General features: G+C 72.1%; 54 protein-coding genes and 5 pseudogenes (1 of these 59 cut by a window edge). 22 read left to right on the top strand and 37 right to left on the bottom strand.

The window, feature by feature from the left end; genetic code table 11:
* Positions 1-102 precede the first annotated feature (102 nt).
* The 4 genes from ACZ619_RS09540 (at position 103) to ACZ619_RS09525 (ending at position 5494) form a co-directional block, all read left to right on the top strand.
* Positions 103-1458 carry an aminotransferase class III-fold pyridoxal phosphate-dependent enzyme gene (locus ACZ619_RS09540; RefSeq protein WP_469596289.1) on the top strand — a complete coding sequence of 452 codons (1356 nt, stop codon included), beginning with the start codon at positions 103-105 and terminating at the stop codon, positions 1456-1458.
* Between the two features lie 173 nt (positions 1459-1631).
* Entirely contained in the window at positions 1632-2330 is a 699-nt protein-coding gene (locus ACZ619_RS09535; protein ID WP_469596287.1) for a GntR family transcriptional regulator, read from the top strand.
* A complete protein-coding gene (locus ACZ619_RS09530; protein ID WP_469596284.1) occupies positions 2327-4765 on the top strand; it encodes a dolichyl-phosphate beta-glucosyltransferase in 2439 nt (812 codons plus the stop codon). Before ACZ619_RS09535 ends, ACZ619_RS09530 begins: the two co-directional genes overlap by 4 nt.
* 78 nt (positions 4766-4843) lie before the next feature.
* Positions 4844-5494: a hypothetical protein gene (locus ACZ619_RS09525; RefSeq protein ID WP_469596281.1), complete on the top strand. Its 651-nt coding sequence runs from the start codon at positions 4844-4846 to the stop codon at positions 5492-5494.
* Between the two features lie 42 nt (positions 5495-5536).
* Here ACZ619_RS09525 and ACZ619_RS09520 read toward each other — a convergent pair whose 3' ends face one another.
* The 4 genes from ACZ619_RS09520 to ACZ619_RS09505 form a co-directional block, all read right to left on the bottom strand.
* On the bottom strand, positions 5537-5998 hold the full coding sequence (locus ACZ619_RS09520) for a PIN domain-containing protein (RefSeq protein ID WP_469596278.1): 462 nt from the start codon (positions 5996-5998) through the stop codon (positions 5537-5539).
* Positions 5995-6261 (bottom strand): cupin domain-containing protein, encoded by a 267-nt coding sequence (locus ACZ619_RS09515; RefSeq protein WP_469596275.1) that lies wholly within the window; start codon positions 6259-6261, stop codon positions 5995-5997. The genes ACZ619_RS09520 and ACZ619_RS09515 overlap by 4 nt, the downstream gene beginning before the upstream one ends.
* 75 nt (positions 6262-6336) lie before the next feature.
* Positions 6337-6684, bottom strand: coding sequence for a hypothetical protein (locus ACZ619_RS09510; RefSeq protein ID WP_469596272.1), 348 nt, complete (start codon positions 6682-6684; stop codon positions 6337-6339).
* A gap of 139 nt (positions 6685-6823) precedes the next feature.
* Positions 6824-7231, bottom strand: a complete 408-nt coding sequence (locus ACZ619_RS09505) for a hypothetical protein (protein ID WP_469596270.1) — start codon at positions 7229-7231, stop codon at positions 6824-6826.
* Here ACZ619_RS09505 and ACZ619_RS09500 point away from each other — a divergent pair.
* Both ACZ619_RS09500 and ACZ619_RS09495 read left to right on the top strand, forming a co-directional pair.
* A complete protein-coding gene (locus ACZ619_RS09500; protein ID WP_469596267.1) occupies positions 7230-7577 on the top strand; it encodes a Scr1 family TA system antitoxin-like transcriptional regulator in 348 nt (115 codons plus the stop codon). The genes ACZ619_RS09505 and ACZ619_RS09500 overlap by 2 nt on opposite strands.
* A pseudogene (locus tag ACZ619_RS09495) lies at positions 7574-7817 on the top strand (DUF397 domain-containing protein). The gene ACZ619_RS09500 and the pseudogene ACZ619_RS09495 overlap by 4 nt, the downstream one beginning before the upstream one ends.
* Here the strand turns inward: ACZ619_RS09495 and ACZ619_RS09490 are convergent.
* Positions 7814-8128 (bottom strand): hypothetical protein, encoded by a 315-nt coding sequence (locus tag ACZ619_RS09490; protein WP_469596264.1) that lies wholly within the window; start codon positions 8126-8128, stop codon positions 7814-7816. The pseudogene ACZ619_RS09495 and the gene ACZ619_RS09490 sit on opposite strands and share 4 nt — an antisense overlap.
* Positions 8129-8287: 159 nt before the next feature.
* On the opposite strand from ACZ619_RS09490, the gene ACZ619_RS09485 reads away from it, so the two are divergent.
* Complete coding sequence (locus ACZ619_RS09485; RefSeq protein ID WP_469596261.1) at positions 8288-8599, top strand: SCO4225 family membrane protein; 312 nt, start codon at positions 8288-8290, stop codon at positions 8597-8599.
* Here the strand turns inward: ACZ619_RS09485 and ACZ619_RS09480 are convergent.
* The 5 genes from ACZ619_RS09480 to ACZ619_RS09460 form a co-directional block, all read right to left on the bottom strand.
* Complete coding sequence (locus tag ACZ619_RS09480) at positions 8553-9914, bottom strand: HupE/UreJ family protein (protein ID WP_469596259.1); 1362 nt, start codon at positions 9912-9914, stop codon at positions 8553-8555. The genes ACZ619_RS09485 and ACZ619_RS09480 overlap by 47 nt on opposite strands.
* Positions 9911-11182 (bottom strand): DUF3500 domain-containing protein, encoded by a 1272-nt coding sequence (locus ACZ619_RS09475; RefSeq protein WP_469596256.1) that lies wholly within the window; start codon positions 11180-11182, stop codon positions 9911-9913. Before ACZ619_RS09475 ends, ACZ619_RS09480 begins: the two co-directional genes overlap by 4 nt.
* 249 nt (positions 11183-11431) lie before the next feature.
* Complete coding sequence (locus ACZ619_RS09470) at positions 11432-13234, bottom strand: bifunctional metallophosphatase/5'-nucleotidase (RefSeq protein ID WP_469596254.1); 1803 nt, start codon at positions 13232-13234, stop codon at positions 11432-11434.
* 156 nt (positions 13235-13390) lie between these two features.
* On the bottom strand, positions 13391-15379 hold the full coding sequence (locus tag ACZ619_RS09465; RefSeq protein ID WP_469596252.1) for a methyltransferase domain-containing protein: 1989 nt from the start codon (positions 15377-15379) through the stop codon (positions 13391-13393).
* Between the two features lie 122 nt (positions 15380-15501).
* Positions 15502-16785: an adenylosuccinate synthase gene (locus ACZ619_RS09460; RefSeq protein ID WP_469596250.1), complete on the bottom strand. Its 1284-nt coding sequence runs from the start codon at positions 16783-16785 to the stop codon at positions 15502-15504.
* A 197-nt stretch (positions 16786-16982) separates the two neighbouring features.
* On the opposite strand from ACZ619_RS09460, the gene ACZ619_RS09455 reads away from it, so the two are divergent.
* Positions 16983-17819 carry a diacylglycerol kinase family protein gene (locus tag ACZ619_RS09455; RefSeq protein ID WP_469596248.1) on the top strand — a complete coding sequence of 279 codons (837 nt, stop codon included), beginning with the start codon at positions 16983-16985 and terminating at the stop codon, positions 17817-17819.
* A 51-nt stretch (positions 17820-17870) separates the two neighbouring features.
* Here the strand turns inward: ACZ619_RS09455 and eutC are convergent, their stop codons facing one another.
* Both eutC and ACZ619_RS09445 read right to left on the bottom strand, forming a co-directional pair.
* Positions 17871-18629 (bottom strand): ethanolamine ammonia-lyase subunit EutC, encoded by a 759-nt coding sequence (eutC, locus tag ACZ619_RS09450; protein ID WP_469596245.1) that lies wholly within the window; start codon positions 18627-18629, stop codon positions 17871-17873.
* Complete coding sequence (locus ACZ619_RS09445) at positions 18626-20017, bottom strand: ethanolamine ammonia-lyase subunit EutB (protein ID WP_469596243.1); 1392 nt, start codon at positions 20015-20017, stop codon at positions 18626-18628. Before ACZ619_RS09445 ends, eutC begins: the two co-directional genes overlap by 4 nt.
* 149 nt (positions 20018-20166) lie before the next feature.
* Between ACZ619_RS09445 and ACZ619_RS09440 the strand changes: the two are divergent.
* From ACZ619_RS09440 to ACZ619_RS09430, 3 genes and pseudogenes are all read left to right on the top strand, one after another.
* A pseudogene (locus ACZ619_RS09440) lies at positions 20167-20596 on the top strand (amino acid permease); the annotation flags it as partial.
* A gap of 133 nt (positions 20597-20729) precedes the next feature.
* Complete coding sequence (locus ACZ619_RS09435; protein WP_469596240.1) at positions 20730-21785, top strand: DUF6801 domain-containing protein; 1056 nt, start codon at positions 20730-20732, stop codon at positions 21783-21785.
* Positions 21778-23811 carry an NACHT domain-containing protein gene (locus ACZ619_RS09430; RefSeq protein WP_469596238.1) on the top strand — a complete coding sequence of 678 codons (2034 nt, stop codon included), beginning with the start codon at positions 21778-21780 and terminating at the stop codon, positions 23809-23811. Before ACZ619_RS09435 ends, ACZ619_RS09430 begins: the two co-directional genes overlap by 8 nt.
* Before the next feature lie 71 nt (positions 23812-23882).
* Here ACZ619_RS09430 and ACZ619_RS09425 read toward each other — a convergent pair whose 3' ends face one another.
* The gene (locus tag ACZ619_RS09425; RefSeq protein ID WP_469596235.1) at positions 23883-24377 is read right to left on the bottom strand and encodes a GbsR/MarR family transcriptional regulator; all 495 of its coding nucleotides are present in this window, start codon (positions 24375-24377) and stop codon (positions 23883-23885) included.
* 83 nt (positions 24378-24460) lie between these two features.
* Between ACZ619_RS09425 and ACZ619_RS09420 the strand changes: the two genes are divergently transcribed.
* Positions 24461-25366 carry an ABC transporter ATP-binding protein gene (locus ACZ619_RS09420; RefSeq protein WP_469596232.1) on the top strand — a complete coding sequence of 302 codons (906 nt, stop codon included), beginning with the start codon at positions 24461-24463 and terminating at the stop codon, positions 25364-25366.
* The gene (locus ACZ619_RS09415; RefSeq protein ID WP_469596229.1) at positions 25363-26946 is read left to right on the top strand and encodes an ABC transporter permease; all 1584 of its coding nucleotides are present in this window, start codon (positions 25363-25365) and stop codon (positions 26944-26946) included. The genes ACZ619_RS09420 and ACZ619_RS09415 overlap by 4 nt, the downstream gene beginning before the upstream one ends.
* 48 nt (positions 26947-26994) lie before the next feature.
* On the opposite strand, the gene ACZ619_RS09410 is transcribed toward ACZ619_RS09415, so the two are convergent.
* On the bottom strand, positions 26995-28197 hold the full coding sequence (locus ACZ619_RS09410) for a cytochrome P450 (protein WP_469596226.1): 1203 nt from the start codon (positions 28195-28197) through the stop codon (positions 26995-26997).
* 144 nt (positions 28198-28341) lie between these two features.
* Between ACZ619_RS09410 and ACZ619_RS09405 the strand changes: the two genes are divergently transcribed.
* A complete protein-coding gene (locus ACZ619_RS09405) occupies positions 28342-29082 on the top strand; it encodes a GntR family transcriptional regulator (protein WP_469596224.1) in 741 nt (246 codons plus the stop codon).
* Positions 29083-29146: 64 nt separating this feature from the next.
* Positions 29147-29470: pseudogene (locus tag ACZ619_RS09400) on the top strand (MFS transporter); the annotation flags it as partial.
* Positions 29471-29539: 69 nt separating this feature from the next.
* Here ACZ619_RS09400 and ACZ619_RS09395 read toward each other — a convergent pair.
* On the bottom strand, positions 29540-29722 hold the full coding sequence (locus ACZ619_RS09395; protein WP_469596221.1) for a DUF397 domain-containing protein: 183 nt from the start codon (positions 29720-29722) through the stop codon (positions 29540-29542).
* The gene (locus tag ACZ619_RS09390; RefSeq protein WP_469596219.1) at positions 29722-30573 is read right to left on the bottom strand and encodes a helix-turn-helix domain-containing protein; all 852 of its coding nucleotides are present in this window, start codon (positions 30571-30573) and stop codon (positions 29722-29724) included. The genes ACZ619_RS09395 and ACZ619_RS09390 overlap by 1 nt, the downstream gene beginning before the upstream one ends.
* Before the next feature lie 221 nt (positions 30574-30794).
* Between ACZ619_RS09390 and ACZ619_RS09385 the strand changes: the two genes are divergently transcribed.
* The 3 genes from ACZ619_RS09385 to ACZ619_RS09375 all read left to right on the top strand — a co-directional run bounded on the left by ACZ619_RS09385 (position 30795) and on the right by ACZ619_RS09375 (position 32060).
* Positions 30795-31208, top strand: coding sequence for an ATP-binding protein (locus ACZ619_RS09385; RefSeq protein WP_469596218.1), 414 nt, complete (start codon positions 30795-30797; stop codon positions 31206-31208).
* A gap of 61 nt (positions 31209-31269) precedes the next feature.
* Positions 31270-31533, top strand: a complete 264-nt coding sequence (locus ACZ619_RS09380) for a hypothetical protein (protein WP_469596216.1) — start codon at positions 31270-31272, stop codon at positions 31531-31533.
* A 53-nt stretch (positions 31534-31586) separates the two neighbouring features.
* Positions 31587-32060 (top strand): NUDIX hydrolase, encoded by a 474-nt coding sequence (locus tag ACZ619_RS09375; RefSeq protein WP_469596214.1) that lies wholly within the window; start codon positions 31587-31589, stop codon positions 32058-32060.
* Between the two features lie 13 nt (positions 32061-32073).
* Here the strand turns inward: ACZ619_RS09375 and ACZ619_RS09370 are convergent, their stop codons facing one another.
* From ACZ619_RS09370 to ACZ619_RS09295, 16 genes and pseudogenes are all read right to left on the bottom strand, one after another.
* Complete coding sequence (locus tag ACZ619_RS09370; RefSeq protein ID WP_469596212.1) at positions 32074-32868, bottom strand: MHYT domain-containing protein; 795 nt, start codon at positions 32866-32868, stop codon at positions 32074-32076.
* 251 nt (positions 32869-33119) lie between these two features.
* Positions 33120-33785, bottom strand: coding sequence for a response regulator transcription factor (locus ACZ619_RS09365; protein ID WP_469596210.1), 666 nt, complete (start codon positions 33783-33785; stop codon positions 33120-33122).
* Positions 33782-35119, bottom strand: coding sequence for a sensor histidine kinase (locus ACZ619_RS09360; protein ID WP_469596761.1), 1338 nt, complete (start codon positions 35117-35119; stop codon positions 33782-33784). The genes ACZ619_RS09365 and ACZ619_RS09360 overlap by 4 nt, the downstream gene beginning before the upstream one ends.
* Before the next feature lie 153 nt (positions 35120-35272).
* A pseudogene (locus tag ACZ619_RS09355) lies at positions 35273-35434 on the bottom strand (response regulator transcription factor); the annotation flags it as partial.
* A 12-nt stretch (positions 35435-35446) separates the two neighbouring features.
* Positions 35447-36322: an alpha/beta hydrolase gene (locus tag ACZ619_RS09350; protein WP_469596759.1), complete on the bottom strand. Its 876-nt coding sequence runs from the start codon at positions 36320-36322 to the stop codon at positions 35447-35449.
* 176 nt (positions 36323-36498) lie between these two features.
* Positions 36499-37806 carry a kynureninase gene (gene kynU, locus ACZ619_RS09345; protein WP_469596209.1) on the bottom strand — a complete coding sequence of 436 codons (1308 nt, stop codon included), beginning with the start codon at positions 37804-37806 and terminating at the stop codon, positions 36499-36501.
* Positions 37799-38644, bottom strand: a complete 846-nt coding sequence (locus tag ACZ619_RS09340; RefSeq protein ID WP_469596206.1) for a tryptophan 2,3-dioxygenase family protein — start codon at positions 38642-38644, stop codon at positions 37799-37801. Before ACZ619_RS09340 ends, kynU begins: the two co-directional genes overlap by 8 nt.
* A gap of 150 nt (positions 38645-38794) precedes the next feature.
* On the bottom strand, positions 38795-39208 hold the full coding sequence (locus ACZ619_RS09335) for a DUF3151 domain-containing protein (RefSeq protein ID WP_469596204.1): 414 nt from the start codon (positions 39206-39208) through the stop codon (positions 38795-38797).
* Positions 39209-39276: 68 nt separating this feature from the next.
* On the bottom strand, positions 39277-40761 hold the full coding sequence (locus ACZ619_RS09330) for an MFS transporter (RefSeq protein WP_469596201.1): 1485 nt from the start codon (positions 40759-40761) through the stop codon (positions 39277-39279).
* A 63-nt stretch (positions 40762-40824) separates the two neighbouring features.
* On the bottom strand, positions 40825-41847 hold the full coding sequence (gene fbaA / locus ACZ619_RS09325; RefSeq protein WP_469596199.1) for a class II fructose-bisphosphate aldolase: 1023 nt from the start codon (positions 41845-41847) through the stop codon (positions 40825-40827).
* 160 nt (positions 41848-42007) lie between these two features.
* On the bottom strand, positions 42008-42556 hold the full coding sequence (pyrE, locus tag ACZ619_RS09320; RefSeq protein ID WP_469596197.1) for an orotate phosphoribosyltransferase: 549 nt from the start codon (positions 42554-42556) through the stop codon (positions 42008-42010).
* A 10-nt stretch (positions 42557-42566) separates the two neighbouring features.
* Positions 42567-43355, bottom strand: coding sequence for an aldose epimerase family protein (locus tag ACZ619_RS09315; protein ID WP_469596195.1), 789 nt, complete (start codon positions 43353-43355; stop codon positions 42567-42569).
* Positions 43356-43413: 58 nt separating this feature from the next.
* Positions 43414-44145 carry an SRPBCC family protein gene (locus ACZ619_RS09310; protein ID WP_469596193.1) on the bottom strand — a complete coding sequence of 244 codons (732 nt, stop codon included), beginning with the start codon at positions 44143-44145 and terminating at the stop codon, positions 43414-43416.
* Positions 44146-44197: 52 nt separating this feature from the next.
* Positions 44198-45832: a polyamine aminopropyltransferase gene (locus ACZ619_RS09305; RefSeq protein ID WP_469596191.1), complete on the bottom strand. Its 1635-nt coding sequence runs from the start codon at positions 45830-45832 to the stop codon at positions 44198-44200.
* Between the two features lie 100 nt (positions 45833-45932).
* Entirely contained in the window at positions 45933-46469 is a 537-nt protein-coding gene (locus tag ACZ619_RS09300) for a DUF2617 family protein (protein WP_469596189.1), read from the bottom strand.
* Between the two features lie 272 nt (positions 46470-46741).
* Positions 46742-47047, bottom strand: coding sequence for a hypothetical protein (locus tag ACZ619_RS09295; protein WP_469596186.1), 306 nt, complete (start codon positions 47045-47047; stop codon positions 46742-46744).
* Positions 47048-47187: 140 nt separating this feature from the next.
* Here ACZ619_RS09295 and ACZ619_RS09290 point away from each other — a divergent pair, with 140 nt between their 5' ends.
* Both ACZ619_RS09290 and ACZ619_RS09285 read left to right on the top strand, forming a co-directional pair.
* Positions 47188-48375 (top strand): pyridoxal phosphate-dependent aminotransferase, encoded by a 1188-nt coding sequence (locus ACZ619_RS09290; RefSeq protein WP_469596183.1) that lies wholly within the window; start codon positions 47188-47190, stop codon positions 48373-48375.
* Between the two features lie 441 nt (positions 48376-48816).
* The gene (locus tag ACZ619_RS09285; protein WP_469596756.1) at positions 48817-49923 is read left to right on the top strand and encodes a hypothetical protein; all 1107 of its coding nucleotides are present in this window, start codon (positions 48817-48819) and stop codon (positions 49921-49923) included.
* Positions 49924-50561: 638 nt separating this feature from the next.
* Here ACZ619_RS09285 and ACZ619_RS09280 read toward each other — a convergent pair.
* Positions 50562-50912, bottom strand: coding sequence for a hypothetical protein (locus tag ACZ619_RS09280; protein ID WP_381189122.1), 351 nt, complete (start codon positions 50910-50912; stop codon positions 50562-50564).
* Positions 50909-51394: a hypothetical protein gene (locus ACZ619_RS09275; RefSeq protein WP_061927666.1), complete on the bottom strand. Its 486-nt coding sequence runs from the start codon at positions 51392-51394 to the stop codon at positions 50909-50911. The genes ACZ619_RS09280 and ACZ619_RS09275 overlap by 4 nt, the downstream gene beginning before the upstream one ends.
* Positions 51395-51586: 192 nt before the next feature.
* On the opposite strand from ACZ619_RS09275, the pseudogene ACZ619_RS09270 reads away from it, so the two are divergent.
* Positions 51587-52022 (top strand): annotated as a pseudogene (locus tag ACZ619_RS09270) (aminotransferase class I/II-fold pyridoxal phosphate-dependent enzyme); the annotation flags it as partial.
* Between the two features lie 295 nt (positions 52023-52317).
* A complete protein-coding gene (locus ACZ619_RS09265) occupies positions 52318-53508 on the top strand; it encodes a hypothetical protein (RefSeq protein ID WP_469596179.1) in 1191 nt (396 codons plus the stop codon).
* A gap of 24 nt (positions 53509-53532) precedes the next feature.
* Here ACZ619_RS09265 and ACZ619_RS09260 read toward each other — a convergent pair whose 3' ends face one another.
* From ACZ619_RS09260 to clpB, 3 genes are all read right to left on the bottom strand, one after another.
* A complete protein-coding gene (locus tag ACZ619_RS09260; protein ID WP_469596177.1) occupies positions 53533-54063 on the bottom strand; it encodes a type III secretion system chaperone family protein in 531 nt (176 codons plus the stop codon).
* A 102-nt stretch (positions 54064-54165) separates the two neighbouring features.
* Entirely contained in the window at positions 54166-54327 is a 162-nt protein-coding gene (locus tag ACZ619_RS09255) for a hypothetical protein (RefSeq protein WP_469596175.1), read from the bottom strand.
* A gap of 277 nt (positions 54328-54604) precedes the next feature.
* Positions 54605-55269: the 3' end of an ATP-dependent chaperone ClpB gene (gene clpB / locus ACZ619_RS09250; protein ID WP_469596172.1), read on the bottom strand. 1957 nt of this gene lie beyond the right edge of the window; only the last 665 of its 2622 coding nucleotides appear in the window; the start codon falls outside the window, past its right edge — the gene reads right to left on this strand; it ends in the stop codon at positions 54605-54607.

Raw genomic sequence — 55269 nt, 5'->3', positions numbered from 1 at the left:
GGGGCCGCCCACGGGCTGTGGACAACCTGTCGCGGATTACCCCTGACCACGGAACATGTCGCCGATGTCGCTCCCGTGCCGGGCGCATCTACGCTCCCGGCCATGACCCCTCAGCCTCAGCCCCAGGCCGGCGCCGCCGTCAAGGCCGCGGACCGTGCGCACGTGTTCCACTCCTGGTCCGCGCAGGACCTCATCGACCCGCTGGCCGTGGCCGGTGCCGAAGGGTCGTACTTCTGGGACTACGACGGCCGCCGGTACCTGGACTTCAGCAGCGGGCTCGTCTTCACCAACATCGGCTACCAGCACCCGAAGGTCGTCGCCGCCATCCAGGAGCAGGCCGCGCGGATGACGACGTTCGCGCCCGCGTTCGCCGTCGAGGCACGGTCGGAGGCGGCCCGGCTGATCGCCGAGCGCACGCCCGGCGACCTGGACAAGATCTTCTTCACCAACGGCGGGGCCGACGCCGTCGAGCACGCGACGCGCATGGCCCGGCTGCACACGGGCCGTCCGAAGCTGCTCTCCGCCTACCGCTCGTACCACGGCGGCACCCAGCAGGCCGTCAACATCACCGGCGACCCGCGCCGCTGGCCGTCCGACTCCGGCGCGGCCGGGGTCGTGCACTTCTGGGCGCCCTACCTCTACCGTTCCCGTTTCTACGCGGAGACGGAGGAGCAGGAGACCGCGCGGGCGCTGGAGCACCTGGAGACCACGATCGCGTTCGAGGGGCCGGGGACGATCGCCGCGATCATCCTGGAGACCGTGCCCGGGACCGCCGGGATCATGGTGCCGCCGCCCGGTTACCTGGCGGGTGTCCGGGAGATCTGCGACAGGTACGGGATCGTCTTCGTGCTGGACGAGGTGATGGCCGGGTTCGGCCGGACCGGTGAGTGGTTCGCCGCCGACCTGTCCGGGGTCGTGCCGGACCTGATGACCTTCGCCAAGGGCGTGAACAGCGGGTACGTGCCGCTGGGCGGCGTCGCCATCGGCGCGCGGATCGCCGAGACCTTCGGCAGCCGGCCCTACCCGGGCGGGCTGACCTACTCCGGGCACCCGCTGGCCTGCGCCGCCGCCGTCGCCACCATCGAGGTGATGGCGGAGGAGGGCGTCGTGGAGAACGCGAAGCGGCTGGGCGCCGAGGTCGTGGGACCCGCGCTCGCGGCGCTCGCCGAGCGGCACCCGAGCGTCGGCGAGGTGCGCGGGGTCGGCATGTTCTGGGCGCTGGAGCTGGTGAAGGACCGGGAGACCCGGGAGCCGCTGGTGCCGTACAACGCGGCCGGCGAGGCCAACGCGCCGATGGCGGCGTTCGCCGCCGCCGCGAAGAAGAACGGCCTGTGGCCCTTCGTGAACATGAACCGGACGCATGTGGTGCCGCCCTGCAACATCGGCGAGGCCGAACTGAAGGAGGGCCTCGCCGCGCTGGACACCGCACTCGGCGTGGCCGACGAGTACACCGGCTGAGCCGGACGGACACCGTGGGTAATCCGCCACACGCCACGGCGTAATCGGCCGCACCACCGCGGGAACCGATACAGGAGGATTACGGAGGCAACCCGAACGCGTAAGGTGGCGTGCTCGTAGATGTACATGTAAGCGAGCACGTCACCCGTACGCGTGAGGAGTGGCACCCGACGATGCCCGGCAACGGCGCTGTGACCCGCAGTACCCTGCGCCAGCAGATCGCGGACGCGCTCCGTGACGAGGTGCTCGCCGGGCGGCTCCAGCCGGGCCGGGAGTTCACGGTCAAGGAGATCGCCGAGCAGTACGGGGTCTCCGCCACGCCGGTCCGCGAGGCGCTGGTCGACCTGTCCGCGCAGGGCATCCTCGACGCCGACCAGCACCGCGGCTTCCGGGTCCCCGAGTACGGGCCGGCCGACTACCGGGGCATGATCGAGGCCCGCAGCCTGGTCACCGACGGCATGTTCCGGGCCCTGGCCGAGGGCCTGCACCCCGCCTTCAAGGATCCCCAGGACCCGCGCGTCGCCGCCGCCCTGGCCGCGGTCCGCCGGCGCGGCGAGGAGGCGCAGCGCGCCGCGACCGCCGGTGACCTCACCATCCTCATCGGCTACGACCTGCGCTTCTGGCGGGAGCTGTCGGCCCTGTTCGGCAACCCCTACCTCGGCGACTTCCTGCACCGGCTGCGCGTCCAGTCCTGGGTGTGCGCGGTGCAGCACCTACGGCGGCTGCCCGATCTACGCGGGTATCTGTGGTCCCTGCACACCGAGTTGGTCGACGCGCTGTCCCGCCGGGACGCGGAGACCGCCCGGGGGATCGTCGCCGCGTACAACACGCACTCCCTCGCCCTCATCGAGCGACTGGCGGAGAACGGATGACCGCGATCACGGGGACGGTCGGCACCGGGGAGGTCGACCTTTCCGTCGTCGTCCCGGCGTACAACGAGGAGGAGCGGCTCGGTCCGACCCTGGACGCCGTCACCGGCTACCTCGCCGACAACGAGAGCCGCTTCGGCACCTGGGAGGTGATCGTCGCCGACGACGGGTCGACCGACGGCACCCGCGAGGTCGCCGCCTTAGCCCATCCACGGGTGCGCCTGGTCGCGAGCGACCGCAACCACGGCAAGGGCAGCGCCCTGCGGCTGGGCGTGGCGGCCAGCCGGGGAACCCGGGTGCTGGTCACCGACGCCGATCTGGCGACCCCGATCGAGGAGCTGGAGCGGCTGGACAAGGCGCTCGGCGAGGGCAACGCGGCGGCGATCGGCTCGCGCGCGGTGCCGGGCGCGGAGATAGCCCACCACCAGCACCGGCTGCGCGAGCTGCTGGGCCGCGCCGGGAACCTGCTGATACGCGCGACCGCGGTGCCCGGCATCCGCGACACCCAGTGCGGATTCAAGCTGTTCGAAGGCGACCTGGCCCGCGAGGCGTTCGCCGGCTCCCGGCTCGACGGCTGGGGCATAGACGTCGAGGTGCTCCAGCACCTGCACCGCGACGGGCATCCGATCGCCGAGGTCCCGGTCCGCTGGAGCCACCGGCCCGGCTCCAAGGTCGGCCCGCTGGACTACCCGAAGGTCCTCGCCGACCTGGCCCGGCTGCGGGTGCGCCGGCTGCGTCCGGCCGATCTCCTGGTCCCCGTCCTCTTCCTGGTCCTGTCGGTCGCCCTCTACTCGGGCCGCTTCTTCGACCCGGACCACCGCTATCTGACCGACTCCCTCCAGGACCAGAACCAGTGGGAGTGGTTCTTCGCGGCGACCGCGGACAACATCGCGCACCTGCGCAACCCGTTCTTCTCCGACCTCCAGGGCTTCCCGGACGGCGTCAACCTGATGGCCAACACGGTCATGCTGGGCGTCTCCGTCCCGTTCGCCCCGCTCACGCTGCTCGCCGGACCGGCCGTCTCGCTCAGCGTCTGCATGGCGCTGGGGCTCGCCGCGACCGCCGTCGCCTGGTACTGGCTGATCGTGCGGCGGGTGGTCCGGCAGCGGGGCGCGGCCTTCACCGGTGCGGCCCTCGCGGCGTTCGCGCCGCCGATGGTCAGCCACGCCAACGCACACCCCAACTTCGTGATCCTGTTCATGATCCCGCTGATCATCGACCGCGCCCTGCGGCTCGCGGCCGGCGCCCGGGTGCGGCGGGACGGGATCGTGCTGGGGCTGATGGCGGCCTACCAGGTGTTCCTGGGCGAGGAGCCGTTCCTGCTGGCGGCGGTGGGCATGGCGCTGTTCGCCGTCGCGTACGCGGCGGTGCGGCCCCGAGTGGCGCGGGAGGCCTGGCGCCCGCTGGGCCGGGGCCTGCTGATCGCGGGCGCGGTCTGTCTGCCGATCGTCGCCTTCCCGCTGTACTGGCAGTTCAGCGGCCCGCAGAGCTACCACAGCGTGCTGCACGGCGACGACGCCGGCAACAGCCCGCTGTCGCTGCTCGCCTTCGCCGAGCGCTCCCTGCTCTTCGGGAACGCGGGCCGCGCCAACGAGCTCTCCCTCAACCCCACCGAGCAGAACGCCTTCTACGGCTGGCCGCTGCTCCTGCTCGTCCTCGGGATCGTCGTACGGCTGTGGGAGCGGCCGCTGGTGAAGGCGCTGGCGTTCACCTCGGCGGCCGCCGCGCTGCTGTCGCTGGGCCCGAAGGTCCGCATCCCGCTCACGGAGGCGGTGTACCCGGGCCCGTGGGCCCTGGTCCGCAAGCTGCCCCTGTTCGAGTCGGTCATCGAGGGCCGGGTGGCGATGATCTGCGCCCCGGCACTGGGAGTCCTCCTCGCCCTGGCGCTGGAGAAGGTGCTGGCCACCCGGCGGGTCGGCGCCCAGTACTTCGGTCTGCTGGCCGTGGCGCTCGCGCTGCTGCCGATCCTGCCCGCGCCGTTGAAGTCGGAGCAGCGGCAGGCCGTCCCGGTGTTCATCACGAGCGGGATGTGGAAGTCGTACGTGGGCGAGGGCGAGTCGCTGGTTCCCGTCCCGCTCCCCGATCCCGGCAATGCCGAGGCCCTGCACTGGCAGACGGCGTCCGGTCTCGGCTTCAAGATCCCCGGCGGCTACTTCAACGGCCCCTACGGCGATGACCGTACCGGTATCTACGGCGCCGCCCCGCGGTTCACCTCGAACATGCTCCGGGACGTCCGCTACTCCGGCAAGGTGCCGGTGATCGGCAAGAACTGGCGGGCGCAGGCGAAGAAGGACTTCGCGTACTGGAAGGCGGGCGTCCTGGTGGTCGCCCCGCAGCCCAACGACGACAAACTGCGGCAGGCCGTCGAGGCACTGACCGGGAAACCCGGTAAGTGGACCGGCGGGGTCTGGGTATGGGATCTGCACGAGGGGAGCTGACCGGCGCCGCACCGATTACTCTTCCCTGACCACCTAGCTGAACACGAGCTGTGAACGCGCTGACACGAGGAGCCCTCTTTGGCCTGTGACCTCTGGCTGGTACCACTCGTCGACGTGTTGTGCCACACCCCCGACAACCCGTTCGCCGACGAACTCGCGCAATACAACAAGGTGCTGGCCGAGGCCGGACTGCCGCCGGTTCCGGTCTACCAGTACATGCCGGGCCTGTCCGGCGAGGTCGCGCCGGTGGCCGGCTTCGACTACGACGCCCTGCACTTCCTGCGCCGCGCCTACCTGCTCCAGGTCTGCGGCCTCCCGGTGACCCCGGTGGACGACCTGGGCGGCGACTACGAGCAGCTCCTGGAGATGTTCGAGTCCACGGCCCAGCAGTCGCACCTCGTCTGGCACTACGACCACGCGGGCGCCTACGTCCCGGTCGACTTCCCGAACCCGCTCTCCAGCGACGAACTCCTCGCCAGCGGCGGCCCGCTGGGCTCCTCGCAGAGCCTGTTGCGGGAGCTGGAGTACGTCGCCCCCTCGATCGGCATCGACCCGGCGAACCCGCCGGCCGCGCCGCAGCCACCGGCCGCGCCGACCGGCCTGGAGGAACCGGCGGTTCCGGCGCCGTACGATCCCAGTCCGTTCGCCCGTGAACGGCACGTCTGGCTGGGCCTGCACGCGGCCGCGACCCGCAGCCTGGCCCAGGGCTCGATGATCGTCTTCAGCTGACGGGTGGGGCGGCCGACGGAAGGACGCCCCAGCCGAGCACCGTCAGTTCTGCTCGACGATGCGGATGGTGCGGATACCCGTGCCCCGGTACCGCATGGGGGTCCTGGTCAGCACAGGACGGCCGCGTGGCCAGTCGACGGTCGGCAGGGCGAGGTGCAGCACATGGGCACCGCTCCAGTCGGCCTCGTCCTTTTCACGATCGGACGCGCCTTGTCCGGACGCGCCTTGTCCGGCCCGCAGCCGCTTGCCCACCGCGGTGACCGCCGCGAAGTCGAGTCCCTCGATGTTCACGGACGGCAGCGCGCCGACGTGTTCGGCGACACCGGCCCGCTCCCGCTCGGCGGCCGCGAGACTCACCGCGGGGATGTAGACCCGCAGCGCGGGGTCCTTCTCGGCCTCGACGACGAGCCGGGAAGCCATGCTGTTCCCGGCGCCGAGCGCCAGGGCCGCCGTGTCGTCGAAGATCACGGCACGGGGCAGCGGATAGCGCTCGCCCTCGGTCACTGGACCTCTCCGATGCGTCCCGACTCGATGTCCGCCCACAACTGCTCGCCGGCCTTCTCGTCCGCTTCCGTGTAGGGCCGGCCGAGGAAGTGCTCCTCGACATACGCCCTGGTCTCCTCGTACCGCTTGCGCAGCTCTTCCTTGGTGGGCGTGGCCCCCGCCAGCTCCGCCACGAAGTCCCGCATGCTCATCCCGCGCTCCCGGGCCAGCTCCTGGAGACGGTCCCGAACCGCGGGGTCGACCTTGATCGTGGTGTCAGCCATGAGGACAGTATACCGACGGTATACCACCTCGGGACGCTTGAGTGTGGCAGTCATCGACGTTCCTTTCCTTGGGGGCTAAGCCGCCACCGGGTGAAGTTTTCGCCTTTCACCCGGCGGTGTCGCGAATTCGTACGGCCGCTCGAACACCTCGCAGACCGTCGAGTACTGCCGCGTCACCGGATCCCGTCGCACCACCCGCCGCAGATACCGCCGTTCCTCCAGCTCACGCAGGGACACGGCGATCGACATCCACCCCTCCCGGCGCCGCTCGGCGAGGATGCGCTCGGTGATCCAGCAGCCGTTCGGAAGGCTCAGAAGGTACGCCAGTACGCCCACCGCTCCCCAGGACAGACGCCGGTCCCGGGAAAGGGACTTGGAGAGGGCTGCGAAGGCGCGCACGGGCGCCGTACGATGAATGCGCATCGGAGTGGTAGCTCCCGGTGTCGAGCCCCCGGGTGTTGGCGCACCGCGGGGGCAATCTCGTCTGGTCGTGACTCTAGGGCCACACAAAGTGCCACGCGCAAGTCACAATCCCCTTTTCCTCTTGCATTGTTGACGTATTTCACTCCGGGGAGTGAAGCGCGGTCCGCAGCAACCGCGTGTGGACGAAACGGCCCTGGGCGGTGGGCCGGTAGCGCCACGACAGCGGCCAGGTCATGTCGTCCAGCGCGGGGACCGGGATGAACGACTCCCGCGCCGGAACCGACGTCAGCCGGGTCACCTCCGCAGGCCAGGGCAGGTGGTCGGTACTCCCGGCCGGCACCAGGAAGTACACGCACCGCCGCCCGGTGGCGACCTCGATCACCGGCCCCGGGTCGCCCCCGGTCATCTCCGCGAGCCGGTCGGCGAGCCGCCGCCCCCACGCCCCGTCGTCCACCCGCACCGCGTCGAACTGCACACCGGCCTTGCGGAGTTGGACGCCGGATTCCGGCAGCCAGTCCGGCTTCGACCGGTCACTTTGCGTATTCATGAGACCACTGCGACGGCCGTTCGGTGACCGGGACGTCCTGCGCGACCAATTGTGCTCGCTCGCGCAGGACGCGGAGCGGGAGAATGTGAGCGTGCTGCAAGTTCTGCCGACGGAGCGGGGGTTGAGGGGCGGACACGCGGGCGCACGCGGCGACATGCAACTGGTGGAGACCAAGGAGCACCATCGCCTGGTCTACATGGAGATCGAGGACGAAAGTGTGCTGGTCAGCGATCCCGCAAAGGCCGCTCGCCTCACTCATCGGTATGCGAAGATCCGCACTCAGGCGCTGAGTTCGGACGACTCGCTGAGCCTCATCCGGAAGCTGGCAGAAAAAGAGCGGACATGACGAGCACCGCAGGTTGGTTCAAGTCGAGCTACAGCAACGACAGCGGCGGCCAGTGCCTGGAGAGCGCCTACACCTGGCGCAAGTCCTCGCACAGCGACGGCGGCGGGCACTGCCTCGAAATAGCCCCCTGCCCCCACACCGTCCACATCCGCGACTCCAAGACGGGCGCCGACGGGCCCCCGGCTCGCCGTCTCCCCCTCCGCCTGGGCCGCTTTCCTGGGCGCGGGCCCGGTCCGCTAGGCGAAGACGGTGAACAGGGCGAGTGCGGGGCCGGTCGTGTAGACGAGGGTGCCCGCCGCGAGGAACGTCCAGCGGCGTCGGGTCTGCGTCGCGCCCAGCACGACCGTGGTCACCGCGGCGGCCAGCGTGACCGACGGCCCGAACAGCGCCAGCAGCACCCAGCCGGAGCCGTCGCAGAACAGCTGAGTTCCGGCCGAGGTGCCGCAGCTGTCCCCGGCGAAGAGCATGCCGAAGAACAGCAGCCCGTTGAACGCGACGGCGACCACGAGCAGCAGTGCGGACACGACGGCGAAGACGACTCGATGGCTCATGTCCCCAATGTCGCCGCCGCCCCCGCGTCCGCGCCTGAGTAGGGCTACTCAATCAGGGCGACGGACGTCGAGATGAGTAGCCCTACTCAGGCGGGCGCCGACGGCCGGACGGCATCGTGGGGAGCACACCAAGAGACGACCGACCGCCCGGAGGCTCCCATGAACACCCGCCCCCTCATATCGGCGCTGCGCACGCCCGTCGCCCTCGGCTACCTCGCCCTGGTCACCGCCGTCGTGGTCTGGGTCGTCGTGGACGCGCTGTTCGTCGAGCACGTCGGCGCGAGCATGGCCGGGGTCTGGGCCTTCCTGGCCACCGCCCCGACCTCGCTGCTGTTCGTCATGCTCCCCGGCCCCCTGGCCTGGACCGGTGTCGCGATCGGCGCACTCGTCCAGGCCGCCGTGTTCGGATTCGCCTACCAGACGCTCAGCGGACGCTTCGCGCACCGGCGTACGAGCCCGGGAAACGCCTGACGGCCAGGGTCCACCCGGCGGCGGTGAGCGCGGCCAGCGCCAGCACGATCAGCAGCAGCGTGGTGTGCGAGCCGGCGCTGTCGGCGGTCCGGGCGACGGGGTTGGGCAGGCCGAGCCGGTCGGCCAGCCAGCCGAGGGCCGCCACGCCGGTGAGCGCCGCGCCGGTCAGCCGGAGCGCGGGCTGGACCCGCAGCCGGGCGAGGACCAGCAGGGACGGCAGGGCGAGGCAGACCAGCAGGAGCTGGACGAGTTCGATGCCCAGGTTGAAGCCGAGGAGGCTGGTCGCCAGCTGCCCGGTGGACAGGTGCATCTCGGCCAGCACGAAGGAGAACGCCATGCCGTGGCCGAGCCCGAAGACACCGGCCACCAGCGCTTCGCGGCCGGGGAAGACCGGACGGATCGCGTGGACCGCGCCGACCAGGATGCTGGCGGCGATGAACGCCTCCACCGGCCAGGAGGGGATCGCGAGGCGGCCGAGGGAGCTGGCGGCCAGGGCGATGGAGTGGCCCACCGTGAAGGCGAGGGTGATGCGGCCGATGCGCAGCAGCGCCCGGCGGGCGGGGACCAGGCCGGTCCAGCGGCCCGCGGTGGCGGCCAGCGGCGCGGGCAGCAGCAGGATCAGCAGGAACAGCAGGTGGTCCGTGCCGGTGAGGATGTGGTTGCCGCCGAGTCCGACCATCGCGACGAAGCCGCGCCAGGCGCTGCCGGTGCCGAGGTCGACCTTCAGGGCCGGGACCTTCATGTGCCGGACGTCGAGTTCGATGGTGCCGACCTGGGTGGTGCCCTCGCCGTCGACGTGCCCGCCCGCCCAGTCCTGACGCACCTTCACCAGGATGACGTGCGTGACGACCTGGTGGACGATCGCGTCGTCGCGGAAGGTGAAGCGGCGCACGTCGGCGCCGGCCGGGGGCGTGAGGACCGCGGTGACGGTCAGTTCGCGGTAGGTGCCGGTGGAGGTCTGCCGGGTGCGGCTGAGCCGCATCGCGCCGACGGTGACCCGCCACGCCTTGCCGCCGGTGGTGGTGGGGTGGACGTGCGCGGCGAGGTAGGCGCGGACCGCCCGGGCGCGGGCGGCGGGAACGGTCTTCCCGGAGACGTCGTCCAGTGCGATGCCGCTGGCCCGGGAGAAGTCGGAGACCGGCAGTTCCAGGCGGGCGGAGACCGAGGACCGGTACACGTCCAGCTGCACGACCGAGTGCGGCATCGGATGCGCGGCGGCCGGCGACGCCCCGAGGAGGAGCGCCGTCGGCACCACGATCGCGATCCCGGCCACCAGGCGGAGCACTGTGGTCAGCCAGAGTCGCGGTCCGGTCATGAGAAGGAGAACTCGCTGCCGTAGTCGCGGGTGTGGTCGCGGTACACGGTGTGGTAGTGGATCTGGTCGCGGTAGACGACGCCGTCCTGGCAGACGAACTCGATCCACACGCCGGGGCCGTCGATGCGGACGTAGTCGCCCTGGGTGTCCAGAGCGGTGCCGCCGGAGTACGAGATGTAGGTCTCGTCCAGCTCCTTGGCGTACGTCTTCATGAGCTGCTCGGCGGTGGCGTCGTCCGCGTCGGCCACCCAGGGGCGCATCGCGGCGAGGACCAGCTTCTTCTGCTTCGCCGAGAGCTCGCTGACCTTGATGCCCTCCTTGGTCTCCGGGAAGTCGCCGTCCTTGTCCGGGCCGAGCAGCACGTCGCTGAACGACTCGGACAGCTTGGCCTCGGCCAGCTGCGCGGTGCTCAGGCTGCCGGTGAGCTTGAGCATGCCGTCGCGGAACTTCTTCAGCGGCGCGACCGTGGTGCCGTCGCTCGCGGTCCAGCTGGAGGGCTCGACGCCGGTGAAGTACGGGCTGGCGCCGGCGACCTTGCCGTTCTTGTACGTGATGTTCACGGCGAGGTGGTGACCGCCGAAGTGCAGCTGCCAGGTGCCGGTCGCCGACGGGGTACCGAGGAACGCCAGGAAGTACTGGCCGCTGCCGTAGCCGCCGCCACCGCCACCGGCGCCGCCGGAGGGCGGGGTGCCCGTGGGGGCGTCGGTGGGAACGGCGGTGTCGGTGGACGTCGCGCTCGGGTCCGCGGAGGCGGAGTCGGTCGGCGCGTCCGTCGGCGCGTCCGTCGGCGCGGCGTCGGTGCTGGTGGCCTGCGCCGAGGCGAGCACGTCGTCGGCCGCGAGGGTCTGGAGGACGTGCTCGTAGCCGGTGTCCTTGCCGGTGCCCAGGGCCTCCTTCAGCACGGCCTCGGCGGCGGCGATCTGATCGGTGCTCAGCGTGCTGAACTCGACGCCGACACGGCAGGAGGAGCCGCACGGCAGGTTGGACCAGGCGGTCGCGTTGGCCTGGGTGAAGTCCAGCAGCGTCTCCGACTGCTGGTCGGTGGTGAGGGTGTTCAGGAACGCGTTGGCGGCGCTGACCACGCCCGCGACGCCCTTCGCCTTCTTGTTCACCGGGCGCTGGACACCCACGCCGGACTTCTGCGCGCCGTCGGTCGAGGCATTGGCAACGGCGAATCCACCGCCGACCAGAACAACGGCCGTGGCGGCTCCTGCCACACCCCGCCAGGTCCGCCGGTTGCGTATCTGACGAGTTCTCTCTTTGCTCACAAAATACTCCTTCTGTAGCACGCGGGGGGCGGCTGACCAGGAGGTTAGCAACTAACAATGTTTTTATTCAACGCACTGGAGGCATCCGGAAAACAAAGTCGAATTACATCCGAAATGCGGGTTTCAGGATTCACATATTCGGCTGGATACACCGAGGGGACTGACAGGTTCCCCTTATTTTCCAAAGAGAAAAGTGGCGGCCCCACCCGAGGTGGGACCGCCACTTTCCGGAGCGGGTGACCGCCGCCGCTAGAAGACCGGCGTGCCGTCCTGCGTGAGCTTCCAGTTGACGGAGGCGAAGTCGGCCGGGTCCAGGGTGCCCTTGGCCAGCAGGTAGTCGATCATCAGCTGGCGGATCTCGTCGGTGGAGCTGTACGCGATCTCGGCGGCCGCGATGTGCGGGTAGCCGGAGCCGCCGTTGGCGCGGTAGTTGTTGACGGCGACGACGAAGACCTGGTCGTCGGCGACGGCCGCGCCCCCGTAGGTGAGGTTCTTGATGCGCGAGCCCTCGGCCTGGGCGATGTCGATCTCGTACGAGACACCGGCGGCCGTGTCGTACATGTAGTCCCAGAAGCTGTTGGCGTTGGTGAGGGTGGCGGTGTCCACCGCCGTGCCGGACGGCACCTGGTGGTAGTACTTCGCCGCGTACTCCAGGTAGTCCTTGAGCTGGGCACCCGTCAGCTTCTTGCCGTACAGGGTGTTGTCGTAGATGTAGAGGCCGGCGACGTCCTTGATGGTGACGTCGCCCGCCGGGATGTCGGCGGTGCGGCTGAAGGGGGCCGCCACCGAGATCAGCGGGAGGGCGGCGTCGGCCGTGGACAGGCCCGCCCTGACCGCCTGCGTCTGGACCTCCTGGATGAAGTCCATGACCGGCACGTCCTTCCAGCAGGACTCCGCCGCCGAGAGGTCCTCGGTGCAGGTGCCGACGGCCGTGTTGACGTACTGCACGACGAGTTCGTGGTCGGCCTCCAGCAGCTTCCTGATCTCCGGGTCCTCGTCGACCGTGTTGGGGTCGAGGGTCTGCGCGGACTTGCCGGTCACCTTCCAGCGGCCGTGGTCGAGTTCGACCTCGAAGTCGAAGACGCTCAGGCGGTAGCCCCAGCAGTACGGCTCGGAGAGCAGGACGTCCTCGCCGGTCTCCGCGTTCTTCACGGTGTAGGAGGAGACCTCGACGTGGGTGTGGCCGACCAGGATCGCGTCGATGCCGGGGACCTGCTCGGCGACGAGGTTGGAGGCGTTCTCGACGTACGGGAGTTCGTCGCCGTAGGACGAGGAGCCGTCGAGGCCGGAGTGGTCGGTCAGGAAGACGACGTCGCAGCCGAGCGCGCGCAGCCTCGGCACGTACTTCTTCGCCTGCTCGACGAGGCCCGGGAAGACCATCCTGCCGCTGACGTTGTCCTTGTCCCACAGCGCGATACCGGGGTTGGTCAGGCCGAGGATGCCGACCTTGATGTCCGGGGCGCCGGGGACGCGGATCTTCTTGACGGTGTAGGGCGGGAAGGCCGGGCGCAGGGTCTTCGCGTCGAGCGCGTTGGCGCCGAGCAGCGGGAAGCGACACTGCCGCTCGAACTTGCGCAGGGTGTCGATGCCGTAGTTGAACTCGTGGTTGCCGAGGGCCGCGGCGTCGTAGCGCATGTGGTTCATGGCGACGGCCATCGGGTGCCTGACGGTGTCCCCGATCGGGTCGACGCGGGCGAAGTAGTAGGCCAGCGAGGTGCCCTGGATGATGTCACCGGCGTCGACCAGCAGGACGTGGTCCTCGCCCTTGGCCGCGCGCTGCTGCTTGATGAGGGTGGCGACCCGGGCGACGCCGACGGAGTTGCCCTTGCTGTCGCTGTAGGCCGCGTCCTTGTAGTAGTCCCAGTCGAAGACGTGGCTGTGCAGGTCGGTGGTGCCCAGGACGGAGAAGGTCCAGGTACGGGGCGCGCGCTCGGGCTTGTGCGGGGCGGCCTCGGCCGTACCGGCGCCGAGCGTGCCGGCGACGGCGACCGCCGCGCCGGTCACGGCCGACTTCTGCACGAACTCGCGCCGGTTCATGGGGTTGACGGGCATACGGGGCTCCTGGGGCTGAGGGCACGGTCGGACGGGCACGGCGGCGGGCTACCCGCGTAGATGCTTGCCGTACGCCGCGTCCGCGCGAAACCAGGAACGGGTCATGGCCGGGTCAACAAAGCGGAATGCGCGGGGCGTTCGGGGCGGAGCACACCCTCAGTCCGCACGCCGTTCACCCTGCCGTGTCGCGATCACCACCATCGCCTCCGACTCCCTCTCCTCGAACGCGCCGCGCACCCGGCCGCCGCGCGCGCCGAAGACGGCCTCCTCGCGCAGCCCGGCCCGCTCCATCATCGACAGCACCTGGGGCAGCCGGTAGTAGTGCATGAAGTGCCTGAACCAGCCGCCGCTGCCGTCGGCGCGCCGCAGCCGGACCGCCGTCAGGGAGGTCGCGGTCGTCGGGTCGGTGACCGAGTACTCCGTGCGGACGGCGCCGTCCGGCAGCACGGTCGTGTCGATCTGCCGCTGGACCCTGCGGTGTTCCCAGTGCGGCCCGTTCACGTACTCGAAGACGAACGGCGCCCCGGGCTTCAGCGCCGCGGCGGCCGTGCGGAACACCCCGGCGTTGTCGTCGTCGGCGTCCTCGTACCCGAACGACGAGCCGATGCTGAACACCGCGTCCATGGACGCCTCCGGGACGGCCTCGGGCAGCCCGCGCGTCATGTCCGCCACGACGTAGCGGACCCGGCCGGCCAGCCGCAGCGCCCGCCGCTCGCCGAGCGCCGCGACCTCCGGCTGGATGTCGAGGTCCGTCACGTCGAGCCCGTGCTTGACGAACCCGGCGTCATGCGTGCCGTGGCCCGCCCCGAGGACCAGGATCCGGGCCCCGGACGGCAGGGCGAGGCCGGTGTCCGCGAGCCGCTCCAGCAGATCGTCGACCAGCCGGATGTGCCGCTCCTCCGCGGCCACGTAGTCGGGGAAGCTCTCCAGGTAGAGCAGGCCGTACGACGGCTCGTCCGCGCCCAGCCCGGCCAGGAACACCTCCCGGGCGCGCTCCCGGTACCAGCGGGTGAGGCGGCCCGCGAACAGCCGCCGGTCCCCGTCGGTGAGCCGGGCGTCGACGTGGTCCCGGACCGAACCGTGCAGCTCCACACCGGCGTCGGTGCGCCGGAGCAGGAACCGCGCCTCCAGCCCGGCCACCAGCCCCGGTGTCTCCTCCTGTCCCGTCAGCTCGGCCAGCAGCTCGGCCGGGGCGGCCTCGTGGACGAAGGCCGCGGCCTTCATGACCGTGCGCTGGGCGGGGTCGAGCGAGTCGTAGACGGGACCGATCCAGGCGTTGAGGTCGTCGCGTCGGGCGGACAGGTCCACGGCCAGCACCTCGGGTCTCGTGAGCGTCGCCTGACCGGCGAAGAGGGTCAGGGCCTGGGGATTTCCCTCCCCCGCCCGGCGCCAGACCGTGTCCAGCTCGGCCTCGGACATCCGTACGCCGCAGCGCACCAGCAGTTCGCGGGCGTCCGGCTCGGGCAGTCCGCGCAGCTCGATCCACGGCGCGTCCGCGGTGCGGGGGATCTCCCGCAGATGTCTTCGGCTGGTCAGCACGACGGTCGACCGGCCCTCGGTGTGCACCGCGCGGCGCGCCCAGGCGACCAGCGCGGGATCGCGCACGGTGTGGAAGTCGTCGAGCACGAGCAGCAGCGGGTTGGCCGCCAGGAACACCGCGAGGGCGTCCTGGAGCCGCTCCCCGTCCGTGTCCGACCGGCCGGAGACCAGGGCGAGTTCGCCGGCGCCGGCCAGTTCGGTGTCGCAGGAGAGCGCGAGCGCCAGGGAGCGCAGGTTCAGGGTGTGGGCGCGCTCCGCGCAGAAGACCCACCTCACGCGGTGCGTCCGGGCGCACAGCCCGCACAGCGCAGCCACCAGCGTGGTCTTGCCGACCCCGGCGAACCCCTCGACGACCAGCGTCGGCGCGTGGGCGCGCACCCCGGCCCGCAGCGCACGCAGCTCCGCCGTACGGTCCACCAGCGGCCGCGCGTGACCCCGTACCCGGGCGTCGGGAGCGAGGACGGTGAACTCGCCGAGGAGCAGGGCGGACGACACCGCGGGCGGCCGCGGGCGGGCGCGGGAACGGCGGCCGTCCCGCCACTGGAGGAATCCGACGGCGGTACCCGCCACCCCCGCCACCGTGCTGATCAGCGCCGTGAGATCCATGGCCCGCCCCGGCTCGAAAGTCCGCGCGACACCCACGGCAATACCCACCGCGCTTCCCCCGCGAACCACGGCGGCCGGTGGATCGCGGCGGCCGGTGTGGTCCACCGGCCGCCGTGAACCGGCTACAGGAACGAGTTGATCTCGATCGTCTCGTCGCGGCCGGGGCCCACGCCGATCGCGGAGATCGGGGCGCCGGACATCTCCTCCAGCGCCTTGACGTAGTTCTGCGCGTTCTTCGGGAGATCCGCGAAGGACTTGGCCTTGGTGATGTCCTCGGACCAGCCGGGCAGCGTCTCGTAGACCGGCTTCGCGTGGTGGAAGTCGGTCTGGGAGTACGGGAGTTCCTCGACGCGCTTGCCGTCGATCTCGTACGCGACGCAGACCGGGATCTGCTCCCAGCCGGTGAGGACGTCGAGCTTGGTGAGGAAGAAGTCGGTCAGGCCGTTCACGCGGGTCGCGTAGCGGGCGATGACCGCGTCGAACCAGCCGCAGCGGCGGTCCCGGCCGGTGGTGACGCCCCGCTCGCCGCCGATCCGGCGCAGCGCCTCGCCGTCCGCGTCGAACAGCTCGGTCGGGAACGGGCCGGCGCCGACGCGGGTCGTGTACGCCTTGAGGATGCCGATGACCCGGCTGATCTTCGTCGGGCCGACGCCGGAGCCGGTGCAGGCACCGCCGGCGGTCGGGTTCGAGGAGGTGACGAAGGGGTACGTGCCGTGGTCGATGTCCAGGAGCGTGCCCTGGCCACCCTCGAAGAGCACGACCTTGTCGTCCTCCAGGGCCTTGTTCAGGACCAGGACGGTGTCGGCCACGTACGGAGCGAGCTTCTCCGCGTAGCCCAGCAGCTCCTCGACGACCTGGTCGACGGCGATCGCGCGCCGGTTGTAGAGCTTGGTGAGGACCTGGTTCTTGACGTCGAGGGCCGCCTCGACCTTCTGGGTCAGAATCGACTCGTCGTAGAGGTCCTGGACCCGGATGCCCACGCGGTTGATCTTGTCCGCGTAGGTCGGGCCGATACCGCGCCCCGTCGTACCGATCTTCCGCTTCCCGAGGAAGCGCTCCGTCACCTTGTCGACGGTCACGTGGTACGGCGTGATGATGTGCGCGTTACCGCTGATCATGAGCTTGGACGTGTCGACGCCACGCTCGTTCAGACCGCTCAGCTCGGAGAGCAGGACCGACGGGTCCACGACGACGCCGTTGCCGATGACAGGAACACAAGTAGGCGAGAGGATTCCGGAAGGGAGAAGGTGGAGCGCATACTTCTGGTCGCCCACGACGACCGTGTGGCCGGCGTTGTTGCCGCCCTGATAACGCACCACGTAGTCGACGGAACCGCCAAGCAGGTCCGTCGCCTTTCCCTTGCCTTCGTCACCCCACTGAGCACCGAGCAGCACAAGTGCGGGCACGCGCGTACACCCCTTCCGGGCGGGGCATGTCCAAGGTCAGGGGCGTACGCGTAAGGTTCGTCGCCGCGTAGCACCGCGGCCGTCGTTGGCCGCACAACCGTCGGACCGGATGCCCCGGAATAGACGAAGCCCCTGGCGCAATAGCGCAAGGGGCTCTTGCACAGTGATGCTACCCGAGGAAGCGAGGCAGGACCGAGGTGGCGACTTTCGCGACGTCCGATCAGCTGCTGGTGATCATCGATCCGGCGGCGAGGGAAACGGACAACGAATCCGTCCGGATCGCGAAAGACGTGCTCAGCGCGGGTGCGGCCGCGAAGGTGTGCATGCCGGACGGGCCCGAGGAATTCGCCCGGGTGCTGTCCCGCAGGGGGTCGCGGCGGCCGGTGGTGGTGGGCGACGACGGCGCTCTGGTGCGTACGGTGACCCTGTTGCACCGGCAGCGGGAACTGGCCGGATGTGTGCTGTCCGTCGTGCCGGTCGGGGCCGCGCTGGGCGTGGCGCACGCGCTGGGGGTGCCGTCCGGCGCGGTGGCGGCGGCGCGGGCCGTCCTGGACGGGGTGGAACGGCGCCTGGACCTGCTGGTCGACGAGAGCGACGGGGTGGTGCTGGGCGCGCTGCGGATCCCCCCGGCGGCGGCCGCCGAGGAGACGCCGGAGCCGGTGCCGGCCCGCGGGTGGCTGCGGCCGTACCAGCACCTGGTGCGGTCCCTGAGCGTCCGCCCGGCCGGGGCGATACCCCGGCCCGGACCGCCGGCGCGGCTGCGGGTGGAGGTCGACGGGCAGACGGTGGTGGACCTGGACCAGCCGGTGGAGGGTGTCTCGGTGACCCCGGGCGGGCGCGCCGGGCTGGCCGAGGTGGAGGTGCGGCCGCTGTCGGTGGGCGCGGAGGCGACGCCGGTACGGGCCTCGGGCCGCACGGTGACGGTGGCGGGCGCGGACTTCCGCTACCGGGCGGACGGCGGTGTGACGGGTCCGGTGCGGCGGCGGACCTGGCGGGTGGTGGAGGGTGCCTGGGGCCTCACGGTCCCGGCCTGACCCCCCGCCCACCACAACGACCGCTCGCGTGGCTCCCGGCGCCGCGATGGCTCACGTGGCTTCCAGGGTTCCGGTGCTCACGGCGGTCTCGTCCTTGAGGGCGACGCCGGTGCGGCCCAGCCGGCGGGCCCTCGTCACGAGTGCCGCCAGCTTTCCCGCCGCCGCCTCGTAGGACAGCCCCAGCGGCGGGCGGATGTTGCTGAGACAGTTGCGGTCGGCGTCCGTCGTCACCCCCGGCACCGGCCGGTGGGTCAGGTAGGCGCCCAGTGAGTCCGCCGCCGACATCCCGGGCCGCTCTCCGACGAGGACGACCACCGCCGTCGCGCCCATCGCAAAGGCGACGTCGTCCCCGAGGGCCACGCGGGCCTGCTCGGCGAGGACGACCGGTGCGAGGCTCAGGCCCGGCAGGCGGTCGGCGGTCGCCCGGATCACCGGCGCCGCGTGCTCGTGCACGGCCCGGCTGGAGAGCCCGTCGGCGACCACGAAGACCAGGTCCCAGGGGCCGTGCGGCAGGTGCGCGCGGTCCACCGGGTCGAGCCGCCGGCCCAGGTCGGGCCGCTGGAGGTAGGTCGGCCGGTCGGCGGCGGCACTGCGCACCCGCACCGTCGCCGTCCCGGTCAGCGCGGCCGCGACCAGATCCGGCGCGAACGCCGAGTGCACCGCGTCCCGCGCCGCCGCGTGGGCGGTCTGGAGCGCCAGCCGATGGTGCGTCGGCAGAGCGCTGCCGGCCCGCCCGAGCCCGATCCTGGCCTGGGTGCGGCGGCGGAGGACCGGCCACAGTCCGTCCGTCCCGAGCGCTGCTTCGGTCATGCGGTCAGTTCCCTTCCGATGGCTGTCAGCGGGTGGGCCTCGCCGGGCTCGCGGAGGGTGCCCCGGTCGTCCAGGAGGCCGATGGTGGTGAGCCAGGTCTCGAACTCGGGCGCCGGGCGCAGTCCGAGCACCTCGCGCAGGTAGAGCGCGTCGTGGTACGAGGCGGACTGGTAGTTGAGCATGATGTCGTCGCCGCCCGGGGTGCAGATCACGAAGGAGGCGCCGGCCACGCCGAGCACGGTGAGCATCGTGGCGATGTCGTCGTCGTCCGCGTCGGCGTGGTTGGTGTAGCAGATGTCCAGGCCCATGGGCAGGCCGAGGAGCTTGCCGCAGAAGTGGTCCTCCAGGGCCGCGCGGAGGATCTGCCGGCCGTCGTACAGGTACTCCGGGCCGATGAAGCCGACGACGGTGTTGACGAGGAGCGGGTCGTAGCGGCGGGCCACGGCGTACGCGCGGGCCTCCACGGTCTGCTGGTCCACCCCGTGGTGCGCGCCGGCCGACAGGGCGCTGCCCTGCCCGGTCTCGAAGTACATCGCGTTGCGGCCGACCGTCCCCCGGTCCAGCGCGCGCACCGCCTCGTGCGCCTCGTCCAGCAGGCCCAGCGTGACCCCGAAGGAGGCGTTCGCGGCCTGGGTCCCGGCGATGGACTGGAAGACCAGGTCGACCGGGGCGCCGCGCTCCATCAGGTCCACGCTCGTCGTGACGTGGCACAGGACGCAGGACTGGGTGGGGATGGCGTAGCGGCCGATCACGCCGTCCAGGAGCTCCAGCAGGTCGCGTACGGCGCCGGGGCTGTCGGTGGCCGGGTTGATGCCGATGACCGCGTCGCCGGAGCCGAGCAGCAGGCCGTCGAGGAGGGCGGCGGCGACCCCGGCCGGGTCGTCGGTGGGGTGGTTGGGCTGGAGCCGGGTGGCGAGGCGGCCGGGAAGGCCGATCGTGGAGCGGAACGCGGTGACGACCCGGACCTTGCGGGCCACCGCCACCAGGTCCGCGTTGCCCATCAGCTTGGAGACCGCCGCGGCCATCTCGGGCGTGAGACCGGGGGCCAGGGCGGCCAGCGCGGGCGTGTCGGCGGCCTCGGAGAGCAGCCACTCGCGGAACTCGCCGACCGTCAGCCCCGCGACCGGCGCGAAGGCGGCCGCGTCGTGGGTGTCCATGATCAGCCGGGTGACGTCGTCGTCCTCGTAGGGGATCACCGGTTCGGCCAGGAAGCGGGCCAGCGGCACCTCCGCCAGCGCCCAGCGGGCCGCGACCCGCTCCTCGGCGGAACCGGCGGCGAGCCCGGCCAGGCGGTCGCCGGAGCGTTCCGGGCTCGCGGCGGCCAGCAGTCGGGCGAGCGAGCCGAAGCGGTGGCTCCGGCCGCCGAGGGCGGCGGTGTACGTGGTCATGGCACGGACCGTACGAGGGGTGTGTTGCCACCAGATTTCTAAAGGTCTGATTGACAAACATTTAACGCGCCGACGCCACCGACCGACCCATTCGGACTCCAGAGTTCCGGTCCAGTGGAGCAGTGAACGACCAGGAAGGGGCCACCCCGATGGCAGTGGGCGAGGGAGTCGCCCCGGCGAGCCGTCTGGTCGCAATGGTCGTCCTGGCAATCTTTTCCGTCGGCTTCACCTCGATGGCCAAGCACATCACCTCGACCGGCGCCTTCTACGGCTTCATCTCCCACGGCCTCGGCCGTACCGCGGGCCCGGCCTCCGGGCTGCCCCTGGTGGGCCTTCGCCCCGGTGATGCTCGCCGTCAACGCCACCGGCACCTGGTTCGGCGTCTCCGTCGCCGAGAAGCTCCTCGTCGTGCTGCTCGGCACCGAGGTGACCGTCCTCGCGGCGATGGCGGCCTGCGTCACCCTGCACGGCGGCGGCCCGCACGGCTTCACCTTCGGCCCGGTGGACCCGGTCAACGCCTTCAAGGGCACGTCCGCGGGGCTCGGCCTCATCGTCGCCTTCTGGTCATGGGTCGGCTTCGCGTGTTGGGGCGGACGGTGCTGGAGGAGACGAAGGAACGGTAGGGGCGCGTGGGACCGGCACCTCGTGGAAGCGGGGTGAAGGTTCCGCTGCTTGGGCAGACTCCTCGCGACCGCGCACGTACGGTGCGTGCATGCCAGGTGAACCGCCAGGTGAATTACCGGCCGGACGCCGTGCCGCCGCGTTGGCGGCCGGTCTCGTCCTGGTCCTCGCGCCCGGGACCGCGAACGCGGCGCCCGCGCCCCGCAGTTTCCGGTACACCTGCGACTTCGGGCTGATCAGCGGGCAGCCGATGACGGGCTCGGTCACGTGGGACGTCTCCGACACCCACGTGGTCGGGCGGCCCACCGCGCGGCTGCCGGTGGCCGCGTCGGCGACGGTCGGGGACCTCGTCCCGCGGGACCTGCGCGGGATCGGGGCGACGAGCCTGGAGGGCACCGCGAAGGTGCACGCCGTGGTGGCCGCGCCGCAGGGGGACATCGACGTCACGCTGCCGATGGACGTGCCCGTGACGCAGATCCCGTCCTCCGGACCGATGACCGTCCCGGCGCACGGGACCGCGCGGTCGCTCACCTTCACCGAGGCGGGCGACGCGAAGATCGTCGTCGGCGACGTCGAGCTGCGGGTCACCCCACGGCAGGCGGACGGCGGTGAGACCGTGGTGCACACGGTGGACGCGTCGTGCGACGTCGACTCCGGCCAGGACAGGGTGCTGTCGTCGTTCCGCATCCTGCCGCGCGCGTCCCAGGAGCCGTCACCCCCGGGCACCGGGACCGGGACGGGCACGGGCAGCGGCAGCGGCACCGGGACGGGCTCGGGCACGGCGGGAGGGGGCTCGGGAAGCTCCGGGGCCGGGGGGACCCGGGGAGCCGGGCCGGGTGGCGACGGCGGCCGGGGGGACGGCTCCCGCGCTCCCGGCCCGAGCGGTACGGCGCCCGCGCCCGCGTCGGCCGCCTCGTCGGCCGCCCCTTCCTCGTCCTCTTTCCCTTCTCCGTCCGCGACCGCGTCCGCCGCGCGGGGCGCTCCGACCTTCTCCGTGACCCGGGCCGACTCCGACGACCGGGCCGCCGCGCGGGACCGCACGGCGTTCCCGGCCCCGCTGCGCGCGGCGGCCGGGGCGCTGGCGGTGGCACTGGCCGCGGCCGGCAGCGCGCTGTGGTTCCGGCGGCGCCGGGGTGACGATGCCTGAGGGCGCACCGGGCGGCGAGGAACGGGGACGGCAGGTCACCCACGCGCACCAGTACGGCTCCGGTACCCAGGTCGTCGCCGGCGCCATCGGGGTCCTGAACATCGGCGCGGGCCGCCTGCCGCAGGACGAACTGGCGGCGAGCGTCCTGCTGCGCCGGCGGGAGGAGCAGGCGCAGCTCGGCGTCCGGGAGCACCGGCGGCTCCAGGTGCGCTGGGCACCGCCGGACGACCCGGAGCTGGCGACGGACCACCCGGAGGCCGTCTGGGGCGAGCGGCCCGAGGAGGACCTGTCCGGGCAGCTGGACCGGATCGCCGAGGTCTACGAGCGGATTCCGACCCGCCGTCTCGTGGTGCTCGGCGCGGCCGGCTCGGGAAAGAGCGTGCTGGGCGCGCAGTTCGTGCTGCGGTCGCTGGAGCGGCGGTCCGCCGGCGCGGCCGTGGCGGAGGTCTTCAGCCTCGGCTCGTGGCACCCCGGCGAGACGGAGCTGACCCGCTGGCTGAGCAGCCAGTTGAGCCGGGACCGGCCCTGGCTGGCGGCCGTCACCGCGGACGGGGAGACGACCCTGGCCGAGCGGATGGTGAACGCCGGACTGGTGCTGCCGGTCCTGGACGGGTTCGACGAGATCCCCGAGGGCCTGCGCCCGCAGGCGCGGGAGAAGCTCTCCGGCACCTGGCTGCCGTACGTCCTCACCAGCCGTTACGACGAGTACAAGAAGGCGGTCGAGGGCACCACGGGGCTCCAGGGCGCGGCCGTCGTGGTGCTGGCGGACCTCCGGCCGGAGGACGCGGTGCGGTACCTGCGGCTGAGCAGTCCCCAGGGTGCCCGGGGCGGCTGGGACCGGGTGCTGGCCGAGATGCGGGACGAGCCGGAGGGCCCGCTGTGCCGGACGCTCACCACCCCGCTGATGGTCGCGCTGGCCACGGCCGTCCACGGCGAGCACGGCACGCACACCCCGGAGGCGCTGCTGGCGTCCGACGGGTTCCCGACCCGGGAGCGGCTCGAACGGCATCTGCTGAGCGCGTTCCTGCCCTCGGTGTACCGGCGCCCGGCGCAGGTGCGGCGGGCCCGGCGCTGGCTCGGCTACCTCGCCCACGACCTGGGGCAGCGGGAGACCCCGACGACCGACCTGGCCTGGTGGGAGCTGGGCACGACGCTGCCGCTCCGGCAGCGGACCACGGTGATCTCGGTGCTCGCCGGGCTCTCCTTCGCGCTCGTCACCGCGATCGGGAACATCCCCGTCGACCTGATCGCCACCGGGCACGGACTCGGCTTCGCCGTCCGGCGCGGGCTGGTCGTCGGCCTGCTGCACGGGCTGCTGCTCGGCGGCGGGTTCGGTTTCGTCTACCACCGCGCGAGCAGGGGCCGCCTGCTGAAACCGACGCCGATCGAGATCACGCTCCGCCGGGAGGCCCAACGGCAGCTGGGCGCCGGGCTGCTGACCAGGATCACGCTGGGGTCCCTGGTCGGGCTGGCGGGCGCGGTCGCGATCGTCGGGGTCGACCGGTCCCTCGTACCGTGGCTGGGCCTGGACGACGGGCTGGGCGGCGGGCTGGTGTCCGCGGCCCAGTTCCCGCTCATCATCGGGCTCGGCACCGGGGCGGTGCTCGCGGTCACGGCGCTGCTGGAGGCCACGGTGGACGTGACCAAGTCCGTCAGCTGCGCGGACCTGCTGCGGCTGAACCGGCGGAACGTGCACGCCCACGGCGTCGTCTGGGCGCTGGTGTTCGGCTTCGTCGCCTGGTTCGCCGGCAGCTTCACCGAGACCCCGCTGCGCAGCGTCCAGCTGGGGCTGACCTTCGGCATCGAGGGCGCGTTCGGCGGCGGCCTCGGCTACGGCCTCTGTCTGACCGCGTGGGGGCAGTGGGTCGCGCTGGCCCGGATCTGGCTCCCGCTGACCGGCCGGCTGCCCTGGCGCCTGGTGACGTTCCTGGAGGACGCCTGCGACAGGGGCACCCTGCGCCGGGCCGGAGCGGTCTACCAGTTCCGCCACGAACGCCTCCGGGAGGAACTGACGAACGCTCCCTGAGGGGCCCGGCCGCCGGGCCCGGCTCCGGCTCCGCCCCCGGCGCCTCACCCCGGCACCTCACCCCCGGTGCCTCACTCCCGCCCGAACAGTTCCTCCCGGCGGGTCTGCCAGCGGGTCATCATCCGGGCGATCTCGCCGTCCACGAACTCGAAGAACGCGAGGGTCTCGGCCATGCGGCGGCCCGCCGGGGTGTCGGCGCCGAGGCTGGTGACGCCCTCGCGCAGGGCCTGCTCCCACCGCTTGATGACGGCCTCCCGGTTGGTGAGGGCCTCGTACCACTGGTTGCTGTGCACCCGGTACCGCTCCCGGCGCGAGCCCGGCTCCCGTTCCCGCGCGACCATGTGCTGCTGCGCCAGGTAGCGCACCCCGCCGGAGACCGCGGCCGGGCTGACCCGGAGCTGCTCCCCGAGCTCCGCCGAGGTGAGGGTGCCCGCGTCGGAGGCGAGCAGGGCCGCGAAGATCCGGGCCGGCATCCGCTGCATCCCGGCCTCGACGAGCTGTGCCGCGAAGCTCTCCACGAACTTCGAGACCGCCTCCTGGTCGCGCCCCACCGCATCCGCACTCATGGCCACCACCCTATCGGCGCTTCACTTTCTTTCTATGCTTCCTTATCTTCACAACTTTCTGAAGGAAGCGTACGTTCTGAAGCATGACGAAGGCCATCACGGTCGCCGGACTCCACAAGTCCTTCGGCCGCACCCACGCCCTGGACGGCCTCGACCTGGACGTCGAGACCGGCGAGGTGCACGGCTTCCTCGGCCCCAACGGCTCGGGCAAGTCGACCACCGTCCGGGTACTGCTGGGCCTGCTGCGCGCGGACTCGGGCACCGCGCGGGTCCTGGGCCGCGACCCCTGGCGGGACGCCGTGGAGGTGCACCGCCGGATCGCCTACGTCCCCGGCGACGTGACCCTGTGGCGCAACCTCTCCGGCGGCGAGGTCATCGACCTGTACGGCAGGCTGCGCGGCGGCCTGGACCCGGCGCGCCGCGCGGACCTGATCGAGCGCTTCGAGCTGGACCCCACCAGGAAGGGCCGCACCTACAGCAAGGGCAACCGCCAGAAGGTCGCCCTGATCGCCGCCTTCGCCTCCGACGCCGACCTGCTGATCCTCGACGAACCGACCTCCGGCCTCGACCCCCTCATGGAGGAGGTCTTCCGGCGCTGCGTGGAGGAGCAGCGGGACCGGGGCCGGACCGTGCTGCTGTCGTCCCACATCCTCGGCGAGGTCGAGGAACTCTGCGACCGCGTCAGCATCATCCGCGCCGGCCGCACCGTGGAGTCCGGCTCGCTCGGCGACCTGCGCCACCTCACCCGCACGAGCGTGACCGCCGAACTCGCCGCTCCCCCCGACGGGCTGGCGCACCTGCCCGGCGTCCACGACCTCGACGTCCAGGGCCACCGCGTCCGCCTCCAGGTCGACACCGACCGGCTCACCGCCGTACTCCGCGCGCTCTCCCGGACCGGCGTGCGCTCCCTCACCTGCACGCCCCCGACCTTGGAGGAACTCTTCCTGCGCCACTACCGGGACGAGACCGAAGGGGCGGTGGCCCGGTGACGACCGCCCTCTCGGGCCTCACCGGCACCGGCACCCTGCTGCGCCTCGCCCTGCGCCGCGACCGGGTGACGACCCCGGTGTGGATCGCGGTGAACGCGCTGATGGTCCTCTCGATGCCGGACACCCTGCGGAGCCTGTACGGCACGGACGAGGAACGCGCCCGCCTGGTGCGGCAGTTGGAGACCAACGCGTCCTTCCGCGCGCTGATCGGCCCGCTCCACGACACCTCGCTCGGCGCGCTGACGGCCTGGCGGGTGGGCGTGTTCGCCGGCGTCCTCGCGGCCGCCACCAGCCTGCTCGTCGTCGTACGGCACACCCGTGACGAGGAGGAGACCGGCCGCGCGGAGCTGCTCGCCTCGGGCGCGGTGGGCCGCCGGGCGTCGCTGACCGCGGCGCTGCTGGCCGCCGCGGTCGCCAACGCCGTACTCGCGCTGCTGGTCACGGCGGGCCTGGCGGGGCAGGGCGCGGCCGGGGCGCTGTCCTTCGGGCTCGGCCTCGGCGCCGTCGGCATGCTCTTCGCGACGACGGCGGCGATCGCGGCCCAGCTGACGGAGAGCGCGCGGCAGGCGCGGGGCCTGACGTCGGCGGTGCTCGGCGCGGCCTTCGTGCTGCGCGCGGCGGGCGACTCGGCGCGGGCCGACGGCTCGTCACCGCTGACCTGGCTCTCGCCGCTGGGCTGGCTGGAGGAGCTGCGCCCGTTCGCCTCCGAACGCTGGTGGGTGCTGCTCCTGTTCACGGGGGCGGTGCTCGCGCAGGCGGCCGTGGCCTACCTCCTGGCGGGCCGCCGCGACCTGGGCATGAGCTTCTTCCCGGCCCGCCCCGGTCCGGCCGCCGGCCGCCTCGGCTCCGCCGCCGCGCTCGCCTGGCGGCTCCAGCGGGGCGCGGTGCTCGGCTGGTCGCTCGGCTTCTTCCTGGCGGGCGTGGTCTACGGCGGGCTCACGGAGGGCGTGGCCGGCCTGGTCGGCGACAACGAGAACGCGCGGGCGGTCATCGAGCGGATGGGCGGCCGCGGCGGCCTCACCGACGCGTTCCTCGCCTCGATGATCGGCACCCTGGGCCTGGTCGCGGCGCTGTTCGTCGTGGCCTCCGTCCTGCGCCTGGACGGCGAGGAGTCCGCGGGGCGCGCCGAGCCGCTGCTGGCCTGCGCGGTGGGCCGGCTGCGCTGGGCGGGCGGCCATCTGACCGTCGCCTTCGCCGGTTCGGCCCTGATCATGCTGCTGGCCGCGGCGGGTATCGCCGTCGGCTACGGCCGGGAGGCGGGCCCCGTCGTGGCCGCCTGCCTGGTGCAGGTCCCGGCGGTGTGGCTGATCGGCGGACTGACGGTCCTGCTGTACGGCCTGGCGCCCCGGCTCGCCCCGGCGGCCTGGGGCGTGGCGGTGGCGGTGCTGCTGATCGGCTGGATCGGCCCGGCCCTGAACGCGCCCCGGCCCGTCCTCGGCCTCTCCCCCTTCGGCCATCTGCCGAAGCTGCCCGGCGGGGAGATGTCATGGACCCCGGTGCTGACACTGCTGGTGCTGGCGGCGACGCTGACCGCCGCCGGGCTGGCGGGACTACGCCACCGGGACCTGACGGCGGGCTGAGGCGCGGACCATGCGGACCATGCGGGCCGCTCGGGCCGCTCGGGCCGCTCAGACCGTGACGGCGAGCCCCTCCAGTCCCCGGATCACGAAGTTCGGCTTGCGCTCCGGCTCCGCCGCCAGGTCCAGGTCCGGGGCCCGCTCCAGCAGGGCCGCCATCGAGGCGGCCAGCTCGATCCGGGCGAGCGGGGCACCGATGCAGTAGTGGATGCCGGCGCTGAAGGAGATGTGCGGGTTGTCGCCGCGGGCGAGGTCGAGCCGGCCGGGATCGTGGAAGACCGCCGGGTCGTGGTTGGCGGAGCCGAAGAGCATGGCGATCTCGGCACCGCGCGGGACGGCGACCCCGTCGATCTCGATGTCGTCCAGCACCCAGCGCTCGAAGAGCTGGAGCGGGGTGTCGTAGCGCATCAGCTCCTCGATCGCGGTGGGGATCAGGGAGTGGTCGGCGCGCAGGGCTGCCAGCTGGCCGGGGTTGCGGAAGAGGGCGTACCAGCCGTTCACCGTGGCGTTGACGGTGGCCTCGTGACCGGCGTTCAGGAGCAGGACGGCCGTGGAGATCATCTCCTGCTCGGTGAGCCGGTCGCCCTCGTCGTGCGCCTCGATGAGCCCGGAGATCAGGTCGTCGCCGGGGGCCGCGCGCCGCTCGGCGATCAGCTCCCGCAGGTACTCGGAGAACTCGACGCTGGCGCGCACCGCCCGCTCCGCCGTCCCGGTGGACGGGTTCAGCTCGTACATCCCGCAGATGTCCGCCGACCAGGGCCGCAGCGGGCCCCGGTCCGCCTCCGGGATGCCCAGCATCTCGGCGATGACGGCGACCGGCAGCGGCTCGGCGACGTCCTTGAGCAGGTCGCCGCCGCCCTTCTCGACCAGCCGGTCGACGAGTTCACCGGCGTACCCGGCCACGTACGGTCTGAGCCGCTCGACCGTGCGCGGGGTGAACGCCTTCGAGACCAGCCGCCGGATGCGGGTGTGGTCCGGCGGTTCCAGGTCGAGCATGCCGTGGTCGTTGAGCGTGTGGAACGGCTCGTGCTCCGGCGGGGGCGCGGTCCGTCCGAAGTCCTCGTGCGTGAACCGGTGCTGGTACGTCCGCCCGAGCCGCCGGTCCCGCAGCAGCGCCGAGACATCGGCGTGGTGCGGGACGAGCCACTGGTCCGTGGGCTCGAAGTACTGCACCCGGCCCCGGGCGCGGAGCTCGGCGTAGGAGGGGTAAGGGTCGGCGAGGAAGTCCGGGTCCCAGGGGTCGAAGGCTGCCATGCACGGACGTTAGACCGCAGCTCCCCCTCCTGACCAGGGGTGACCGCCCTACGGACCGTATTCCTGCTGCATCAGCCCCCACAGCCTGAAGTAACTTGCGAGTTCCCCGGGACCGGGTGGGAACACCGGCGATCGGAGTCGCACATGCCCCGCGAGGCGCCCTATCTGACCGTGGCGGACGCGTTGCGCGCGCGGATCACCGCGGGCGAGTGGCGGGTCGGGGACCGGCTTCCGTCGCGGGCCCGGCTCACCGAGGAGTACGGCGTGGGACGCAACGTCGTGCAACGGGCGGTGGAGCGGCTGGCCGTCGACGGCCTGATGGAGGGACGCGCGGGTTCGGGGACGTACCTGCGGGTGCCGAGGGAGCGGCTGCGGATGGTCCGCTCCCGGCGCCGCGAGGGCTCGCTCGCCGCGCTCACGGAGCGGGGCAGGGCGGGCACGTGGGAGGCCCACAGCCAGGCCCGGGTCCCCGCGCCGGCCGCCATCGCCGAGCGGCTGGCCGTCGGCGCCGGCGACCTGTGCGTCCGCACGCGCTACGAGTTCCTCGCCGACGGCAGGCCCGTCCAGCTCTCCGACTCCTGGGAACCGCTGGCCCTCACGGACGGCACCCCCGTCGTGCTCCCCGAGCGCGGGCCGCTCGCGGGCAGGGGCGTGGTCGAGCGGATGCGGTCGATCGGCGTGGAGGTCGCGACGGTGGTCGAGCTGCCCCGCCCGGCCCGCGCCACCCGGGCCCAGGCGAACCTGCTGGGCATCACGGCCGGGGACCTCGTGCTCCGCATCGAGCGGACCATCCACGACATCGACGGCCGCCCGGTGGAGACCGCCGACATCGTCGTCCCGGACGCCTGCCGTGAGGTCGTCTACGAGTTCGCGGTCGAGCGGTGACCGATGCGTCCTGGAGCGGGAGGCCGGGCTCTCGTCCTACGGCGTCGGCCTGGTGCTGTCCGGGATGGGCTGCGGTGCGCTGCTGGGCGCGCTGCTCGCCGCGCGGGCCGCGCGGCGGTTCGGGCGGCGCACGGTGGTCTGGCTGGCCCCGCTGGTCACCTGTCCGCCGGCCGCGCTGATGCCGGCGGCCCGGCCTGGCTGGAGCGTGGCCGCGGCCGGGCTGGGGGCGCTGTCCCTGGGCGGGGTCGTCCGCGTGGTGGCCCAGTCCAGCGTGCAGCAGTCGCTGACACCGGACCGGCTGCTGGGCCGCATGAGCGCGACGGCCCGTTTCGTCTCCTGGGGCGGCATCCCGCTGGGCGCCGTCCTGGGCGGCACCGCGGGCTCCGCACTCGGCACACCGGCCGCACTCTGGATCGGCACCGCCGGAATGACCCTGAGCTCCCTGCCCAACGCCCTGTCAACGCACCGCGCCCACCTTGAGGTGACCGACCAGAGCGGCGAACGCGGGGGCGGGAAAGGTAAGGGTGGCGCGGGTGGGGGCCTTTGAGTCACGTATGGCTATACGGGCGTGCGCGTCGGCGACTTCGACACAGGTGTCGCCCTGACCGCCCCCGGAGTACGTCGACTTGCGCCAGTTCATTACGGCTCCTTCGTCAGTCGGTGGATGAACTCCCGTGATGCGGTGGAGTCCAGCGACGCTCCCCGCATCTTAAGGAAGAGCACTCGAAGCTGTTCCAGCTGATCTGCCGCGTCGATGAAGGCGACGCCGGTGGGAGCGTCGCGAAGGCCGGTGTCCAACTGCGGTACCGGTCCACTCGCGTACATCATCGAGATTCCGGCGCCGCCGAAACCGTCCTGGTCGAAGGGGATGACGCGAACCGTCGCGTGTCCCCGTTCGATCTGGTCCAGGATCTGCCGGAGTTGGGCCCTCCAGACTCTGCGATCCGACACCCGCACGCGGAGAGCGCACTCATGGATGAGCGTCTCGTAGGGGGTGGGGCGGTCGCCCTCGATGACCGCCCGCCGCCGCATCCGGTGCTCCACCCAAGGGGCCAGCACGCTCGCGGGCAGCCCGGGTTGCACGTACGCATAGACCGCGCGGGCGTAGTCGGCTGTCTGCAGCAGCCCCGGAACGTAGGTGATCACGGCTTCTCGCAGGGAGGTTGCGTGACACTCGGCTTCAGCAGTGTCCAGGAACACCGGAGGCAGCACTCCCCGGTACTCCTCCCACCAGCCACGCGTACGGTCGCCGGTCATCCCTGTCAGCGCGTCGATCAACGCTTCGTCCGTGCAACCGTAGTGCTCTGCCAGACGGCGGACGCGCTCTGCGCTGACGCCGGCGATCCCCGCTTCCATCTGGCTCACCTGAACCGAGGTCGAGCCCAGGAACGCCACCGCTTCACGGGCCTTCAGGCCCGCCGCCTCGCGCAGCTTGCGCAGTTCGGCCCCGAGGCGGACCTGCCGGGCAGTGGGATTCCCCCTCGGCGGCATGCGATCTCCCGTCCCAACCCACTCGGTGAACCAACCACGTTCGGGTGTCAGATTACGACAGCGGCTTGCCCTGGAATAATTTTCTGCCCTACCGTCGGTGATGCGACGAACACCCTGCGAAACCGGAACTCCGGAAGTGCACCGCTCCGTCCTGCCACGGCGGTTGCGGCAATGCCACCGTCCGATGACCGCACCCCCCACCAGCCGAACGGAGTTCACGCATGTCCGAAAGCGACTCCTGGGAGTACTCACTCCACGTCCCCGACGACCCGCGCGCCGTCACCGTCTGCCGCCGCACACTCCGGCTGATCCTGACCATGCACGAACTGATCGACGTGATCGACACCGCGGAACTGCTCGCCACGGAGTTGGTCTCCAACGCCGTACGGCACACGAAGGGCCCGGTCGCCCTGCGGGTGCGCTACTCGGACGGGGCGCTGCGGGTCGGCGCATGCGACGCGGATCCCGAACCCCCGACCCTTCCCGGCGAGTCGCCGGCCTTCGCCGACGGCGACGAGGAGAACGGCCGAGGCCTGGCCCTGGTCCGCGCCTGCTCCGACCTGTGGGGCTGGCAGTCACTGTCCGGATCCGGCGGCCGGGGCAAGTACGTGTGGTGCGAACTGGCCACGGCGTGACAGATCCACAGGACACCGGGCAGACCCGCTGCGTCGTGCCCCTGAGACCCGGAGGCAACTGATGAGCACCATGGAAATCTTCTTCCGCTCCGCGGCGGCCGAGAAAGTTCGTGAAGAGGGGCGTGAAGAAGGACGCGAGGAAGGGCGTGAGGAGGAGCGGGGGCAGATGGTGATCATGTTGCTGGAGCGTCGTGGGGTGCCGGTCTCCGAGCAGGTGCGCGAGTGCGTCCTGTCCTGCCGTGACTACGAACGGCTCGGCGTCTGGATGGACCGTGCGTGGGAGGCCACGAGCGCCGAGGAACTCTTCGACGCCCCGGGCGTCTGATCCCGTTCCGGTCGTGTCGGCGGGGGCGGGTACGGGTTTTCTATCCTTGCCCGATGGCGACACCAGATTTTGTTCTCGCGTTGCGCGAGAAGATCGGAAACGAGCCGTTGTGGCTGTCGGGCGTGACCGCGGTGGTCCTGAGGGAGGGGGCCGTGCTGCTGGCGAAGCGTGCCGACACCAGTGAGTGGACCGCGGTGACGGGCATCATCGACCCCGGGGAGCAGCCGGCCGACGCCGCGGTGCGGGAGGTGCTGGAGGAGACCGCCGTCGAAGCCGTCCCGGAGCGCCTGGCGATGGTGAACGTCACGGACCAGGTGCGCTACGCCAACGGAGACCGGGCGCAGTACCTCGACCTGGTGTTCCGGCTGCGCTGGCGATCCGGTGAACCGCGGCCGGCCGACGGCGAGAACACCGCCGCCCGCTGGTTCCCCCTGGACGGCCTGCCGCCCATGACGGACGACATGCTCGCCCGCATAGCCGCCGCCGTGGACGACGAGCCGGCCGCTCGGTTCACGGTCTCCGCCTAGCCTCCGCGGAGGGTCAGGACGTGAAGTGGCGGCTCGGCGCCGGCTCCCGCTGGCCGCTGGGCTCCCAGTCGCCCTGACCGAGGACGACCTCGGGGTCGAACATGACGATGGCGCCCGCGAGGACCAGGGCCGCCACCGGACCGGCCAGCATGACGAGGAGGAAGGAGAGCAGGCTGGTGGAGGACTGGCCGCTCTGCGCCTGGACGACGTGGACGCTCACGCCGGCCATGCCGGTGTAGTGCATGGCCGTGACCGCGGCCCCCATCACGAGGCTCGCTCCGACGGTCGCCCAGACCGCGCTGATCGACACCGCCGCCCAGAGCGCGGCGGTCGCGGCGACCACGGCGATCACCACGGAGAGGACGACGGCCACCGTGCTGTAGTGCACGGTGCCGCCGGTGTCCATCGCGGTCATGCCGAGGTAGTGCATCGCCGCCACCCCGAGACCGGTCAGCACGCCCGCGGTGCCCAGCGTGGCGGTGCCGGAGCCGCGGTAGCCGACCAGGAAGACGCCGACGGCGACCACCACGATGGCGACGAAGAGGCTGAGCAGCGTCCGGCCGGTGTCGTAATTGACCAGCGCGCCGTCGACGCTGAACCCGATCATCGCGATGAAGTGCATGGTCCAGATGCCGCAGCCGAGGGAGACCGCGCCCAGGGCAAGCCAGCCGAATCGTTTCTCCCCACGCCCGCGGCCGATCGAACGGGTCGTGCAGCGCAGGGCCAGCACGGCTCCCAGACAGGCCATCAGATAGGCGACGATCGGGGTGATCAGCCCATAGTGGAACTCGGACACGTCAGCGGTCATCGCGGCAACTTTCCTCACGCGAACGGGGACGGCGGTGAGCGGTTCCCGCCGGGGAAGCAGGAAGGGGAACGCGGGGTGGGGACGGGGTGCTGAAACGGGTGAATGCAGCCGTAACAGGCGACCGAAACGCGCCACCTGGCTGATTCATTCACCATTCAAACACAACTTGAGCACGCTGTGTCCACTCCTGTACCGCTCGCTACCGAAACGCAACAACGACAGTGCTTTTGGCATGTGCGTCCCGCCCGCGGCTAGCCCGGAGTCACCAGCCGCGCCTCGTACGCGAACACCGCCGCCTGGGTGCGGTCCCTGAGCCCCAGCTTCACCAGCACCCGGCTGACATGGGTCTTGATCGTCGACTCGGCCACCACCAGCCGCTCCGCCATCTCCGCGTTGGACAGGCCCCGTGCGATGAGGACGAGCACCTCCGTCTCCCGGTCGGTGAGGCCGCCGTAGGCCGCGTGGGCCGTGGGCATCGGACGGGGACTGTCGGCCAGCCGGGAGAACTCCGTGATCAGGCGCCTGGTGACCGAGGGGGCGAGCAGGGCCTCCCCGGAGGCGACCACGCGCACGCCGTCCGCCAGTTGCCGGGCCGAGGCGTCCTTGAGGAGGAAGCCGGAGGCTCCCGCGCGCAGGGCCTGGTAGACGTACTCGTCGAGGTCGAACGTGGTGAGGACCAGGACCTTCGCCGTGCTGTCGGCGGCCACGATCTCCCGGGTCGCCTCGATGCCGTTCACACCGGGCATCCGGATGTCCATCAGAACCACGTCGGGCGCCAGTTCACGGACCCGGTCCACCGCCTCCCGGCCGTTGACCGCCTCGCCGACGACCTCGATGTCCGGCATCGCGTTCAGCAGGACCGAGAAGCCCTCGCGCACCATCATCTGGTCGTCCGCGATCAGGACGCGGATGGTCATGCGTCACCTTCGGCGGTCGTGGCGACCGGCAGGAACACCGTCACCTCGTAGCCTCCCTCGGCCGTCGGGGCCGCCGTCATCTCGCCGTTCAGCATCGAGACCCGCTCCCGCATGCCCGCGATGCCGTGACCGGCGCCGGGGGACGGCTTGAGCAGGGCCGGCCGGGGCGGCGGACCGTTGACCACCCGCAGGCCCAGCCCGCCCAGGACGTAGCCGATCTCCACCCGGGCGCTCGCGCCCGGCGCGTGGCGCAGGGTGTTGCTCAGCGCCTCCTGCACGATGCGGTACGCCGACAGCTCCACGCCCTGCGGGAGTTCGCGGACCGCGCCGGTCACCGCCTTGTCGACGCCCAGACCCGCCTCCCGCACATTGGCCAGCAGCGCGTCCAGGTCGGCCAGGGTGGGCTGCGGTGCGTCCGGGGCCTCGTAGTCCTCGGCACGGACCACCCCGAGGACACGGCGCAGCTCGGTGAGGGCGGCCACCGCGTTCTCGCGGATCGTGACGAACGCCTTCTCCAGCTCCGGCGGCGGGTTCTCCACCCGGTACGGCGCCGCCTCCGCCTGGATCGCGACCACCGACATGTGGTGGGCCACCACGTCGTGCAGCTCGCGGGCGATCGTCGTGCGCTCCTCCAGGAGCGTGCGCCGGGAACGCTCGTGCGCGGTCACCGTCCGCTGCTCGGTCACCGTCTGCTCGGCCTCCCGCCGGATCTGCCGCACGCTCACCGCGAGCAGGACGATCGCGGAGACGACCAGCATCGGGCCGACGTTGTCGCCGTAGTGGCCCGAGCCGAAGACGGAGACGGCCGAGAAGCCGTAGAACGCGGTGATCGCCCACATCCAGGCCGCCGTGCGCGGGCGGGTGCGGGCCGCGACGACCGCCAGCACCACCACGTGGGAGAGGAAGTTGCCCGGCGTCCAGGGCCAGTCGTCCCAGGCGCTGCCCAGCAGGTTGCCGACGCAGGCCGCGAGGAGCGACAGCCAGAAGGCGGCGACCGGGCGGGCCAGCGTGAGCAGCACCGGCGCGAGCGCGAACAGGCCGGCCACCAGGCTCCCGAACCCGCCCTGCGGACGGTTCGCGACGGACACCATCAGCACCAGTGCGCCGGCCGCGGTCACCGCGAGGTGCGGGGCCCGGGCCGCGTACTCCCGCAGCCGCCCGGAGAACCTGCGGACGAACGGGTGGTCGTCGCCCAGCGGGGGCAACGGGCGGTAGGCGAAGGCGTCGTCGAACAGGTCCTGCCGCAGCCTGCGCAGGGCCTCCAGGGCCGCCCGGACCTCCGGACTGCGCGGCTTGTAGGGGTCGAACGCGCCGTCCGGCGGCTCCGGCGGCATCGACCGCGTCTCGGTCGTGGTGTCGGTCGTCTCGGTCGTCGTGTCGGTCGTCTCGGTCACGTACCCGACCGTAGGCGGAGCCCGGGGTCGCCGTCGTCACCAGTGAGAAGGGTCCTCCGGCCTCCTCCTCAGGTACTACGGGGACGGGGTCCCTCAGTAGCCCGACGGCCGTACCGGCCCCGACTCGTACGCGAACACCGCGGCCCGGGTGCGGTCCCGCAGCCCGAGCTTCACCGGGATGCGGCCCACGTGGGTCTTCACCGTCCGCTCGGCGACGACCGGCCGCCCGGCTGTCCCCGCGTTCGACAGACCCCGTGTCCGGGGCGCTCACCAGGCCAGTTGGGCGATCTCCTCCGCCACCACCGCGCAGGCGTCCGCCGCCGGGTCGATCAGGGGGAAGTGGCCGACGTCCTCCAGCAGCGTCAGGCCGACCACCTCGCCGGCCTTGGCCGCCGCGTCCGCGTAGGACTCGGCGACCGCCTGCGGGACGACCACGTCCGTGCGGCCCTGGACCAGGGTGGTCGCGATGCCCGTGGGCAGCAGCAGCGCCGGGTCGGCGTAGCGCTGACGGTCGGAGAACTTCTCCTCCCCGCCGAGGAGTTGCAGCGCGGCGTTCCCGCAGACGTCGAGCTTCTCGGCCATCGCGAAGTCCGCGATCGGGGCCAGGGCGACGACACCGCGCAGCGGGGCCGGCCCGGAGGTGCGCCACCCTGCGTCCGCCGGGAGCACGTGCCGTGCCGCCGCCCACAGCGCCAGGTGGCCGCCCGCCGAGTGGCCGGTGAGCACCGTACGGCGCAGGTCCGCCCGGGGCACCGCCGCGCGGGCCAGCTCCCCCAGCGCGTCCAGCGCCGCCGCGACGTCGTCGAAGGTGTCCGGCCAGCGCCCGGCGACCGGGGCCGTACCGCCCTGCGCGGGGAGCGCCGCGCCGCGCCGGTACTCGACGTTGGCCACCGCGAAGCCGCGCCGGGCCAGGTAGTCGGCGAAGGGGGTGATGTGGCCGCGGTCGTACGGTGCCCGCCACGCGCCCCCGTGCAGGACGACCACGAGCGGGGCCGATGCCTCCTCGCCGCGCGGGGCGTAGAAGTCGATCACCTGGTCGGGGTGGTCGCCGTAGGCCGCCGTGGCGTCGGGCTCGACGTGCGGGTGCGCGAAGGCCGACTCCTCCTCGGCGGCGGCCCGTGCTGCTGCGGCGTCGTCCGGCATGCTCCAACCTCTCAACGACATGGTGTTCTTGGCGGACCAGGTGGGGAACTCGGCCGTTGGCCGGGACGGTATCAGGCCGGTGACGTGCGGCGACACGTGGATGTGACGCACGGTGAGGATTAAACGGTTCTGTACCGTCCCGGCCTCCACGCCGGGATCACTATGTCGTCATGTCGCTAGCCGACGACCGCTCCAGCCGCTTCTCCAGCCGCCGCTCCGGGCGTCTCCCCGGGCGTCTCTCCAGTCGTTTCCGCGGCCGCCGCTCCGGCCGTCTCCGCGGCCACCTCGCCCAGCACCCGCGCCGCCCGCTCCACGTCCGTGAAACCGACGTACAGCGGGGTGAAGCCGAAGCGGAGGATGTCGGGGTGCCGGAAGTCGCCGACCACGCCCCGCTCGATCAGCCGCCGCATCACGTCCCCGGCGTCGGCGCAGCGCAGCGCGATCTGGCTGCCGCGCTCCTCGTGCGCGACCGGGGTCACCGACTGGACGCGTCCCTCCGGTAGGTACGCCTCGACGCACTCCAGGAAGAAGTCCGTCAGGGCGAGGGACTTGGCGCGCACGGCCGCCACCTCCACCCCGTCCCAGACCTCCAGCGCCGCCTCCAGGGCGAGCATGGAGAGGATGTCCGGGGTGCCGACCCGGCCGCGCACCGCGCCCGGCGCCGCCTCGTACTTTGGCCGCATCCCGAACGGCTCGGCGTGCGAGTTCCAGCCGGGCAGCGGGGAGTCGAAGCGGTCCTGCAGTTCGCGGCGGACGTAGAGGTACGCGGGTGAACCCGGGCCGCCGTTCAGGTACTTGTAGGTGCAGCCGACCGCCAGGTCGACCCCGTGCTCGTCGAGGCCCACGGGGAGCGCGCCCGCGCTGTGGCACAGGTCCCAGACGGAGACGGCGCCGGCCGCGTGGACCGCGGCGGTGAGGGCGGGCAGGTCGTGCAGCCGGCCCGTGCGGTAGTCGACGTGGTTGAGCAGCACGGCGGCGGTGCGGTCGCCGAGTGCGGCACGCACCTCGGCCGGCGCGACCGGCCGCGGCACGCAACCCGTCAGCCGGGCCGCGGACTCGGCGATGTAGCCGTCCGTGGGGAAGGTCGTCGCGTCGACGAGGATCTCGTCCCGGCCCTCCCCCGCGAGACGGACCGCACCCACAAGTGCCTTGAAGATGTTGACACTTGTGGAGTCGCCGACCACGATCTGGCCGCTCGCCGCGCCGACCAGCGGGGCGATCCGGTCGCCGATCCGCTCCGGCGCGGTCCACCAGCCGCTCTCGTCCCAGGACCGGATGCGCAGCTCGCCCCACTGCCGACGGACGACGTCCTCGACCCGGCCGGGGACGTGCGCCGGCAGCGCGCCGAGCGAGTTGCCGTCCAGGTAGACACCCTCGGTGTCAGCCGCGTGATCGGACGCGGTGTCGAGGACGAAGCGGGAGCGGAGTGCGGCCAGGCCGTCCGACGCGTCCAGCTTCCGTGCCCTCAGGGCCAGTTCAGACATGGGACCTCGCCGTCCACAGCTCCGGGAACACGTTCTTGCGGGCGCGCTTCTCCAGCCAGGCGACCCCGGCCGAGCCGCCGGTGCCGGGCTTGGCGCCCATCGCGCGGCGGGTGGCGACCAGGTGGTCGTTGCGCCAGCGCCAGACGAGTTCGGCGACGTCGGTCAGCGCCTCGCCCAGGCGCGCGAGGCCGGCGTCCCCGTCACCGGAGTAGACGGCGGCCCAGGCGGCCTCCACGGCGTCGGCGGGTTCGTAGCGCAGTGCCGTGTCACGTGCCAGCACCGCGTCCGGGATCGGATGTCCCCGCCGGCCCAGCAGCCGCACCACCTCGTCGTACAGGCTCGGCTCGTGCAGGGCCTTCTCCAGTTCGGCGTGCACGCGCGGCGCGCCGCGGTGCGGGACGAGCATGGACGCGGACTTCTCGCCGAGCAGGAACTCCATCCGCCGGTACATCGCCGACTGGAAGCCGGAGCCCTCGCCGAGGGCGGAGCGGTAGGAGTTGAACTGGGCGGGGGTGAGCCGGCCGAGCGGCTGCCAGGAGGCGTTCAGCGCCTCCAGCTCCCGGGTGGACCGCTTCAGCGCGGCGATCGCGGTGGGGATGTCGTCGCCGCGCAGGGCCGCCGCGGCGGTCTCCCACTCGTGCACGATGACGGTGAACCACAGCTCCATGACCTGGGTGGTGACCAGGAAGACCATCTCTCCGGGGTCGTCGGAGAGGGGGTGCTGAAGGTGGGTGAGCACGTCCGCCCTGACGTAGTCCTCGTACGGCGTCGTGCCCGCGAAGTCGAGATGCGGGGTCTCGGGCTCCGAAGCCACGGCGGGCTGAGCCTGATGGGACATCGCGGTCTCCTGTTGTTGCTCCGGGTAGCGGTCCGCCCCTGCCGATGCCGACACGGGGGCCCCGGTCCCCACCGGCATCCTCCGCAACGTAACCCGCAAACGGCAAGGCCCGCCTGTTGCCGGGCGGGCCACACCTCCGTACGGGGGGGGTCAGCCCAGGGTCTGGGCCGCCGCCGGCGAGGAGTCCTTCAGGAACTGCGAGCAGCGCTCGTACTCCTCCTGCTCCCCGATCGACTGCGCGGCACGGGCCAGGCCGTGCAGGGCGCGCAGGAAGCCCCGGTTGGGCTCGTGCTCCCAGGGGACGGGGCCGTGCCCCTTCCAGCCGTTGCGGCGCAGCGCGTCCAGGCCGCGGTGGTAGCCGGTACGCGCGTAGGCGTACGACTCCACGACCGAGCCGCGCTCGAACGCGTCGTCGGCGAGCTGGGCCCAGGCGAGTGAGGAGGTGGGGTACTTGGCGGCGACGTCGGCGGGGGCGGTGCCCTGCGCGAGGAGTTCGCGGGGGGCCGGGTCGTCGGGCAGATGGGTGGGGGGCGGGCCGCCGAGAAGGTTTCCGTGAATGCTCATGCCCCCAGTCTGGCGCACCCGGGCCCGCGGCCCGGCGGACCGGGGTCCGGGGGCCCACCGGATGGTGGCTACCGGGTGGTGTGGTCCTCCGGTTCCAGTGGGGGTGTCGTGACGTTGCCGTGGCGGCGGCATTCCGGGCGTGCGCAGCCGGGGGCCGGGCGGCGTACCAGGGCGAAGGCCAGGACCGCGCCCACGACCAGCACCCCGGCGCAGATCGGCATCGCCCGGTCGAAGGCCGCGTCGAAGGCCGGGGCCGACCGGTAGGCCTCCGGGCCCATGCCCGCGAGCAGCGGCAGCGCCGCCACCGCGATCAGGCTCGCCGCCCGCGCGGCCGCGTTGTTGACGCCGCTGGCGATGCCCGCGCGGGCGGTGTCCACGGAGGCGAGGACGGAGGCGGTCAGCGGGGCCACCAGGGTGACCATGCCGGCGCCCATGACGAGGACGGCCGGCAGGACGTCGGTCAGGTAGTCCGCGTGCTCGCCGACCCGCAGCATCAGGAGCATCGCGGTGGCGCAGAGCAGGGGCCCGACGGTGAGCGGGACGCGCGGGCCGATGCGGTCGGCGAGGGCGCCCGAGCGGGCCGAGAACAGCAGCATCAGGGCGGTGGTGGGGAGCAGGGCGGTGCCCGCGGCGAGGGCGGAGTAGCCCGCGACCACCTGGAGCTGGAGGGCGGTGAGGAAGAAGTAGCCGCCGAAGGCCCCGTACACGCACAGGGTGACCACGTTCAGCGCGGTGAACTGGCGGGAGGCGAAGATGTCCAGCGGGAGCATCGGGTCCCGGCGGCGCTTCTCGACGTACACGAACGCCACGCCGACCGCGACGCCCGCCACGGCGAGCAGCGCCGTGGTCCCGGCCTCGATCAGCGCGTACGTCACCAGGCCGAGGGCGAGGGCGGCGAGGGCCGCGCCGAGGACGTCGAAGCGGCCGTGGGCGCGGCCTCCCCCGCTCCCGGCCTCGTCCGGGCGGGAGGTGCCCGCGGCGGACTCCGGCACGTGGCGCAGGGCGATCGGGACGCAGAGCAGGGCCAGCGGGACGTTGAGGAGGAACACCCAGCGCCAGCCGGGGCCGTCCACCAGCCAGCCGCCCAGGAACGGGCCGACGGCCGCGCCGATGCCGCCGAAGCCGGACCACAGGCCGACCGCGCGGGCCCGGTCGTCGGGGTGGAAGGAGGCCTGGATGAGGGCCAGGGAGCCGGGGGTGAGGAGGGCGCCGCCGATGCCCTGGAGGGCGCGGGCGGCGATCAGGACGGCGTCGTCCGGGGCCAGGCCGCAGAGCAGGGAGGCGGCCGCGAACCAGACGACGCCGGTGACGAAGACCTTCCGGCGGCCGTACCGGTCGCCGAGCGAACCGCCGAGCAGGATCAGGCCGGCCAGCGTCAGCATGTACGCGTTGACCGTCCACTGGAGCGCGGACAGGCTCGCGTCCAGGTCCTGTCCGATGCGCGGCAGGGCGACGTTGACGACCGTCGAGTCCAGCATCGCCATGCTGGAACCGAGGACGGTGGTGATCAGGATCCACTTGCCCTGTGCAGAGGCCAGCCGGACGTCGGGCATGGGTCCAGGTATACAGCGGACCCGGCACCGTGGGCAGGCGCCGGGTCCGGGTACCGCTACCGCTTACTTGATCTTGTTGCCCGCGGAGCGCAGGTTCTGCGTGGCCTCGACGACGCGCGCGGCCATGCCCGCCTCGGCCAGCTTGCCCCAGGTGCGCGGGTCGTAGGTCTTCTTGGAGCCGACCTCGCCGTCGACCTTCAGGACGCCGTCGTAGTTCCTGAACATGTGGTCGGCGACCGGACGGGTGAAGGCGTACTGGGTGTCCGTGTCGAGGTTCATCTTCACGACGCCGTTGTCCAGCGCGGTGCGGATCTCCTCCTCGGTGGAGCCGGAGCCGCCGTGGAAGACGAAGTCGAACGGCGACTGCTTGCCGTACTTGGCGGCGACGCCGTCGTTCAGCTCCTTCAGCAGGTCGGGGCGGAGCACGACGTTGCCCGGCTTGTACACGCCGTGCACGTTGCCGAAGGAGGCGGCGAGCAGGTAGCGGCCCTTCTCGCCCAGGCCCAGGGCCTCGACGGTACGGATCGCGTCCTCGACCGTGGTGTAGAGGGAGTCGTTGATCTCGTGGGAGACGCCGTCCTCCTCGCCGCCGGTCGGGGTGATCTCGACCTCGAGGATGATGTTGGCGCGGCGGGCCTGCTCCAGGAGCTCCTGCGCGATGGCGAGGTTGTCGGCGAGGGTCTCGGCGGAGCCGTCCCACATGTGCGACTGGAAGAGCGGGTTGCGGCCGTTCTTCACGCGCTCCTCGGAGATCGCGAGCAGCGGACGTACGTACCCGTCGAGCTTGTCCTTCGGGCAGTGGTCCGTGTGCAGCGCGATGTTGACCGGGTACTTGTCGGCGACGATGTGCGCGAACTCGGCGAGCGCGACCGAGCCGGTGACCATGTCCTTCTTGTACTGGCCGCCCAGGAACTCGGCGCCGCCCGTGGAGATCTGGACGATGCCGTCGCTCTCCGCCTCCGCGAAGCCGCGCAGCGCCGCGTGCAGGGTCTGGGTCGAGGTGACGTTGATGGCCGGGTAGGCGAACTTGCCTGCCTTCGCCCGGTCGAGCATCTCGTTGTAGACCTCGGGGGTTGCGATGGGCATCTGTCCGCTCCTTGAATGTGCGGGTCGGCGTACTGCTTTTTCTTACGGCCCTGACCTAGACCTTGGGGGCGACGTCATCGTCGGCCCCATCCTTCCAGACCTGAACCGATGCTCCGGGCGTCGGTCGGGTCCGGGTCGATCCCACTCGTCGACCGGCTGTTCAGTCCAGCCCCAGTTCATCCTTCGAGAAGGCGAAGCGGTACGGCACCCCGGCGCCGGCCTCGATCTTCTCGGCGGCGCCGGTGGCGCGGTCGACGATGGTGGCGACGGCGACGACCTCGGCGCCGGCCTCGCGCACGGCCTCCACGGCGGTCAGCGGGGAGCCGCCGGTGGTGGAGGTGTCCTCGACGACGAGTACGCGCCGGCCCTTGATCTCGGGTCCCTCGACCCGGCGCTGCATGCCGTGCGCCTTGGCGGCCTTGCGCACGACGAAGGCGTCGAGGCGGCGGCCGCGGGCGGCGGCGGCGTGCAGCATGGCGCCGGCGACCGGGTCGGCGCCCATGGTGAGCCCGCCGACGGCGTCGAACTCCAGGTCCTCGGTCAGGTCCAGCAGCACCTGGCCGACGAGCGGGGCGGCCTCGCCGTCGAGGGTGACGCGGCGGAGGTCGACGTAGTAGTCGGCCTCCAGCCCCGACGACAGGGTCACCCTGCCGTGCACCACGGCCTTGTTCTTGATCTGTTCCAGCAGCTCAGCGCGTACGTCACTCATGCCGCCCAGCTTAGAGGCGGCGCCAGGTCCAGGTGGTCGTGGCTTCCAGCGGCTCCAGCGGCGTGACGAGCCGGGGCAGCGTGTTCAGCCCGTTGGGCGGACCGGTCTGCGGCTCCACGCAGACGGCGGCGTCCTGTTCGTCGTAGACCACGACCCACTGCTCGCGGCTGGCGACCTTCAGTTCGAGCCGCTCCGGCCAGGTCAGGGTGACGTCGACGCCGTCGGGCATGCCGAAGCAGTCGTCCCAGGGGCCGGGCTCGGCCTCGATGCGGTTGCCGGTCGGCAGGTGGTCGTCGCCGCGCTCCTCCTGCCAGGCGGGGTCGAAGGCGACCTGCACGTCCCGGCCGCCGAGGCTGCGGTTGAACCAGGGGTGCCAGCCGATCTGCGCCGGGAAGGAGTCGTCGTACGTCTCCACGGACATCGTCAGCGTCAGGGAGTCCTCGGCGAGCTGGACGACGTGGGTGACGCGGGCGGGGTGCGGCCAGGGGTCGCCGAGGTCACGGGTGATCACGGCCTCGTCGGCGGAGACCCGGGCGGTGCGCCAGGCGCCGTCGCGGGCGGTGCCGTGGATGGCGTGCGGCGGGGAGTTGAGGGGCATCTGGCGGACGGTGGCGCCGTCGAGGAAGCGGCCGTCCCTGATGCGGCCGCACCACGGCACCATCGGGAAGCAGCCGTAACGGTCCCCCTGGCGCAGGAGTTCCAGGGAACCGACCTCCAGACCGGCGATGCGTCCGCCGTTGCCGGGGTGGAGTCGGAGCGTCGTGTCGCCCGCGGTCAGCGTGATGTCTTCGTTACTCACGGGATGACAGTACTGGGGGCGGATCGCCGGGGTCCCGCGCCCCTCTGGGGCGCCTCGCTCACCGGCGTCTGCGCAGCGCCCTCGTCACCACGATCGCCGAGGCCAGGGCGAGGGCCGCGGCCGGGGCCGCCCAGCGCAGGGTCGACGTCGCGGTGGCCGTCTGCGGGGCGGGGACCGGGGCGTAGCGGCCGCGGGGCGGGGCGTGGTCGACCTCCTCCGCGCTGCGGCCGATCATCGTGCGGCGGGCGTGCGCGGCCTCGGCGAAGACCTCGGGGAGGGGTTCCTCCTCCGGTTCGGGGGCCAGGGACGGCGGGGGGACCTCCGTCTCGAAGACCGTCGCCGGTTGGCCGGGGGCCGCCTCGGGTGGCACCTCCTCGCCGAGCCCTTCCGCGAAACGGTTCAGGAGCCTGGCCGCCGCCGACGCCACCGCCTCGGCCGGCAGCTCCGCGACCCGCCCGCCCGCGGAGGCCGTGCCGGTCACCGTGACCGTGCAGCCGCCCTCGTCGCCGTCGGCGAGCCGGAGCGTGAGCGCCAGCTTCACCGTGCCGGTGCCGCGCGCCTCGGTGGCGTCGCCGTCGAGCGCGTAGGAGCCGTCGGGGCGGGCGGCGACACGCAGGGAGCCGCGGTAGGTGACGGAGTGGCCGCCGACGCGGACCTTGAGCCGGCCGGTGCCGGGTTCGGCGCCCGCGTCCTGCTGGAGGCCGGGGACCGCCCGGGCGACCCGCGCGGGATCGGCCAGCGCCTCCCTGAGCCGTGAGGCCGGGGCCGGGACGTGTACCTGGTGCTCCATGGCGTCTGAGCCTACCCACGAGTCGCCTCGCCACACCCCGCGGCGACCGGCCTCAATAGCGCGGATGCACCAACGTGGAGGCGGGCGGCCACGCCGCCGGTGTCCGCAGCCGGTCGTCCGCCAGCGCCCGCCGGGTCAGCGTCCACGGGTGCGGGCCGCCGGCCGGCAGGACCAGCGGCGGGGCGCGGGAGCCCGGGGCCGCCAGGACGAAGCCCCAGTCGTGCGGGGCCCTGGACTCGCCCGCCGAGCGGTCGGGGCCCGCGGCGAAGCCGGCGTCGTGGCCGAGGACCCGGTACGGGGTGGTGGCCAGTCCGGCGGCGCGCAGGGTCGCGGCGACCGTCCAGAACGCGCGGGGGCGGGCCTGGACCGGGCCGGCGTGGACGACGAGGCGGCCGCCGGGGGCGAGGGCCCGCCGGACCAGGCCGTAGAACTCCTCGGAGTACAGCTTGGTGCTGGCGGTGATGCCGGGGTCGGGCAGGTCGGCGACGACCACGTCGTAGGCGGCGCGCGCCCGCGTCCCGCGCAGCCAGCAGAAGGCGTCGGCGGTGTGCGCGTGGACGCGGGGGTCGTCGTAGACATGGCCGTTGAGGGCGGCGAGGCCGGGGTCGTGGCGGGCGAGCCGGACCAGTCCCGCGTCGAGTTCGACGACGTCGACGCGGCGGACGCCGGGCTGCCGGAGCGCCTCGCGGGCGGCCATGCCGTCGCCGCCGCCGAGGATCAGGACGCGTGCGTGCGGGCCGCTCATCGCGGGGTGGACGAGGGCCTCGTGGTACCGGCGTTCGTCACGGCCGCCGACCCGCAGCCGGCCGTCCAGGAAGAGGTCGAGGGGGCGGCCGTGGGTGCCGCCGGTGAGGACGATCTCCTGGACATCCGTCTGGAGGGCGACCCGGACGTCGTCGCCGTAGACGGCGTGCCGCGCGGCCCGCTCGAAGTCGTCGACGAGAGCGGCGGCGGAGCCGAGGACGCCGAGGACGGTGACGCCGACGGCCAGCAGGGTCCAGCGGGCCCGGCGGGACAGGTCGCCGCGGAACAGGCCGAGGACCAGGGCGCCGCCGGCGGCGACGTTGACGGTGCCGGTGAGCAGGGTGCCCGTCAGCTGGCCCAGGAACGGCAGCAGCAGGAAGGGGAAGGCCAGGCCGCCGACGAGCGCGCCCACGTAGTCCGCCGCGAACAGGTCGGCCACCGCGCCGCCCGCGTCCTGGCGGCGGATCCGCTGGATCAGCTCCATCAGCAGCGGGACCTCGGCGCCGATGAGCAGGCCGATGGCGAGGGAGAAGGCGACCAGCAGGCAGCGCGGGCCGGCGGCCCACAGGCCGCCCCAGTCGCCGGTCCAGGCGAAGACGGCGTAGAGCACCATGGCGCTGCACCCGCCGACCAGCGCCAACCCGGCCTCCACCGCGGCGAATCCGGCGGCCGCGTGCCAGCGCAGCCGTTTGGCGCCGAGCGAGCCGACGCCCATCGCGAAGACCATCACGGACAGGACCACGGAGGCCTGGGTGACCGAGTCGCCGATCAAGTACGAGGCGAGGGCCACCAGTTCGAGTTCGTACACCAATCCGCAGGCGGCGCAGACGAAGACGCACGCCAGGACCAGGAAGCGTCCCGTCCCCGGCCGCACGGGCAGCGGCGCGGGGGTGCCCCAGGGCTGCGGTGTGCCCGGTGGGGCAGGTGCGTGCGGATCGATCACTCTGCGACGTTACGTCACTCGCTCGGTACGCTTCGTCACCCACACGTGTGGAACTCGCTTGCCTTGACGCGCTGTTGGTTTATGCCACCGGTGGCCGGATTCAGCCGCCGATCGGTTCCGGCACGGCCGCCGGCATCCGTACGCCGACCCTGGTGCGCGTCGCGACCAGCTGGCCGTCCTGCGGGTAGGCGTGCCAGGTCCGCCAGTGCACCTGGCCCTCGTGGCGCTGGGCCAGCATGGCGGTGAACGCGTGCGGGCTGCCCGGGAAGACGCCGGCGAGACCGTGCGGGTGCTCGGAGACCAGGGCCAGCAGTTCCTGGGCGCGGCCCGCGAAGGAGCCCGGTGACAGGACCTCCACGCGCGCCGCGAACTCGTAGGACCAGTCGCCGATGCGCTTGGCGACCCCGAGCGGCAGGGGGGTGCTGGACCCCGGGATGCACGCCACCGTCTCCGAACAGCCGCCCTGCTCGTCCTCCAGGAGCACCTGGTGGGACGCGCCGAGCAGTCTCAGCTGCAGCTTGGCGCCGGCCAGTGCCAGGTCGAGGGTGGCCAGGGCGGGCAACGGCTCACGCCCCAGGGCCCAGGCGAGGTCGGCCGCACGCGTATCGGTGTAGGAGGTGTGAAGGGTCGTGAGCATGGATCGGCTCCGCTAACGCGCAAAGGGGGGAGTGTGGTCCGGCGCACCTCGGTCGACACCGGGAGATCGGCCCGGCCGGCCCAGCCGGGGAGGGGTGTCGTCAGGACGTCCGAGGTGCTGCTTTGGTGTTTTAGAGGGAATCATGAACTGTGGCGCTGACACAGCGTTTTTACCCAACTTCGTGGGGTTTCCATCCCTCAGAGGGCTCCACAGCTCAACTGTTCAACCACGCCGCGCGCTCCACCCCGCCCCGGTTCCCCCCGGCGCGGTTCTCAGTTCCCCCCGCCGCAGCCGCCACCGCCGCCGCACGAGGACCCGCCGCCGCAGGACGAACCGCCGCCGCAGGAGGAGTGCCCGCCGCCACCGCAGGAGTGGCCGCCGTGGCTGTGCCCGCCGCCGTGACCGCCGTGCGAGGACGACGACCCCGAGTCCCCGGCCCACCAGCTGCCCGACCCGTCGTAGCCGGAGGACCCGCCCCGGCCGGAGCCCCTGCCGCCACCGCCGCCCTTGCGGACCGCGGACCGTACGACGGCGAAGCAGATGACCGCGACCACCACCACGATGAGGACGATGCCCATGGCGCCACCTTCTTTCCTTGCCCCCGAGGGCGACCCCCCGTGGGCGCCCCGGCCGCCGCGAGAACGCGGCGTGCCCGGGGGATGCCCGGTCGTCTCGCCAGTCAAAGCAGAGTTGAGGAAGTCCAGAGCTTGGGCGCAGGATGACCGGCATGACCTCCACCGCACGCCCCTTCCTCAACCGCCGGCTCGCCGAGTTCGGGACCACGATCTTCGCCGAGATGTCCGCGCTCGCCCTGAGCACCGGGTCCATCAACCTCGGGCAGGGGTTCCCGGACACCGACGGCCCCGAGGAGGTCCGGGAGGCGGCCGTGCGGGCGCTGCGCGAGGGGCGCGGCAACCAGTACCCGCCGGGCCCCGGCGTCCCCGAGCTGCGCACCGCGATCGCCGCGCACCAGGAGCGCCGGTACGGGCTGTCCTTCGACCCCGACGCCGAGGTCCTGGTCACCGCGGGCGCGACGGAGGCCATCGCGGCCACCCTGCTCGCCCTGCTGGAGCCCGGTGACGAGGTGGTCGCCCTGGAGCCGTACTACGACTCCTACGCGGCCTGCATCGCGATGGCCGGCGGCACCCGGGTCCCGGTCACCCTGCGTCCCGACGCGGGCGCGTTCCGCCTCGACCTGGACGAGCTGCGCGCCGCGGTCACCCCGCGCACCCGGCTGCTGCTGATCAACACCCCGCACAACCCGACCGGCACGGTCCTCACCCGCGCCGAGCTGACCGCGGTCGCGGAGCTGGCGGTCGAGCGGGACCTGCTGGTCGTCACCGACGAGGTCTACGAGCACCTGGTCTTCGACGACGCCGAGCACATCCCCCTCGCCACCCTCCCCGGCATGCGCGAGCGCACGGTCACCATCGGCTCGGCCGGCAAGACCTTCTCCTTCACCGGCTGGAAGGTCGGCTGGGTGACCGGTACCGCGGAACTCGTGACCGCCGTCCGTTCCGCCAAGCAATTCCTGACGTACGTCGCCTCCGGGCCCTTCCAGTACGCCGTCGCGGAGGCGCTGAGCCTGCCCGAGGCGTACTTCGCCGCCTTCCGCGAGGACATGCGGGCCAAGCGTGACCTGCTGAGCGCGGGCCTGACCGAGGCGGGCTTCTCGGTATTCAGGACCGCGGGCACGTACTTCATCACCACCGACATCCGCCCGCTCGGCGAGTCCGACGGCTTCGCCTTCTGCCGTGCGCTTCCGGAGCGAGCGGGCGTCGTCGCCATCCCCAACGCCGTCTTCTACGACCACCGCGAGGCCGGTGCACCCTTCGTACGGTTCGCCTTCTGCAAGCAGACGGAGGTCCTCCAGGAGGCAGCCAAGCGACTCAAGGCGGCCTTTTAGCGATGCGGGGGTGTCTGCCGGGCTTCTCCCCAAGCAAGAAGGTCGGACGTTACCCGAGGCAGCCCGGGGCGGCCCAGCGAAGCATGCCGAGGCGGTTGCGACGTGTCTCAACCAGGTGGCGCCCCTGCACCTCCAGGTACAGGGGTAGCCCGTGAGAGCGCTCGGAGAATTGCGCACGACGGCCGCGCGTCAGAGCGCCATCAGCACTGCCTGACGACTTGGTGTTCGGCCTCAGCAACCAGGCCGAAGGCGATGATGCAGGCGTACGGGGTGGCCGGCGGCCGCGATCGCGTAGCCGCGAGCGGCTCCACACCAGCGCTCAGAACGGCACCTCGGCGTCGGCGTCCACAGTGCGTGCGACGTGTGCACGATCGACGTCCCACATGTTGGCTGGCTGCCGCCGAGGTGCGACGATGCGCCTGTTTCTCATGCGGAGGGTCTCTGTTCGTTTTCGTATGTGCGAGTTGCGACACCGAGCTGACCGTCCCTTTGTCCCAGGTCTCCCTTCCGCCCCACGCCCGTCAGAGTTACGGGAACGGAGTCCAGCTTCCGGTGCTGATGGAGCCGGGGACGTTCGCCGTGGACCCGGCCCCCTGGGGAGGTCCGTGGCGGATGTGGGACGAGATCGATCCGGAAGAGGCGGAGGCACGCGGCATCTACGCGCCGGTCTACGCCCTGTCCGACAGCGCACCCGGGGCGATTGTCGTCGCGCCTGGTGATATCCGAGGAACCCGGCTGATGCCCGAGAAGCGCGGTGGTGCCTGCTGTGGCCTCGACGGGGCTGACGGCCCCAACTTGGCCTGCGTGACGTGCGGCCTGCCTGTGGCGACCCGGATCGACGACTGCTCGCTCTGGCAGGCAGTGCGGCTCAGCTCGGACGCCGTGTACCGCGTCCTCCTTGACGGTGTCGACGCTGCGCCGCTCTCCTGGAAGGAGCTGACGGAGAAGGGGGAGAGCACGCCCCCGTTCGAGCCGATTGCCACGTGGGGAGGACGGCTCGGGTCGAGTCACTACTGGTCGTGGAGTCCTCAATGGGAGGCGGCAGCCGGCCAGGCGCTCGCCCACCTGCTGGTGGCCTCCGAAGGGCAGCCAGTGAAGGTCCCTGACGGTCTGACCACGGACGTGTTCCAACGCGCGCTCGACGCCATGCTGCCCGCGGGCCCGCCGAAGCGCCGCGCCGTCCTGGCTGGACCGGGACGGCCCGCTCCCGACACAGGCGTCGACATCCTCCTGGTACCGATCCATCCGCAGACGGGTCAGACCTGGTCCCCGGCCGGCCCAGCTACATCGGCATACCCGGTGCCGCTGCCGCTCGGGGTGTGGCTGTGGTTGACCTCTCCCCAGCCGAACTTGCCGGTTCCCGCGTCGGGCGGCATACCTCAAGACGTCCTCCGCGATGACCCGCTCCCACCGCGCCCCAATTCCCTGTTCCGGGCCGCCCAGGGATCGTTCCAGCACACCCTGGTCCGGCTACCAGCCGCTCGCAGCCCGTGGCTGCGCGAGATTCTTGCGAACCTCACGCAGTACACGTCCACCGGCCTTTTCTAGCGCTCGGGAGGTGCACTCACTCCTCTTCACCCCAGACGGCGTTCAGCGCGGCCACGAACTCCGGCGAGTGCTGATCGGGGTGACCGTAGACCTCGTCGACCATCTTCATCGAGGCACGCCTACCTGCTCCTTGGCCACCAGCGGGTCGTCGCCCGACGCATCGAGGAGCACGCCCATGGTGCTGTGTCAGAACCGGTGCTGCTTGATGCGGCCGGGCAGGCCGGCCCATTTCCCGGCCCGCCGCAGCATGCCGCGGGCCGCGTCCGCCGTCCACGGATCACCGAGACACCGATGCTGATGGGCCCTGTGGTCCACCGCGCTGGGCCGCGCCGAACGGCTCGACGCGGAGGACGATTTCGTCCTCCTGAAACTGCGCTCCCTCGACGAAACGGCGGCCTCGCCCGCCCGGCCGAAGCCGCCTAGCCGAACGCGGCGCGTACGAGTGGCTGCTCGCCGCCCTCTCCTGGATCGGCCTGGACCGCTCCACGAGCGCGGGCACCGCCTGGCGCAGGTAGGCGGCCCTCTGGTGCCGCAGAGGCTGGGACGTTGTCCGTGTACCGATGCTTACCCTGCCCAGCCGCCGACTGATCGAAGGACCGCCCGTCGTGTCGGCCTCGCCAGCACCTGGAGCGACGGTGCTACTCAGTGTCTTTCGGGTGTCGCGGGGAGGCATACACGAGGATCACGGTCGAGGTCTCCGGGCTGACCAAGTAGCGGACCCGGCCACCGCTGGTGATCTCGTACTCCCACTGCTCCAACTCGGAGCCCTTCCACTCCCTGGTGGCATGCCGACCGCGCAGCTGGTGCTGGCGGTTCCAGTTGGCCCGCGACAACGGGTCCGTGCGAAGGGCTTCCAGGCAGCGATGCGCGTTCGGCAGCGCCACCCGGCACAGCTCTTCCCAACCGGTCGCGGCCTCGGTCGTCCCGTGGATGACGTTCCAGCCGCTCAGCGGAGGGACGCTGACCCGATCGCCTTTCTTCGGGCTCACTCGTGCACCTCGACGGGGCCGAGGTCGACGTCGCCAAGCGGACGGAGTGCTTCCCTGAGCTGGTCGGGGTCGGCGTTGATGCGGGCGGTGGCCCGCCACGAGACGATCGCTCGGTGCACAGCCTCCCTGGCACCCAGTTCAGCGGCGTCGGACAGCGCTTCCAGAAGCTCGACAGTGAATTCCCGGACTTCCTCAGCATCCAGATGGCGCACCCACGGGAACACCTCGGGCAGCGCGAGCAAAAGCGACTTGGCACCGTCGTCCTGCTTCAACAGCGCAAGGAACAGCCGGGACGCCGTGGTCAGGTTCTCCTCGGCGCGCTCTGCGTATATGGCTGTGGTCAGCACCATGTCGGGCGCGTCTCGGTGCGTGACACGCAGGCATCCCAGGGCCGCAGCCCTGGCAGCGACAGCCTTCGGGTTCCGCGACAGATCGGTGAACGAGACAGACTCCGACTCGAATGCCAAGGGCGCGATACTCATACTCAGACTGTACTCTGATTGTGCTCTGATTTCTATCGCGCGAGGGTGGGTAGCAGCTGGAAGCCCTACTCCTGCGACAGGACCCGCCCCCTCCGACGATGCTGCTGCTGCTGCTGCGCCGGCAACGAGTTCACGGGGGCACCGACCTGGCCCGACGCGGAGCCAGGAAACAAATGGGTGCATGAACACGGAGTGGCCTGGGTGACGTCCACGCCGGAGCTGGTCGGGGCGGTGCGCTCGGCGAAGCAGTTCCTGACCTACGTCGCCTCGGGCCCCTTCCAGTACGCCGTCGCCGAGGCCCTCGCCCTGCCCGACTCCTACTTCGAGTCCTTCCGCGAGGACATGCGGGCCAAGCGCGACATCCTCGCGTCCGGCCTGCGGGAGGCGGGCTTCGAGGTCTACGACACCGCCGGCACGTACTTCATCACCACCGACATCCGCCCCCTCGGCGAGAGCGACGGCTTCGCCTTCTGCCGCTCCCTCCCGGAGCGCGCGGGCGTCGTCGCCATCCCGAACGCGGTCTTCTACGACCACCGCGAGGCGGGCGCCCCCCTTCGTCCGCTTCGCCTTCTGCAAGCGCGCGGACGTCCTCAGGGAGGCAGCAGAACGCCTGCGCAAGCTGTCGTAGCCGTCACGACGGCCAGGTGCGCTCGACGCGGTCTCGTCGTACGGCGTAGGCAGCGGGGCCGAAGTCGGACCCGTGCCGGGGCCCGGCCGGCTCGGGAACGGCGGTGTCCGGGGAGGCGTGGCGCGCGGCCCGTCCGGCGGCTCGCGGTCCGGGTGGGCGGCGGAGCGGGGCTGATCGGCCCCCGAATAGCATCCCCGCGCCCCTCCGCGCGGGTGGCGCGCCGGGGGGTGGGGGTGGGTACCCCTTCGGGTGCGTATCTCTCGCAGTCGACCGGGTCCGCCTGCACTGTGCGAGTGTGAGCCACGCCAGCACCGCACTCGCCCCCTCCGTCGCCGAGCAGCCCGGTTCCCGGGCACCGGCCAGGCTGTCCCCCGTCGCGGTGGGCGGGTTCGCCGTGGGACTGTTCGCCACGGTCCGGCTGGCCGGCATGGCCGTGCTGGCGCTGGCCGCCTGGGCCCGCGGCGGACATCCGCTGACCCTGCTCGGCCGGTCCTGGGACTCCCTCTGGTACCTGGGCATCGCGGCGCACGGCTACGGCCGCACCCTGCACTTCCGGTCCGGCGTCGTCCACAGCGACCTGGCGTTCTTCCCGCTCTATCCGGCCCTGGTCCGGGTCCTGACGGCGCTGACCCCGCTGAGCGGGGCCGGCGCCGGACTGCTGGTGTCGTGGACGGCCGCCGGCGCGGCCGCCGCCGGGGTCTACGCGGTGGGCGCCCGGCTGCACGGCCGCGCGGTGGGCACCGCGCTGGTCCTGCTGTGGAGCCTGCTCCCGCACTCCGTGGTCCTGTCCATGGCGTACACGGAACCGGTGCTGGCCGCCTTCGCCGCGTGGGCGCTGTACGCGGTGCTGGCCGGGAACTGGCTGTGGGCGGGCGCGCTGGCCGCGCTGGCCGGGCTGTCCCGGCCGAACGGCTTCGCGGTGGCCGCGGCCGTGCTCCTGGCCGCCGCCTGCGAGCTGTGGCGGAGCCGCGGCCGGGCCACCCACAGGCTGTGGACGGGCGCGGCGCTCGCCCCGCTCGGCTGGACGGCGTACGTCCTGTGGGTCGGCCGCCGCACCGGGGACCTGCTCGGCGGCTACTTCGACGTGCAGCGGCTGTGGGGCTCGCGCTTCGACTTCGGCCGGGGCTCGCTGCTGTTCGCCCGCGCGCTGCTGCTGCACGGCAACCGGTTCGTCTTCCCGATGACCATCGTGATCGTGGCGACGGCGGTGGTCCTCTACGCCCTGCTGCTGGTCGACCGCGCCCCGCTCCCGCTGCTCGCCTACACGGCCGTACTGCTGCTGATCGCGCTCGGCGGCTCGGGCTTCTTCGAGTCCAAGCCCCGCTTCCTGCTGCCCGCGTTCCCCCTGCTGCTGCCGGTGGCGCGGGCGCTCGTACGGACGGCGAGAGCCCGGCCGTGGCACGCCACCGTGGTGGTGGCGGCCCTGGCCGGGCTCTCCTTCGGCTACGGCACGTACCTGGTGGTGTACGCGCACACGCCCCTGTAGGGCGACGCGGACCGACTGCTCGTCCTACTCGCCGTCCTCGGGCTTCTCTTCGGCCTCGTTGACGTCCTCCTCCAGGCCGAGCTGCTCGACGAGCCACTTGTCGAACTCGATCGCGGCCCGCACCCAGCTGACCGTGGACGAGACGAAGTGGTTGATGTCGACGCCCGTGCCGATGAGCATCTGGGCCTCACCGATGAGACGGACGGTGCCGTCGTCGTGGGTGTGGCTGTAGACCTTGGGCCACAGGGTGCGCCGGTTCCAGTCGTCGATCGACTCGAGGAGCTGCGGCTTCTCGTCGATCTGGTGGGGGCGGTCGTAGAACGTCCGCACCGAGAAGACCGCCTGCTCGTCCTCTCCGCGGAACATGAAGTACGTGCGGAACTGCTCCCACGGCGCCGCGAGGTCGCCCTCGTCGTCGATGACGTACTTGAGCTCCATCTGGTCGAGGAGCTGCTTCACAAGATCCTGATCCGGGACGACGGGGCCCGCCGGTCCTTGGGGCTGCGGCTCGGGCTGGCCCCCGAAGTTCGGAATCGAGGACGGGTCGATGGTCACCGTGATTTTCCCTTCGTCTGGACCCCGCCATCCTCCCTCATACGGGGAGGGGAGTGGCAACCCCGGCCGCCGCTTAAGCCGTGGGCTGACAGCACCAGCCGCTCACCGTTCCTCGATCCTCCCGATGAGGCGCCAGACGCCGGTCGAGTGGTTGCGCGTGTGCTCCTCACCGGTGGGATCGAGCGCGCGGGCCCGTTCCGCAGCGACGCGGCGGCCTTCCCGGCAGGCGGCGAAGCCGAGACGCGTCTTGTCGTACCTTGCCACGTACGACGACGGAGACCGCAGGATTACGCAGGTGCTCGCGCAGGCCCTGGAAGTACGCCGCTCGGCCTCCTTGCTGCCGCAGACAACGAGGAGAGTGCGGATACAGCTCGGAGGCACCGGTCCGCGCGCTCTTCTCGACGAACCAGACCCCATTCCCGCTCTCGTGAACAAGTGAACCGCGCAAATGCCTCTCTCTGCCCGATCTTGATCCCTCCGTACAGGCATGCACAGGCCCGTCACCCACACGGGTGACGGGCCTGATCGGTTCTCGTGTTCGTCACAGGGTCTTATCGGTGCGTTCGGTGGGGCTCTCCGGGGTCACCGGGCCCACGATCAGGCCCTCCCCGAACTGGTCCACCCGGACCGTGTCGCCGTCCTTGATCTCGCCGGACAGGATCTCCTTGGCCAGGCGGTCGCCGATGGCGGTCTGGACGAGGCGGCGCAGCGGGCGGGCGCCGTAGGCCGGGTCGTTGCCCTCCTCGGCGAGCCAGGCCAGCGCCTCGGGGGTGATCTCCAGGCCGAGCCGGCGGTCGGCGAGGCGCTTGGCCAGCCGGTCGATCTGGAGCCGGGCGATCCGGGCCAGTTCGTCCTTGGCGAGGGCGGAGAAGACCACCAGGTCGTCCAGGCGGTTCAGGAACTCCGGCTTGAAGGAGGCCCGGACGACCTCCAGGACCTGCCGCTTCTTCTCCTCCTCGCCGGGGACCGGGTCGACCAGGTACTGGCTGCCCAGGTTCGAGGTGAGGATCAGGATGGTGTTGCGGAAGTCGACCGTGCGGCCCTGGCCGTCGGTGAGCCGGCCGTCGTCCAGCACCTGGAGGAGGATGTCGAAGACCTCGGGGTGGGCCTTCTCCACCTCGTCGAGCAGGACGACCGTGTACGGGCGGCGGCGGACCGCCTCCGTGAGCTGGCCGCCCTCCTCGTAGCCGACGTAGCCGGGCGGGG

It is taken from the genome of Streptomyces sp. NPDC104367, assembly GCF_055583825.1.
The sequence above is the reverse complement of the archived record's forward strand: the minus strand, read 5'-3'. Positions and strand labels throughout refer to the sequence as shown.

What these genes read in the sequence shown, in the direction of transcription:
- ACZ619_RS09435 (WP_469596240.1), top strand. Translation starts at nt 20,730, where the DNA reads ATGCCAGGTGAACCGCCAGGTGAATTACCGGCCGGACGCCGTGCCGCC.
- ACZ619_RS09430 (WP_469596238.1), top strand. Translation starts at nt 21,778, where the DNA reads ATGCCTGAGGGCGCACCGGGCGGCGAGGAACGGGGACGGCAGGTCACC.
- ACZ619_RS09480 (WP_469596259.1), bottom strand. Translation starts at nt 9,914, where the DNA reads ATGACCGGACCGCGACTCTGGCTGACCACAGTGCTCCGCCTGGTGGCC.
- ACZ619_RS09505 (WP_469596270.1), bottom strand. Translation starts at nt 7,231, where the DNA reads ATGAATACGCAAAGTGACCGGTCGAAGCCGGACTGGCTGCCGGAATCC.
- ACZ619_RS09490 (WP_469596264.1), bottom strand. Translation starts at nt 8,128, where the DNA reads ATGAGCCATCGAGTCGTCTTCGCCGTCGTGTCCGCACTGCTGCTCGTG.
- ACZ619_RS09530 (WP_469596284.1), top strand. Translation starts at nt 2,327, where the DNA reads ATGACCGCGATCACGGGGACGGTCGGCACCGGGGAGGTCGACCTTTCC.
- ACZ619_RS09395 (WP_469596221.1), bottom strand. Translation starts at nt 29,722, where the DNA reads ATGAACTGGCGCAAGTCGACGTACTCCGGGGGCGGTCAGGGCGACACC.
- ACZ619_RS09360 (WP_469596761.1), bottom strand. Translation starts at nt 35,119, where the DNA reads ATGCCGCCGGAGCCGCCGGACGGCGCGTTCGACCCCTACAAGCCGCGC.
- ACZ619_RS09375 (WP_469596214.1), top strand. Translation starts at nt 31,587, where the DNA reads ATGGCGACACCAGATTTTGTTCTCGCGTTGCGCGAGAAGATCGGAAAC.
- ACZ619_RS09515 (WP_469596275.1), bottom strand. Translation starts at nt 6,261, where the DNA reads ATGGCTGACACCACGATCAAGGTCGACCCCGCGGTTCGGGACCGTCTC.
- eutC (WP_469596245.1), bottom strand. Translation starts at nt 18,629, where the DNA reads ATGACCGAAGCAGCGCTCGGGACGGACGGACTGTGGCCGGTCCTCCGC.
- ACZ619_RS09300 (WP_469596189.1), bottom strand. Translation starts at nt 46,469, where the DNA reads ATGCTCACGACCCTTCACACCTCCTACACCGATACGCGTGCGGCCGAC.
- ACZ619_RS09500 (WP_469596267.1), top strand. Translation starts at nt 7,230, where the DNA reads ATGAGACCACTGCGACGGCCGTTCGGTGACCGGGACGTCCTGCGCGAC.
- ACZ619_RS09290 (WP_469596183.1), top strand. Translation starts at nt 47,188, where the DNA reads ATGACCGGCATGACCTCCACCGCACGCCCCTTCCTCAACCGCCGGCTC.
- ACZ619_RS09385 (WP_469596218.1), top strand. Translation starts at nt 30,795, where the DNA reads ATGTCCGAAAGCGACTCCTGGGAGTACTCACTCCACGTCCCCGACGAC.
- ACZ619_RS09380 (WP_469596216.1), top strand. Translation starts at nt 31,270, where the DNA reads ATGAGCACCATGGAAATCTTCTTCCGCTCCGCGGCGGCCGAGAAAGTT.
- ACZ619_RS09535 (WP_469596287.1), top strand. Translation starts at nt 1,632, where the DNA reads ATGCCCGGCAACGGCGCTGTGACCCGCAGTACCCTGCGCCAGCAGATC.
- ACZ619_RS09310 (WP_469596193.1), bottom strand. Translation starts at nt 44,145, where the DNA reads ATGGAGCACCAGGTACACGTCCCGGCCCCGGCCTCACGGCTCAGGGAG.
- ACZ619_RS09420 (WP_469596232.1), top strand. Translation starts at nt 24,461, where the DNA reads ATGACGAAGGCCATCACGGTCGCCGGACTCCACAAGTCCTTCGGCCGC.
- ACZ619_RS09330 (WP_469596201.1), bottom strand. Translation starts at nt 40,761, where the DNA reads ATGCCCGACGTCCGGCTGGCCTCTGCACAGGGCAAGTGGATCCTGATC.
- ACZ619_RS09510 (WP_469596272.1), bottom strand. Translation starts at nt 6,684, where the DNA reads ATGCGCATTCATCGTACGGCGCCCGTGCGCGCCTTCGCAGCCCTCTCC.
- ACZ619_RS09390 (WP_469596219.1), bottom strand. Translation starts at nt 30,573, where the DNA reads ATGCCGCCGAGGGGGAATCCCACTGCCCGGCAGGTCCGCCTCGGGGCC.
- ACZ619_RS09350 (WP_469596759.1), bottom strand. Translation starts at nt 36,322, where the DNA reads ATGCCGGACGACGCCGCAGCAGCACGGGCCGCCGCCGAGGAGGAGTCG.
- ACZ619_RS09365 (WP_469596210.1), bottom strand. Translation starts at nt 33,785, where the DNA reads ATGACCATCCGCGTCCTGATCGCGGACGACCAGATGATGGTGCGCGAG.
- ACZ619_RS09470 (WP_469596254.1), bottom strand. Translation starts at nt 13,234, where the DNA reads ATGCCCGTCAACCCCATGAACCGGCGCGAGTTCGTGCAGAAGTCGGCC.
- ACZ619_RS09410 (WP_469596226.1), bottom strand. Translation starts at nt 28,197, where the DNA reads ATGGCAGCCTTCGACCCCTGGGACCCGGACTTCCTCGCCGACCCTTAC.
- kynU (WP_469596209.1), bottom strand. Translation starts at nt 37,806, where the DNA reads ATGTCTGAACTGGCCCTGAGGGCACGGAAGCTGGACGCGTCGGACGGC.
- ACZ619_RS09485 (WP_469596261.1), top strand. Translation starts at nt 8,288, where the DNA reads ATGAACACCCGCCCCCTCATATCGGCGCTGCGCACGCCCGTCGCCCTC.
- ACZ619_RS09540 (WP_469596289.1), top strand. Translation starts at nt 103, where the DNA reads ATGACCCCTCAGCCTCAGCCCCAGGCCGGCGCCGCCGTCAAGGCCGCG.
- ACZ619_RS09335 (WP_469596204.1), bottom strand. Translation starts at nt 39,208, where the DNA reads ATGAGCATTCACGGAAACCTTCTCGGCGGCCCGCCCCCCACCCATCTG.
- ACZ619_RS09425 (WP_469596235.1), bottom strand. Translation starts at nt 24,377, where the DNA reads ATGAGTGCGGATGCGGTGGGGCGCGACCAGGAGGCGGTCTCGAAGTTC.
- pyrE (WP_469596197.1), bottom strand. Translation starts at nt 42,556, where the DNA reads ATGAGTGACGTACGCGCTGAGCTGCTGGAACAGATCAAGAACAAGGCC.
- ACZ619_RS09370 (WP_469596212.1), bottom strand. Translation starts at nt 32,868, where the DNA reads ATGACCGCTGACGTGTCCGAGTTCCACTATGGGCTGATCACCCCGATC.
- fbaA (WP_469596199.1), bottom strand. Translation starts at nt 41,847, where the DNA reads ATGCCCATCGCAACCCCCGAGGTCTACAACGAGATGCTCGACCGGGCG.
- ACZ619_RS09405 (WP_469596224.1), top strand. Translation starts at nt 28,342, where the DNA reads ATGCCCCGCGAGGCGCCCTATCTGACCGTGGCGGACGCGTTGCGCGCG.
- ACZ619_RS09340 (WP_469596206.1), bottom strand. Translation starts at nt 38,644, where the DNA reads ATGTCCCATCAGGCTCAGCCCGCCGTGGCTTCGGAGCCCGAGACCCCG.
- ACZ619_RS09465 (WP_469596252.1), bottom strand. Translation starts at nt 15,379, where the DNA reads ATGGATCTCACGGCGCTGATCAGCACGGTGGCGGGGGTGGCGGGTACC.
- ACZ619_RS09295 (WP_469596186.1), bottom strand. Translation starts at nt 47,047, where the DNA reads ATGGGCATCGTCCTCATCGTGGTGGTGGTCGCGGTCATCTGCTTCGCC.
- ACZ619_RS09275 (WP_061927666.1), bottom strand. Translation starts at nt 51,394, where the DNA reads ATGAGTATCGCGCCCTTGGCATTCGAGTCGGAGTCTGTCTCGTTCACC.
- ACZ619_RS09445 (WP_469596243.1), bottom strand. Translation starts at nt 20,017, where the DNA reads ATGACCACGTACACCGCCGCCCTCGGCGGCCGGAGCCACCGCTTCGGC.